This window comes from Serratia sp. PAMC26656, from assembly GCF_016469055.2.
Taxonomy (GTDB): domain Bacteria; phylum Pseudomonadota; class Gammaproteobacteria; order Enterobacterales; family Enterobacteriaceae; genus Serratia; species Serratia plymuthica.
The window spans coordinates 460134-515024 of the sequence record NZ_CP150486.1; the positions used below are offsets into that span (position 1 = coordinate 460134).

Below are 54891 nucleotides of genomic sequence, written 5' to 3' on the forward strand. Positions count from 1 at the left end.
ATAGAACATCGCGGTGGACATGAAACGGTCAACGAACAGCGCGCCGGTGTCCTTGTCGATTTCATATTTGATCGGATCGGCGTTAGCCGGGATTTCGATAACAACGTAGATGTCTTCCGGCAGGTCTTTGCCAGCTGGGACCAGATTCAAGCTCATGTCGGTTTCCTTTAATCAAACCAGAAATGGAGTGGCGGCTATTATAGCGGACTCTTTTGCGATTTCCTGCCCTTTTCATCACCGGCTCCCCTGTGGGGCGCCATCCACCGCATTTCCAGATTAATCCTCCAACAAGGTTAAGTTTTTCCCGCGGTTGCCGATAACTTCATCAAATAATAATGAGTCGGCGAAGTCTGGCTCTGCGTTTTACCTCCCCCTACGTTTGATCTCACTATTTCTGAAGCCGGGAAGAACTCATGCTAAAAAAGATTACGGTGAAGGCCGGGCTGATTGCCCTGCTGAGCCTGACGACGCTGTTGCTGATTATGGTCAGCATGATTGGCGTCAACGCGATTAATGAAGGGTCGCGCTCGCTACACACACTGAACCAGATCCTGGGGGAGGAACTGGGATCGCTGGCCAGCAGTTCCAACCTGACACTGCGCGCCAGAACTGCCGCTTCGCTGGCGGTGCGTCAGCGGGAAATCGGCCAGATTGAGGTCTCCGATGCTACGGTAGGCCGTATCTATGATTACCTCGAGCAGTCGAAGCACGAAATGGGGCGCTTCGTCGGCGTCGGCACCGTCACAGAACGCGGGCGTGAACTGTCTACCCGTTTGCAAAACAGCTACCGGGCTTATCTGGAACAGGGGGTCAGGCCGATGGCTGACGCCATCAAAGCCGGCAAGGTCGATGACTATTACGAGATTCAGGAAACCCGGATTTCGGCCCTGAGTATCGCCTTCGAAAAAGACCTCAGCGATTTCCGCAGCTTTGCCATGAAGGTGGGGCAGCAGCGGGTGGATGAGGCGGAAAATAATGCCAGCACCAAAATCACCCTGATCGTGATCGCCGGCTTGCTCAGCGTGCTGTTGGCGGTACTGGCCTGGTTTGCCCTGAGGGTGATTATCCTGCGTCCCCTCGATGAATCTATCGACCAACTGGAATATATTGCCAGCGGTGACCTGACGCACCGAATTACCGGTGAAGGAGACACCGAGATGGGCCGTCTGGTGCGCGCCATGCAACGAATGCAACAGGCGTTGGTCGGCTCGGTCAGCAAGGTGCGCGATGCCAGCAGCCAGATTGATACCGGCTCACGTGAGCTGGCTGCCGGTAACTTGCATCTGGCGCAGCGTACCGAAGAGTCCGCAGCCTCGCTGGAAGAAACGGCGGCCAGCATGGAACAACTGACCTCGACGGTGAAAATGAACGCCGAGAATTGCGAGCAGGCTAACCAGCTGGCGCTGAGCGTATCCGATATCGCCAACCAAGGCAGCGAGGTGGTCAGCCAGGTGATGGACAAGATGCAGGCGATTACCGACAGCTCGCGGCGCATCGCCGATATCATCAGCGTGATGGATGGCATTGCCTTCCAGACCAATATTCTGGCGCTGAATGCGGCGGTTGAAGCGGCACGCGCCGGTGAACAGGGGCGCGGTTTCGCGGTAGTGGCCGGTGAGGTGCGCAGCCTGGCACAGCGCAGTGCGCAGTCGGCGAAAGAGATCAAAGGGTTGATCGAAGCGTCGCAGAATCGGGTGCAGGAAGGTGAGCAAATGGCGGAGTCTGCGGCGAAAACCATGAACGGCATTACCGGCGAAGTAGGCCGCGTGACGGCGCTGATGCGGGAAATTTCGGCGGCTACCCGGGAACAAAGCAGCGGTATTGAGCAGGTGAATCTGGCGGTGGCCCAGATGGATCAGGTCGCGCAACAAAACGCTGCGTTGGTCGAAGAGTCTGCGGCGGCGACGCGTTCGCTGGAAGAGCAGGCTCAATTGCTGGCGCAGAGCATGGCAGCGTTCAAATTATGATGGAGTGACAGGGGGCGGTATGCCGCCCCCTGAAGAGAGGCTTTACTCGTCCGGGTTTTCGGCGATAAAGCGCTCGGCGTCTTCAACCATGGATTTGGTGCCCACGAAGAACGGTGCACGCTGGTGCAGTTTCACCGGGGTAATGTCCAGAATACGGTTTTTACCGTCGCTGGCTTTACCGCCGGCCTGTTCCGCCAGGAACGCCATCGGGTTGCATTCATACAGCAGGCGCAGCTTGCCTTGCGGGTGGCTGGCGGTGCTTGGATAAATGTAGATGCCGCCTTTCAGCAGGTTGCGGTGGAAGTCGGCAACCAGTGAACCAATGTAGCGTGAGGTGTAAGGGCGTTGTGTCGCTTCGTCCTGCTCCTGGCAATACTTGATGTATTTCTTCACGCCGCGAGGGAACTTGATGTAGTTGCCTTCGTTGATGGAATACATGTTGCCGGTGGCAGGGTAACGCACTTTCTCATGGGAGAGGCAGAACACGCCCAGAGACGGATCGTAAGTAAAGGCATGCACGCCATAACCGGTGGTGTACACCAGCATGGTGGATGAACCATAAACCACGTAGCCGGCTGCAACCTGGGCACTGCCTGGCTGCAGGAAATCTTCTTCGGTCACGGGAGTGCCGACCGGGGTGATGCGACGATAGATAGAGAAAATAGTACCGACCGAGACGTTGACATCAATGTTGGACGAACCGTCCAACGGATCCATCAACACCACATACTTGCCATTTTCAGCCCGCTCGCCATCGAAAATCACGATTTCATCTTCTTCTTCAGAAGCGATACCCGCAACTTCACCGCGTGCTTTCAACGCAGCTTTCAGCTTTTCGTTGGCGAACAGGTCCAGTTTCATCTGGACTTCACCCTGTACGTTGGAAATGCCGCTGGTGCCGAGGATATCAACCAGACCCGCTTTGTTGATGTCGCGGTGGATGATTTTGGCGCCCAGTTTAATTGCAGAAAGTAACGCAGTCAGCTCGCCGGTGGCGTGAGAGAAGTCGTGCTGTTTCTCGACGATAAATTCGCCTAACGTTTTCATGACACAATCCCTGAATCTACGGATGGGTAGCGGTTTGTTAACAAACCGCCAACGTATTCGCGAGCAGTGTAGCCCAAAGATGAGCGCTATTCATAGGCAAATCCATTTCTTCTGGACGATTCTGAGCGGTAGAATAAGGTAACATTCGACGTACTCAATTGAGAAAACTATGCGCATTCACATTCTTGGGATCTGTGGCACCTTTATGGGCGGGCTGGCGGTACTGGCTCGTTCGTTGGGACATGAGGTGACCGGCTCTGACGCTAATGTCTATCCGCCGATGAGCACGCTGTTGGAGAAAGAGGGGATCGACCTGATCCAGGGTTACGATCCGGCTCAGTTGGATCCCGTGCCGGATCTGGTGATCATCGGCAACGCCATGACACGCGGTAACCCGTGCGTGGAGGCGGTGCTGGAGCAAGGCATCCCTTATGTTTCCGGCCCGCAATGGCTGCATGACTATGTACTGCGCGATCGCTGGGTGTTAGCGGTTGCCGGGACCCACGGCAAGACCACCACCGCCGGCATGGCAACCTGGATCCTGGAAGCCTGCGGTTATCAGCCCGGCTTTGTCATCGGTGGCGTGCCGGGGAACTTCGACGTTTCCGCACGCTTGGGTGGCAGCCCGTTCTTTGTGATCGAGGCCGATGAGTACGACTGTGCGTTCTTCGACAAGCGCTCCAAGTTTGTTCATTACAGCCCGCGTACGCTGATCATGAACAATCTGGAGTTTGATCACGCCGATATCTTCGACGATCTGAAAGCGATCCAGAAGCAGTTCCACCACTTGGTGCGTCTGGTGCCGGGCAAGGGCAAGATCATTTTGCCTGACAACGACAGCCACCTGAAACAGGTGATGGCGATGGGCTGCTGGAGCGAGCAGGAGTTGGTCGGGGAAGAGGGCGCATGGCGGGCGCACAAGCTGACGCCGGACGCCAGCCACTATGAAGTGTTCCTCAATGGTGAAAAGGCGGGTGAGGTGAAATGGGCGCTGGTGGGCGAACACAATATGCATAATGGCCTGATGGCCATTGCTGCCGCACGTCACGTTGGCGTGCAGCCTGCGGACGCCTGCGTCGTGCTCGGCGATTTCATCAATGCCCGTCGCCGCCTGGAATTGCGCGGTGAAGCCAATGGCGTCACGGTGTATGACGATTTTGCGCATCACCCAACGGCGATCCTGGCGACCCTGGCCGCTCTGCGCGGCAAAGTGGGCGGCACCGCCCGTATTCTGGCGGTGCTTGAGCCACGTTCCAATACCATGAAAATGGGCATCAGCAAGAACGATTTGGCGCCATCGCTTGGCCGTGCCGATGAGGTATTCCTGTTCCAGCCGCACCATATCCCCTGGCAGGTGGCGGAAGTGGCCGAAGCCTGCGTGCAGCCGGCCCACTGGAGTGCCGATCTCGGTACGTTGGTGGATATGATTGTGAGAACCGCCCAGCCGGGTGACCATATCCTGGTGATGAGCAACGGTGGGTTCGGCGGGATCCACGATCGGCTGCTGGAAGCACTGGCCAACAAGCCAGAGCCGAAAGTCACCTACTGATCGACAGGGTTGATTCGAGAAAGGGCCGTTTGCGGCCCTTTTTTTCGCCTATAAAAAAGCCCTCGCGAGCGAGGGCAACGGGGTTCGTCGGATAGGACGACGAGATTTCCTCAGAGAATCAGTGGTTACCACAGAACTCGGCAGTGGCAGTGACGAGGGTAATCAGTTCGGCAACCGCGCTCTCTGAATTGTTATTTGTAGATTTCGGCAGTCGCGTGCCAGTTGCCGTTTTCGTAGGCTTCGATCACTCGGTACGCTTTAGCGCCTTGTTTATCGGCTTTGTCGGACAGCGCCTGACGAATATCCGAAGGTGCACCGGCGACGCCATTGGCGGTGATGGTGCCGACAGACTGAAGATCGCCGGCCTGATCGTTGGTGATCAGCGTAGCGGCTGAAGCGCCGAACGAAAGGGCAGACATCAGGCTAATTGCAGCGAGGGTAATTTTCATGTTCATGGTCGTGGGTCCTGTTGCGATAACAGCCAGGAAGGGCTTTACAGCGTTTATTATTCTTGAAAGCTGTTATCGGTAATGCTGGTTTCCAGAGATTTATTGCCCGTTGCCGGGTAATGCCGGGTCTTATTTATAGATTTCAGCCGTAGCGTGGTAGTTGCCTTCGTTACGTGCTTCGATCACACGGTAAGCGGTCGCGCCACGGGCATCGGCTTTTTCAGACAGCGCCTGACGGATGTCTGAAGGGGTGCCGCCAATGCCGCTGACGGTAATGGTGCCTGCGGACTGCAGTTTTGCTGCCTGATCTGCATCAACGGATTGTGCTGCAAATGCGCCAAAGGAAAGCACAGACAGGAGGCTTAGTGTTGCAACGGTAGCTTTAATTTTCATGATCTCACCTTATCGTATTCTTTTATCAGTTCCAACGAACTGTGATTTACGTCACGGAAATGAGTATACATCTAGTAACTCTAAAAATTAATAGCTAGCTAACAGTTTCTAGTGAAACTTTATTATGACGTCTCTTATTTTTAATAACCATATGGAATAAAAATCGCTCATAAAACGGTCTTTTGATGTTAAATTTATGTAATTTCAATAAGGTAAGTGTCTTTGACCAAACGTGCGGAAGCGTGCAGCAGCTATCGCTGGCTTTGAATAAATGCCATTGGAATGTGTCGCAACAAGGCGGAAATCGGGTTTTAAACGTGGTAGGGCGTGAGGGAAAGGTAAAGACAGGGTTAAAGAAGCGCTAACAAAACGCGACCGTCAGCCGCATTTTGTTAGCGTTGAGCATCATAACTCTTGTTCGAACAGCGACAGGATGGCTTCGTACAGTTGGCGAGCGGTAAAGCTGCTGGCCGGGGTAACGAAAATGGTGTCGTCACCGGCGATGGTGCCGAGTATGCCCTCGGATTTACCCAGGGAATCCAGCAGGCGGGCGATCAGCTGTGCGGCGCCGGGGCTGGTATGAATGACCACTACGGCATCGTTATGATCGACATCCAGCACCAGATTCTTCAGTGGGCTGGTGGTGGTCGGCACGCCGAGTTCGGCCGGAAGGCAATACACCATTTCCATTTTGGCATTGCGGGTACGCACCGCGCCAAACTTGGTCAGCATGCGCGATACTTTGGATTGGTTGATGTTTTCGAAGCCTTCTTCTTGCAGCGCCAAAACGATCTCGCCTTGAGAACTGAATTTTTCTTCTTTCAATAACGCTTTAAACGCCTTGATCAGATCTTCCTGCTTTGCGGGATTACGCATTTTGCACCGTGGAATGTTGACAATAGAAGTGATTATTATGCATATAAATGAATTTTTATGCAATAAAAGGACGTCCGAAGACAACAATGCTGCCCGGACAATGAGGAAAGGGCGGGATTTTAACAAAATCCGTACCCCATGAATATGCCCTTTCAGCGACCGAAAAAGCGGCCCGTGGCGGTAAAGAAAATGTTATTAAAATGATGTTGTTCTGATGTTGTGTAAGGGTGTAATGTAACCGCCGGTTAACTTGCTTGTGAATAACCTCGCACTATTTTTGATTAATGTGCGCTATGCCCTTAATGTGTAAGCCATTTAATTTAAAATGAGCGCGACATCGGCTGTTTTATTGCGCCAGCTCCCAAACAGACTGTTAAGAGATTGTTTTTAAAGGTGTAATAATTTAAGGTCCGTAACCAACATATTCACGGCGCTTTATATATTTAAGATAATAAAGGAGTATAGGATGAAAGTTGCAGTTCTCGGTGCTGCTGGCGGTATCGGCCAGGCCCTCGCCCTTCTACTCAAAACCCAGCTTCCTTCAGGTTCTGAACTCTCTCTCTACGACATTGCCCCCGTTACCCCAGGCGTTGCCGTCGACTTAAGCCACATCCCTACCGCAGTTAAAATCAAAGGCTTCAGCGGCGAAGATGCTACTCCAGCTCTGCATGGTGCAGACGTAGTGCTGATTTCTGCCGGCGTTGCGCGTAAACCTGGTATGGATCGTTCAGATCTGTTCAATGTCAACGCAGGCATCGTGCGTAATCTGATCCAGCAAGTGGCAACAACCTGCCCGAAAGCCTGCATCGGCATTATCACCAACCCAGTAAACACCACCGTGGCAATCGCTGCAGAAGTGCTGAAGAAAGCCGGTGTTTATGACAAAAACAAACTGTTTGGCGTGACCTCGCTGGATATCATCCGTTCAAACACCTTCGTGGCTGAGCTGAAAGGCAAACAGCCGGAAGAGTTGAACGTGCCGGTTATCGGCGGACATTCTGGCGTGACCATTCTGCCACTGTTGTCACAGATCCCGGGCGTGAGCTTTACCGACCAGGAAGTGGCGGATCTGACCAAGCGTATCCAGAATGCGGGTACTGAAGTGGTTGAAGCCAAAGCCGGCGGCGGGTCCGCAACTCTGTCAATGGGTCAGGCGGCGGCGCGTTTCGGCCTGTCTCTGGTTCGTGCGCTGCAAGGTGAAAAAGGCGTGGTGGAATGCGCTTATGTGGAAGGTGACGGCAAATATGCCCGCTTCTTCGCACAACCGCTGCTGCTGGGCAAAAACGGCGTAGAAGAACGTAAAGACATCGGTACTCTGAGCGCGTTCGAGCAGAAAGCGTTGGAAGAGATGCTGGATGTTCTGCATAAAGATATCGAACTGGGCGAAAAGTTTATCAATAACTGATCAACCCAGAACGCATGAGTATGCACAAGCCGCCGGACATCGCACCGGCGGTTTTTTTATGCCCGAATCATGACCTGATACGGGCTTTTCGATTCAGCAGGTCGTTGGTGTGAGGGTCGAAATAGCGGCTTGGCCAGATCTCTGCAGGATGGATGTCCAGCGCTTCGGCAATCAGCCATTCCCCTTTTGGCCAGGGCCGCGATAGCGCGTTTGCCAGTGTTGATGAACTAAGCCCCGCTTTGCGGGATACCGCCGCCAGTGTTGTTCCCTTCTTACGTAAAGCTGCAATGATATCCGCCGGATGCCAGTCCTTGTTCCTTGAATTCATGTTTGCATTCCCTTTTTTGATTAGCGAAAGTTCTGTTAGTGGTATAACTAACAGGTCAAGATTAATCGTTTGAACAACATGAAACGCTTATACGGAAATTAGAATACCACTAAATTTCCAAAAAAAATATCTCATTAATTTCTAAAAAATATCTTTGCACATTTTCCTCAGAGATCATGGCTATGAAAAAAGAGTGGTTTGCCGCCAAGGAACTTACAGGCATTGCAGGATTACCCTCTTCACCACAGGGAATAAATTTGATGGCGCGTCGTGATGGCTGGATCAGCCGCCGACGTAAAGGCGTGCAGGGAAAGGCGCTGGAATATCATATTGACAGCTTACCGTCAGGTACGCGCAACTTACTGATAATGAAAGAAGATCCGGCTATTTATGACATTGAGCGAAAGGATCCGTTGGCGGTATGGATTGAGTATTACTATCACCTGACGGAAACCGAGCGTGACAAAGTATTGGCGTTCCTGATGCGTGAAGGCATAGGCAGCCTGCTGGCGCGTATTACAGAGGGGAAATGAAAACAGACCCGCGCCGCGGGTCTGTAGAAACTGCTGAAGGTCTTTTGTTTCTCAAAAATCTCGCTGAACCGCAAGGTGCGCTAATCCTTCCAGCGCGGAGCGATGAGGCGATTCCGGCAGAACCTGCAGCGCGGCGATCGCCTTATCGGCTTCTTCTTCGGCGCGTTGGCGGGTATATTCAAGCGAACCGCACTGTTGCATGGCCTGTAAAACCGGTTCCAGCAGATGACGGCCGCTGCCTTGCTCAATGGCCTCACGGATCATGGCCGTTTGTGCGCTGTTGCCGTTACGCATGGCGTGCAGCAAGGGCAGTGTGGGTTTTCCTTCGTTCAGATCGTCACCGGTATTTTTACCCAGGGTGCTGCCGTCGGCGCTGTAATCGAGCAGATCGTCGATCAACTGGAAAGCGGTGCCGAGATAACGGCCGTAATCCTGCAGCGCTTTTTCTTCTGCTTCGCTGGCCTCTGAAAGGATCGCCGACGACTGCGCCGCCGCTTCAAACAGACGAGCGGTTTTGCTGTAGATCACTCGCATATAGCTTTCTTCGGTGATGTCCGGATCGTTCACGTTCATTAACTGCAGCACTTCACCTTCGGCAATGACGTTGACCGCCTCGGACATCAGCGCCAGCACGCGGAGTGATTCCAGGCTGGTCATCATCTGGAAAGCGCGGGTATAAATGAAGTCGCCCACCAGCACGCTGGCAGCATTGCCGAACGCGGCATTGGCGGTAGCCTTGCCGCGCCGCATGTCGGATTCATCCACCACGTCATCATGCAGCAGAGTCGCGGTATGAATGAATTCGATCAGTGCGGCAACGGTAATGTGCTTATCACCCTGATAATGCAATGCCCGCGCCGCCAGAACGGCGATCATCGGGCGGATGCGTTTACCGCCACCGCTGATAATGTAATAGCCAAGCTGATTGATGAGTGTGACATCGGAATTCAGCTGTTCGAGAATTGTTGCGTTCACGGCCGCCATATCTTGCGCGGTTAACTCGGTAATTTGCTCTAGGTTCATTGTATTTTTTTCAGCTGTGTTTCTCTTCACCGCGTTGAGATCGCTGCTCACATCGGTACATGGCGGTAACTGTCCTCCTGATTGTACTTGAAAAACGGCTCAGATAAACGCCATGAAAGAAACTGTGCTTTTTTTCTTCTTTTTTCTGCTTCTGGTCTTATTCTGCTCTTGTCATATGCGGGATTATTGCGTAGAATTCGCGCCCTATTGTGAATATTTATAGCGCGCTCTGTACTAAACAGTTGGGCACGCGGAAAGCGGAGTTTTATATGTACGCGGTTTTCCAAAGTGGTGGTAAACAACACCGAGTAAGCGAAGGTCAGACCGTTCGCTTGGAAAAGCTGGACATCGCAACTGGTGAAGCGGTTGAGTTTGACCAGATTCTGATGATCGCTAATGGCGAAGATATCAAAATCGGCGTTCCTTTCGTCGATGGCGGTAAGATCAAAGCTGAAGTAGTTGCTCACGGTCGTGGCGAGAAAATTAAGATTGTTAAGTTTCGTCGTCGTAAGCACCACCGTAAGCAGCAGGGCCACCGTCAGTGGTTCACTGACGTTAAAATCACCGGCATCAGCGCTTAAGTTAGGAGAGCGGATTAATGGCACACAAAAAGGCTGGCGGCTCGACTCGTAACGGTCGCGATTCAGAAGCTAAACGTCTGGGCGTAAAACGCTTTGGCGGCGAAGCAGTACTGGCAGGCAGCATCATCGTTCGTCAGCGCGGCACCAAATTCCACGCTGGTACCAACGTGGGTTGCGGCAAAGACCACACTCTGTTTGCTTTGAAAGACGGTAAAGTCAAGTTCGAAGTTAAAGGCCCGAGCAATCGTAAATTCATCAGCATCGAAGCTGAATAATTTTCCGAGCCTTACTAAATAGATGTAAGCCCCGCAACTCGTTGCGGGGCTTTTTACATTTATGGGCTGCTTATGTACCGGCCCGTCAGCGTTGGCAAAGGTAAGATGGAAACGAAACAGCAGGTCGGAATTGGCATTTCTCTGGCGGTGACTACGGCGATTTGCTGGGGTGCGTTGCCGATTGCGATGAAAGAAGTGCTGGTAGTGATGGATCCGTTTACCATCGTTTGGTATCGATTTACCCTTGCTGCACTCGGCCTGGGAACCATTCTGGCAATACGCGGCAGGTTGCCCCCGGTAAAAATGTTCCGTCAGCCGCGCTGGCTGTTAATACTGGCTGTCGCCACTGCGGGCCTGTTGGGGAACTTTATCTTCTTCAGTTCTTCGCTACAGTATCTCAGCCCGACGGCATCGCAGGTGATCGGCCAGCTGTCGCCGGTGGGTATGATGTTCGCCAGCGTGTTGATTTTAAAAGAACGCATGCGTATCACCCAAGTGATTGGCGCGCTAATGTTGATCTGTGGGCTGATGCTGTTTTTCAATGTCAGCCTGATTGAGATCTTCACCCGCCTGACGGATTACACCCTTGGGGTGCTGTTGGGCGTCTGTGCGGCGATGGTTTGGGTGACTTATGGCGTTGCGCAGAAAGTATTGCTGCGTCGATTGGCCTCGCCGCAGATCCTGGTAATGTTGTACACTTTATGTGCAGTGGCGCTGTTCCCTTTGGCCCGGCCAGAGCTGATTTCCCAGTTCAGTGGTTGGCAATTGGCCTGCTTGCTGTTTTGTGGCGCCAACACATTGATTGGCTACGGCGCACTGGCGGAAGCTATGGCGCGCTGGCAGGCGGCGCAGGTGAGTGCGTTAATCACGCTGACGCCGCTGTTTACCCTGCTGTTTTCAGATTTATTGGCGCTGGCCTGGCCACACGTATTCGCCGCCCCGGCATTGAATGTCGTCGGCTATATCGGTGCTTTCGTGGTGGTAGCGGGCGCCATGTTTTCCGCAATTGGTCACCGGTGGTGGCCGCGACGGGCAGAAACCAACCTGGTTGCTCCTTTAAAGCAGCCCGGTGAATGATTTACGGAGACGGTAAATGAAGTTTGTAGATGAAGCAGCGATTTTGGTCGTTGCAGGTGACGGTGGTAATGGTTGTGTCAGCTTCCGCCGCGAAAAGTATATCCCGAACGGTGGGCCGGATGGCGGCGACGGCGGTGACGGCGGTGACGTCTATCTGCTGGCGGACGAAAACCTCAATACGTTGATCGACTACCGCTTTGAGAAATCTTTCCGTGCCGAACGCGGCCAGAACGGTCAGAGCCGTGATTGTACCGGTAAGCGTGGCAAAGACATTACCGTCAAGGTGCCGGTCGGTACTCGTGTGCAGGATCAGGGCACCGGCGAGATCCTCGGTGACATGACCCGCCACGGCCAACAACTGATGGTCGCTAAAGGCGGTTGGCACGGTTTGGGCAACACCCGTTTCAAATCCTCGGTTAACCGTGCACCGCGTCAGAAGACGCTGGGTACTGCCGGTGAAGCCCGCGATATCTTGCTGGAGCTGCTGCTGCTGGCCGATGTCGGCATGCTCGGCCTGCCTAATGCCGGCAAGTCGACCTTTATCCGCGCGGTTTCCGCCGCCAAGCCAAAGGTTGCCGACTATCCGTTTACCACTCTGGTGCCAAGCCTGGGCGTGGTGCGTATGGATCACGAGCAGAGCTTTGTGGTAGCTGATATTCCGGGGCTGATTGAAGGTGCATCCGACGGTGCCGGCCTGGGTATCCGTTTCCTGAAGCATCTGGAGCGTTGCCGCGTGCTGTTGCACCTGGTGGATATTGCCCCGATCGACGAATCCAATCCGATAGAAAATGCCAAAATCATCATCAACGAGCTGAACCAATACAGCGAAAATCTGGCGCAGAAGCCACGCTGGCTGGTGTTCAACAAAGTTGACCTGGTAGGTGCGGAAGAAGCGGCCGAACGTGCCAAGGCGATCGCAGAGGGCATGGGTTGGGAAGGTAAGTACTACATGATCTCCGCCGCCAACCGCGAAGGTGTCAATGCGCTGTGCTGGGACGTGATGAACTTTATCAACACCCAACCGAAAGCTATGGCGATCGAAGAAAGCGCACCTGAGAAAGTCGAGTTCATGTGGGACGATTACCACCGTGAACAGCTCGCGGAAGTGGAAGCCGAAGCGGATGACGATTGGGATGACGACTGGGACGAAGATGACGACGAAGGCGTCGAGATCGTTTACCAGAAATAATCTTGCGAAGAGAAGGGCTCAGTTCACAAAACTGGGCCCTTTTTTTATTGACGTTATCTGTCCAGCACGTTTTCAGGCAGCCAGCATTGGGCATTCAGCCCACTGGCATCCTGCCGATTTTCCAGCGTCAGATGCCCCTGATGCAACTGCACGATACGGGTTACGATGTTCAGACCTAGCCCACTGCCGCCATAACGCTGGTCCATACGGCGGAACGCCTGAGTGAGCTCGCTCGCCATCTTGTCTTTAACGCCCGGGCCTTCATCGATCACCTGCAGCAGGTGGCCGCGGTCCTGAGGTATAAGCGTAACCTGAATGAGGCTGCCTTCGGGGCTGTAGCGGTGCGCATTCTCCACCAGGTTGCGCAGCAAGAGGCGCAGCAGCACCGGATCGCCATGGATTTGCGCCTCCGCAGGGAGTCGCCATAGCAACTTTTGTTCGCGTTGAGCGGCCAACTCCTCAAGCTCTTCCCTCAGTGGCTGGATCACATCTTTCACCCAGTCAAAACGTTGATAGTGCCCACTGGCAAAATCCTGCCCGGCGCGCGACAGCATCAGCAGCTGTTCGACGGTATGCATCAGTTGGTCAATACGGTTAATCAGCGGTTTGCTTTGCTCAATACCCTGTTTTTCCATGAGTTCCAGATGCAGACGGATCCCCGCTAACGGCGTGCGTAGCTCATGCGCCGCATCGGCGGTGAACAGCCGCTCCTGCTGGATGGTGTTGTCCAGGCGTGAGAAAAGCTGATTGAGTGCGGTGGTGACCGCTTTCATTTCCAGGCTGTCACTGTTAAGGGGCAGTGGGGTCAGGTTATCGGCGGAACGTTTCTCCAACCGTTGTTGCAGCTGGTTGAGCGGGCGGATAATCCAGCTAATGGCCCAGAATGAGGCGAGCAACGTGACGATCATCATGATCAGAGAAGGGGCTAGCAGCGAAGCTATCGCTTCGGCGATTTCGGTGTCTACGCGCTCGGTACGAATCTTGGCCGACAGCGTTTCATCCACCAGGAAGCTGATTTGTTCCTGGCTTTCATGCCACAACCAAAAGGCGCTGATAAGCTGGGTGACCAGGAGGATCAGCGCCAGCATCAACAACAGACGACGGCGCATGCTGATCATGATGAGGATTCCAGGCGATAACCGATACCGCGGACGGTGCGGATGCGATCCTTGCCCAATTTGCGGCGCAGGTTATGGATATGCACTTCCAGCGTATTGGAGCCTAAATCATCCTGCCAGGTGTAAAGGTCCTGTTGCAGCAGTTCACGATTGACCGTTTGCCCGGCGCGCATCATCAGGCGAGACAGGATGGCGAACTCTTTTGGCGTGACTTCAACTGGCTGCTGTTGAACGTAAACCTGCTGGCTGGAAAGATTGAGCTGGAGATCGTCCAGTTGCATGAGGTTGTCGCTGTGGCCCTGATAGCGGCGGATTAAGGCGCGCACCCGTGCCTGCAGCTCAACCAGCGCGAAGGGCTTCACCAGGTAATCGTCAGCACCGGCGTCCAGCCCGTCGACACGGTCTTCCAGTGCATCGCGGGCGGTGAGGATTAGCACCGGTAAGTCGACTTGCTGACGGCGCCACTGTCGCAGCAGGCTGGCGCCGTCCTGGTCGGGCAGACCGAGATCGAGGATGATCATGCTGTATTGGCTGGTAATGAGCAGCGCATTGGCTTGCGCCGCCGTAGCGGCGCAGTCGCAGGCATAACCTTCGTTGGCCAATGCCAGCGCCAGCCCTTGCTGCAACAGCTCATCGTCTTCAACAATCAGCAGTTTCATCCTGATCCTCAGTTATTCTGATAAATATCCCGGTACAAGCGGCTTTCGAAACGCACCAGAGGAGCGCGACGCTGTTTCTGATCTTCCGGCGGCACGGCATAACCCGACAGGTATTGCACGAAAGCAAGACGTTGGCCGCTGGCGGTGGTGATAAAGCCCGCCAGGTTATACACGCCCTGCAGTGCGCCGGTTTTGGCGGAAACCTTGCCATCGACACCGGCTTCGTGCAGCCCGCCACGGTAGCGCAGCGTGCCGTCGTAGCCCGACAGCGGCAGCATCGAAATAAAGTTCAGTTCGCTGTCATGCTGCGCGATGTATTGCAACGCTTGCATCATGGTCGCCGGGGCCAGCAGGTTATGACGCGAGAGGCCAGAACCGTCCACCACAATGCTGTTGCCCAGATCGACTCCGGCTTTTTGACGCAGCACCTGACGTACGGCATCTGCGCCGGCGCGCCAGGTACCCGGAACGCCGAAACGTTCATGACCGATAGTGCGGAACACGGTATCGGCGATCATGTTGTCCGATTTCTTCAACATGATTTTCAGCAGTTCATGCAACGGTGCCGATTGCGTCTGCGCAATCACCGTGCCGGCCAGGCCAGGCTGAGTCTGGCGTTTCAGGTGGCCATCTATCTGGATACCGGCTTGCGTCAGCTCATCTTTCAGGATAGCCCCGGCATAGCTGGCTCCGTCCTGAATGGCGAACGCCAGCGGCAGCGGATCGCTGCGTTGGGTCAGGCAGCCGGTCAGGGTAAAGCGGTTCAATTCGCCCGGCACTACGTCCAGCTCACAGTATTGGGCGTCCGCAGAGCCTCTCGCCAATGTTCGCACCTGGCTGAACATGTTGACCGGGTAATAAGAGGCTACGCGTATAAAGGCCATATCACCTGGGTTTGGCGCACTGTACAGCGATACCGAGAAGCAGTTGCGATCGACGATCGCCGCTGCCGGCGGTGCACTAAAGCACTGCGTCAGATCGTTCCACGGCCAGCCTGGGGCTTTGTCGTGGCTGGCGAATACCGACGTGTCGACCAGCACGTCGCCGGTAATCTGGCGCACGCCCTGTTTTTTCAGGATCGCCACCATATTACGCAGGCTTTGGCGTTTAAAGGTCGGGTCGCCGCTGAAGCGGGCGATCAGATTGCCGCGCAGCACGCCGTCGCTGATATCGCCCTGGCTTTCCAGCGTGGTGGTGAAACGATAGTCGGGGCCGAGCTGCAACAAGGCAGCCAGCGCCGTCAGCACCTTTTGGGTACTGGCCGGTAACGCCATTTGCTGTGAATGATAATCGATGGTCGGCGCATCGGCGCCGATCTTCTGAACTACCAGGGCAAGGTTGGCCCCATCAGGCAAATATTGTGTGTAATCTTCCACCGGGGCCGCATTTGCATTCAGAACAAATGCGCAAGCCAATGCACTGACAATTCGTGAAAAACGCATAATCTCGGGATAACAGCTGGATAACGTGCCGCCATACTACGGTGCATTCAGGGAGAAAGTAAACGATGACCCTCAAGGAACTCTACGCTAAAATGCGTATCAAAATGCAAAATCGATCCTGACTTGGGCGAATGTCCCGAGTCAGGCTTCTTTTGTTTGTCGCCTGGAGGCGGGGGGGTATACACCTACCGTTTTTTCATTCGAACACGTCAGGACGACGGCTATTTGAACAGGAAAGATTTAGAGGTATTTACTATATGAAACAGATTCCGATGACCTTGTTTGGCGCTGAAAAATTGCGCGAAGAGCTTGAATATCTGAAGGGCGTGCGCCGTCCGAAAATCATTGCGGACATCGCGACTGCCCGTGAACACGGCGATTTGAAAGAAAACGCAGAGTACCATGCGGCTCGTGAGCAGCAGGGTTTTTGCGAAGGACGTATTCAGGAAATTGAAGCCAAACTGTCGAACGCGCAAGTGATCGACATCACCAAGATGCCAAACAATGGCCGCGTGATTTTTGGCTCCACCGTTTCGGTGATGAATCTGGATAGCGAAGAAGAAGTGACTTACCGAATCGTGGGTGACGATGAGGCCGACTTCAAGAAAAATCTGATTTCGGTAAATTCACCCATGGCGCGCGGTTTGATCGGTAAAGAGCAAGACGATGTGGTCGTCATTAAAACCCCGGGCGGCGATGTAGATTACGAGATCCTGAAGGTTGAATATCTCTGATATACGCCCGATCGTTCAGAAATTCGCCAGGGTTTTGTAAAGAAAGGAAAAAGGCCGCATGCGGCCTTTTATCTGAGTCAGGTGCATGGCACCTTTTCGTTAACCCAATGCTTATTAACGCGGTAGACTGATCTTGCGCTCTTTCGAAGGGCGGTAAAGAATAAGCGTACTGCCGATGACTTGCACGTTGCAGGCACCCGTTTCACGTACGATAGCGTCGGCGATCAGGGTTTTGGTTTCGCGATCTTCAGCAGCGATTTTTACCTTGATCAGCTCATGATGCTCCAGAGCCTGTTCAATTTCAGCCAGCACCCCTTCGGTGAGACCGTTATTACCCAGCATGACAACCGGTTTTAACGGGTGCGCCAAGCCTTTCAGGTGCTGTTTTTGTTTATTATTCAGATTCATTGTCTTTTTTGCTTAAGTTGGGATTGAAAACGGTACATTCTACCGCCATCTCATGTATATCACCAAATCGGTCTTCACCGGTGTGAGTCTACGTGAGCAGCGAACCTGACATAAGACTCTTTTTATGATAGTTGGAAAACGAGATGGCTAATAAAAAGCGTTCTGCTAGCTCCAGTCGCTGGTTACAAGAACACTTTAGCGATAAATATGTGCAACAGGCGCAGAAAAAAGGGCTGCGTTCGCGCGCCTGGTTTAAACTTGATGAAATACAGCAGAGTGACAAGCTATTTAAACCCGGCATGACCGTAGTGGATTTAGGCGCAGCGCCGGGCGGTTGGTCGCAGTATGTAGTCACGCAGATCGGCGGTAACGGTCGTATCATCGCCTGTGATATTTTGCCAATGGATCCTATCGTTGGTGTCGATTTCCTTCAGGGCGATTTTCGTGATGAACTGGTCCTTAAAGCTCTGTTGGAACGTGTAGGTGAAAGTAAGGTTCAGGTGGTTATGTCTGACATGGCCCCGAATATGAGTGGCACTCCGGCCGTCGATATTCCGAGATCGATGTATCTGGTGGAATTAGCACTGGGAATGTGTCGTGATGTCCTCGCGCCAGGCGGAAGTTTCCTGGTGAAGGTGTTCCAGGGAGATGGCTTTGACGAGTACCTACGGGAAATTCGCTCCCTGTTTACGAAGGTTAAGATTCGTAAGCCAGACGCTTCCCGCGCACGTTCGCGCGAAGTGTACATTGTAGCGACAGGGCGCAAGCTGTAGTACCCTAACGCTGTTTGTTAACACAGTTGTAATATGAGGTTAATCCCTTGAGTGACATGGCGAAAAACCTAATTCTCTGGTTAGTCATCGCGGTAGTGTTGATGTCTGTATTCCAGAGCTTTGGGCCCAGCGAGTCGAATGGCCGTAGGGTGGATTACTCTACCTTCATGTCCGAGCTGACCCAGGACCAGGTTCGCGAAGCGCGAATCAACGGACGTGAAATTAACGTTACCAAGAAAGACAGTAACAAATACACGACCTACATCCCTGTCAACGATCCTAAGTTGCTTGATACGTTGTTGACGAAAAATGTGAAAGTTGTTGGTGAACCGCCTGAAGAGCCGAGTTTACTGGCTTCTATCTTCATTTCATGGTTCCCGATGCTGTTGCTGATTGGGGTTTGGATCTTCTTCATGCGGCAGATGCAGGGCGGCGGCGGCAAGGGCGCGATGTCCTTCGGCAAGAGCAAGGCCCGTATGCTGACGGAAGACCAGATCAAAACCACTTTTGCTGACGTTGCCGGTTGTGATGAAGCAAAAGAAGAAGTGAGCGAACTGGTGGAATACCTGCGTGAGCCGAGCCGTTTCCAGAAGTTGGGCGGCAAGATCCCTAAAGGCGTGCTGATGGTTGGCCCTCCAGGGACCGGTAAAACGCTGCTGGCGAAAGCCATCGCGGGTGAAGCAAAAGTGCCGTTCTTCACCATTTCCGGCTCCGACTTCGTGGAAATGTTTGTCGGTGTGGGTGCTTCTCGTGTGCGTGACATGTTCGAACAGGCCAAGAAAGCGGCACCGTGCATCATCTTTATCGATGAAATCGACGCCGTCGGTCGCCAACGTGGCGCCGGTCTGGGTGGCGGTCACGATGAACGTGAGCAAACGCTGAACCAGATGCTGGTTGAAATGGACGGCTTTGAAGGCAACGAAGGCATTATCGTCATCGCTGCGACCAACCGTCCTGACGTACTTGACCCGGCATTGCTGCGTCCAGGCCGTTTCGACCGCCAGGTCGTTGTTGGTCTGCCAGACGTACGTGGTCGTGAGCAGATCCTGAAAGTGCACTCCCGTCGCGTGCCGTTGGCGCCAGACGTTGATGCTTCTGTGCTTGCACGTGGTACTCCGGGCTTCTCAGGTGCAGACCTGGCTAACCTGGTCAACGAAGCGGCGCTGTTTGCCGCCCGCGGCAACAAACGCGTAGTGTCGATGGTTGAGTTCGAAAAAGCCAAAGACAAGATCATGATGGGGGCGGAACGTCGCTCCATGGTGATGACCGAAGCGCAGAAAGAGTCGACCGCGTATCACGAAGCAGGCCACGCCATTATCGGCCGTCTGGTTCCTGAGCACGATCCGGTGCACAAGGTCACTATTATTCCGCGTGGCCGAGCGTTGGGCGTCACCTTCTTCCTGCCGGAAGGCGATGCAATCAGCGCCAGCCGTCAGAAGCTGGAGAGCCAAATCTCTACGCTGTACGGCGGTCGTCTGGCTGAAGAGATCATTTACGGGCCAGAGAAAGTCTCTACCGGTGCGTCGAACGACATTAAAGTGGCGACCTCGATTGCCCGCAACATGGTGACCCAATGGGGCTTCTCCGAGAAGCTGGGGCCGCTGCTGTATGCGGAAGAAGAGGGCGAAGTGTTCCTGGGCCGTTCCGTGGCCAAAGCGAAACACATGTCGGACGAAACCGCGCGCATCATCGACCAGGAAGTAAAATCCCTGATCGAACGCAACTATATCCGTGCGCGTGCGTTGTTGATGGAAAACATGGACATCCTGCATTCAATGAAGGATGCCTTGATGAAGTATGAAACCATCGATGCGCCACAGATTGACGATCTGATGAACCGTAAAGACGTGCGTCCGCCAGCGGGTTGGGACGATGCGAGCAAAGGCAGCAACTCCGACAATGGCGGCACACCAAAAGCCCCAACGCCTGTAGATGAGCCACGCACGCCAAACCCAGGCAATACCCTGTCTGAACAGCTAGACAAGTAACTTTGGCTGTGTAATAACATCGAACCCCGGCATGCCGGGGTTTTTTATTGTCCGGCGGGCAGTGAACCAGGCAACAGTAAGGTGGATTAGTAATGCAGTTAACCGTGCGAGACACGACTTTCGATCTTTCCCATCCGCGGGTGATGGGGATCCTCAACGTAACCCCGGATTCTTTTTCTGACGGCGGCCAACACAACACTCTAAATCAGGCGTTATTGCATGCCCATGCCCTGATTTCGGCTGGTGCGACCATGATTGATGTGGGGGGCGAGTCGACCAGACCGGGAGCGGCAGAGGTTAGTGAAGACGAAGAGATCGCACGCGTAGTGCCTGTGGTGGAAGCCATTGCCCGGCGTTTTGAAGTCTTTATCTCGGTGGATACCTCGAAAGCCGGGGTGATCCGCGAGTCGGCTAAAGTGGGTGCGCATCTGATCAATGACGTTCGCTCGTTGCAGGAGCCGGGCGCGCTGGACGCAGCTGTGGCAAGCGGGCTGCCGGTGTGCTTGATGCACATGCAGGGTGAACCGCGCACCATGCAGCAGGCGCCGCACTATGATGACCTTATTGGTGATGTTAACGCCTTTTTCCAGCGACATATTGAACGCTGTAATGCCGCCGGGATTACAAATCAGAAATTGCTGCTCGACCCAGGATTCGGTTTCGGTAAGAATTTGGCTCACAATTATCAACTGCTGGCCAGATTGTCAGAGTTTCATCACTTCGGCCTGCCGCTGTTGGTAGGGATGTCGCGTAAGTCGATGATTGGACAACTGCTGAATGTACCCCCTGAACAGCGGGTTATCGGCAGTGTGGCCTGTGCGGTGATCGCCGCTATGCAGGGCGCACAGATTGTCAGAGTGCATGACGTTAAAGAAACCGTCGAGGCGATGCGTGTCGTCGAGGCAACACTTTCAGCTAAGGGATGACAGAGACATGAGCGAGCGCAAATATTTTGGTACCGACGGCATTCGTGGCAAGGTCGGTGATAGTCCTATCACCCCGGAATTCGTTCTGAAGCTGGGCTGGGCGGCGGGTAAGGTACTGGCACGTCACGGCTCCCGCAAAATCATTATCGGCAAAGATACCCGCATCTCCGGCTATATGCTGGAGTCGGCGTTGGAAGCCGGGCTTGCCGCTGCGGGGCTGTCAGCCTCGTTTACCGGCCCAATGCCGACGCCAGCGGTAGCGTATCTGACGCGTACCTTCCGTGCTGAAGCCGGTATTGTTATTTCGGCATCACATAACCCGTTTTACGACAACGGTATTAAATTCTTCTCCATTGATGGGGCTAAGTTGCCGGACGATGTTGAAGAAGCCATTGAAGCCGAAATGGAAAAGCCGCTGACCTGCGTGGAATCCTCCGAATTAGGCAAGGCTAGCCGGATCATCGACGCTGCCGGCCGCTATATCGAATTCTGCAAAGGCACCTTCCCGAGCGAATTGAGCCTGAAGGGCCTGAAAATCGTGGTGGACTGCGCCAACGGTGCGACCTATCACATTGCGCCAAGCGTACTGCGTGAGTTGGGTGCCACGGTGATTGCCATCGGCGTTGAGCCGGATGGCATGAACATCAATGAAAAGTGCGGGGCGACTGATGTTCGTCAATTACAGGAGCGCGTACTGCAGGAAAAAGCCCATGTCGGCCTGGCATTTGACGGTGACGGCGACCGCGTGATGATGGTTGATCACCTTGGCAACAAAGTGGATGGCGACCAGATCTTGTACATCATCGCCCGTGAGGGGCTGCGTCAGGGCCAGTTACGCGGTGGCGCAGTCGGTACACTGATGAGTAACATGGGCCTGGAACTGGCGCTCAAGCAGCTTGGTATCCCGTTTGCCCGTGCAAAAGTGGGTGACCGCTACGTACTGGAGAAGCTGCAGGAACTGGGATGGCGCATCGGTGCGGAAAACTCCGGCCACGTGATCCTGTTGGACAAAACCACTACGGGTGACGGCATCGTTGCCGGTCTGCAGGTGCTGACTGCGATGGTTCGTAACAGTATGAGTCTGCACGATCTGTGCAGCGGCATGAAACTGTTGCCGCAGATCCTGGTTAACGTGCGTTTTGTCGGCGAGCACAACCCGCTGGAATCTGAAGAGGTGCGTAAAGTCACCGAGCAGGTTGAAACCGAGTTGGCGGGCCGTGGCCGCGTTCTTTTGCGTAAATCAGGTACCGAACCGCTGATCCGCGTGATGGTGGAAGGTGAGGATGAACAGCAGGTTACCGCGCTGGCGCACCGTATCGCCGATGCTGTAAAGGCTGCCGGTTAACGGATCGCCGACAAGCCGGGGGCTGTTTGCTGCCCCCGGAAAACACAGCCTGCGAATTTTATTGGTGTTTTTTTCCGCAAACGCGCCAGCGGCTGCAAATTGCCCTTGCGCGGGTTAGCGGCTTTGGTTAGTATTCACACCCGCTTCAGTGGGCAGTTTGATACAACGCCTGCGACTTCTTAATAGAAAAGAAGCCTTTGGGGTGTGAAGCATTTGGCACGCGGTGAAGCCGCAAGGATACGGGTACAACTATGTACGAAGCTCTTCTGGTAATTTTCCTGCTGATCTCAATCGGGCTTGTTGCTCTGATTATGCTGCAGCAAGGTAAAGGCGCTGATATGGGAGCCTCATTCGGAGCAGGTGCATCTGGCACATTGTTCGGTTCGAGTGGTTCCGGTAACTTCATGACCCGCATGACGGCTATTTTGGCGGCATTGTTCTTCGTCATTAGTTTGATCCTGGGCAACCTGAGCACCAACCAGAGCAAGAAAGGCAGCGAGTGGGAAAACCTGGGTCAGCCAGTGAAATCTGAGCAGACTACCGCACCGGCAGCACCAACCAAGCCGAGCAGCGATATCCCACAGTAAGCGGCAAGCAGTAACAGAGTTTGAAAACGGTTGTTGTGACCTGGATAGGAATAACAGCCGTTAGCAGCAAGAATCAGTACCGAGGTGGTGGAATTGGTAGACACGCTACCTTGAGGTGGTAGTGCCCTAACGGGCTTGTGGGTTCGAGTCCCATCCTCGGTACCAAATCCCAGAGATAACTTGCAATTTTGCAATTATCGGCGTAATATTTGCCACGTTTTCGGACGCGGGGTGGAGCAGCCTGGTAGCTCGTCGGGCTCATAACCCGAAGGTCGTCGGTTCAAATCCGGCCCCCGCAACCACTTTCCTTTAAGTGTTTATTTTCAAATACACTTTTCGATTGAATTCCGCTTTTCTCGAACAACATTTGAAAATGACACTTGTTAGAAAGTTGCACCGAAGCCGCTTTGCGGCAAACAGGGTCCAGTTGCATAAAGCCCCGAATTTTCGGGGTTTTTTGTTATTTGGCAACAGAATCACTGGGCTATTAGGCCCTTTTTTTATGTCTTGGGGGTGGGCTTGTCCACATTAGAGCAAAAATTAACAGAGATGCTTTCGGCACCGGTAGAAGCGTTGGGCTTTGAGCTTGTAGGCATCGAATTTATTCGTGCGCGCCAATCGACGCTCCGTATCTATATTGATAGTGAAAACGGCATCAATGTTGACGATTGTGCTGATGTCAGCCACCAGGTCAGCGCTGTATTGGACGTCGAAGAGCCAATCACAGTCGCTTACAACTTGGAAGTCTCCTCTCCTGGCCTTGATCGCCCGATGTTCACCGCTGAGCACTATACTCGTTTCCTCGGTGAAGACGTCAGCCTGGTCCTGCGCATGGCCGTACAGAACCGTCGCAAATGGCAGGGCATTATCAAGTCTGTCGATGGCGAGATGATCACGGTTACTGTGGAAGGGAAAGATGAAGTGTTCGCGCTGAGCAACATCCAGAAAGCGAACCTGGTACCCCACTTTTAAAGTTTGGATGAGGCAACTAGGATGAATAAAGAGATTCTGGCTGTTGTTGAAGCTGTTTCCAACGAAAAATCCCTTCCGCGTGAGAAGATTTTCGAAGCGTTGGAAACCGCATTAGCCACCGCAACCAAGAAAAAATACGAGCAGGAAATTGAGGTTCGCGTCAGTATCGATCGCAAAACCGGCGATTTCGATACCTTCCGTCGTTGGGTCGCCGTAGATGAAGTGACCCAGCCAACGCGTGAAATCACGCTGGAAGCCGCTCAGTATGAAGAGCCGGGCATCGAGTTGGGTGGGTACATCGAAGATCAGATCGAATCTGTGACCTTTGACCGCATCACCACCCAAACCGCGAAACAGGTTATCGTACAGAAAGTACGTGAAGCCGAACGCGCCATGGTCGTTGACGCTTTCCGTCAGCACGAAGGTGAAATCGTCACCGGCGTGGTGAAGAAAGTAAACCGTGACAGCATTGCGCTGGACCTGGGCAGCAACGCCGAAGCGGTCATTGGCCGTGAAGACATGCTGCCGCGCGAAAACTTCCGTCCGGGCGACCGAATTCGCGGCATATTGTACGCCGTCCGTCCTGAAGCTCGTGGAGCACAGCTGTTCGTCAGCCGCTCCAGCGCAGAGATGCTGAAAGAACTGTTCCGCATCGAAGTGCCGGAAATCGGCGAAGAAGTGATTGAAATTAAAGCGGCAGCCCGTGATCCTGGCTCCCGTGCAAAAATTGCTGTGAAAACCAACGACAAACGCATCGACCCGGTCGGCGCTTGCGTAGGTATGCGCGGTGCGCGCGTTCAGGCCGTTTCGAGCGAACTCGGCGGCGAACGTATCGATATCATCCTCTGGGATGATAACCCTGCGCAGTTCGTCATCAACGCCATGGCGCCGGCAGACGTTGCCTCGATCGTGGTTGATGAAGATAATTGCACCATGGATATCGCCGTCGAAGCCAGCAACCTGGCACAGGCGATCGGCCGTAATGGCCAAAACGTGCGTTTGGCTTCCCAATTGTTAAAACAACATCGTGACGATGATCGTTGGGAACTGAACGTGATGACGGCGGACGATCTGCAGGCCAAGCACCAGGCCGAAGCTCATGCCGCCATTGATACCTTCACCAAGTATCTTGATATCGAAGAAGATTTCGCCACCGTACTGGTCGAAGAAGGCTTCTCTACTCTGGAAGAGTTGGCTTACGTGCCAATCAAAGAGCTGCTGGAAATTGACGGTCTGGATGAAGATATGGTTGAAGCGTTGCGCGATCGCGCCAAAGCTGCATTGACCACGCTTGCCCTGGCCCAAGAAGAGAGCCTGGGCGACCAAAAACCTGCTGACGATTTGCTCAACCTTCCGGGGCTTGAGCGCAGCATGGCCTTTAAACTGGCCGCGCGTGGGGTTTGTACGCTGGAAGATCTTGCCGAGCAGGGTGTTGACGATCTGGCGGATATTGAAGGGCTTAGCGATGAGCAAGCCGGCGAGCTGATTATGGCCGCACGTAATATCTGTTGGTTTGGCGACAACGCGTAATAAACTGTAGCAGGAAGGAACAGCATGACGACAGATGTAACCGTAAAATCGCTGGCAGCAGAGATTCAGACTCCAGTTGATCGCCTGGTACAGCAGTTTGCTGATGCAGGGATTAACAAGTCTGAGACAGACTCTGTGACCCAGCACGAGAAAGAAGCCTTACTGGCGCACCTTAACCGTGAACACGGTAGTGCGCCGGGTAAGCTCACGTTGCAGCGCAAAACGCGCAGCACCTTGAATATTCCGAGCACCGGCGGTAAAAGTAAATCGGTGCAAATCGAAGTCCGCAAGAAACGCACTTATGTAAATCGCGATACGCCAGAAGCCCAACAGGCTGAAGCGGCAGAGCAGGCACAGCGTGAAGCGGAAGAGCAGGCACAGCGCGCAGCGGAAGAGCTGGCGAAACGCGAAGCAGAAGCAAAGCGCGCAGCCGAAGACCAAGCCAAACGTGAGGCCGCGGAGATTGCTAAGCGTAATTCAGCGGAAAAAGAAAAAGTGACCAATCAACATACCGACGAAATGACCAAGCCAGCTCAGGCAGAAAAAGCACGCCGTGAAGCCGAAGCCGCAGAACTGAAACGTAAAGCGGAAGAGGAAGTGCACCGCAAGGTTGAAGAAGACGCCAAACGCGTAGCGGAAGAAGCGCGCCGTATGGCCGAAGAGAACGGCGAGAAGTGGGCCGAAGCTGAAGCAGCAAGCGCTGCGGTTGAAACAGCCGATTACCACGTGACCACCTCTCAGCACGCCCGTGCAGCCGAAGACGAAAACGACGCCAAAGTTGAAGGCGAGCGCCGCGCCCGCACTCGTGGCGGTAAAGTGACCAAGCAGAAGAAAGGCAACAAACTTTCCGAGTCTAAAGCAGACCGTGAAGAAGCGCGCGCCGTTACCCGTGGCGGTAAAGGCAAGCGTAAGCCAAGTACTCTTCAGCAGGGCTTCAACAAGCCGGCTCAGGTGGTTAACCGCGACGTTGTGATCGGCGAAACCATCACCGTAGCCGAACTGGCTAACAAAATGGCGGTTAAAGGCTCTCAGGTCATCAAAGCGATGATGAAACTGGGTGCAATGGCCACCATTAACCAGGTCATCGACCAGGAAACCGCACAGCTGGTTGCCGAAGAGATGGGCCACAAAGTTATCCTGCGTCGTGAGAACGAGCTGGAAGAAGCGCTGATGAGCGACCGTGATACCGGTGCTGCCGCTGAGTCGCGTGCACCTGTCGTGACCATCATGGGCCACGTTGACCACGGTAAAACTTCTCTGCTGGACTACATCCGCTCCACCAAGGTGGCAGCAGGCGAGGCCGGTGGTATTACCCAGCATATCGGTGCTTACCACGTAGAAACCGACAACGGCATGATCACCTTCCTGGATACCCCAGGCCACGCAGCCTTTACCTCAATGCGTGCCCGCGGTGCTCAGGCGACAGACATCGTTGTTCTGGTTGTTGCTGCCGACGACGGCGTGATGCCGCAAACCATCGAAGCTATTCAGCATGCGAAAGCAGCGAAGGTGCCGTTGGTGGTTGCAGTGAACAAAATCGACAAGCCGGAAGCCGATCCGGACCGCGTTAAGCAGGAACTGTCCCAGTACGGCGTTATGCCGGAAGAGTGGGGCGGCGAAGCACAGTTCGTTCACGTATCTGCGAAAGCCGGTACCGGTATCGACGAACTGCTGAACGCTATCCTGTTGCAGGCCGAAGTTCTCGAACTGAAAGCCGTACGCAGCGGCATGGCCAGCGGCGTGGTTATCGAATCCTTCCTGGATAAAGGCCGTGGCCCGGTTGCTACCGTGCTGGTACAGGAAGGTACGCTGAACAAAGGCGATATCGTTCTGTGTGGCTTCGAATACGGCCGTGTACGTGCGATGCGTGACGAACTGGGGCGCGAAGTGACCTCTGCGGGTCCTTCTATTCCGGTTGAGATCCTGGGCCTGTCCAGCGTTCCTGCCGCCGGTGATGAAGCGACCGTGGTACGTGACGAGAAGAAAGCGCGTGAAGTTGCGCTGTACCGTCAAGGCAAGTTCCGCGAAGTTAAACTGGCTCGTCAGCAGAAATCTAAACTGGAAAACATGTTCGCTAACATGACCGACGGTGAAGTTTCTGAGCTGAACATCGTACTGAAATCTGACGTACAGGGTTCTTGTGAAGCGATTTGCGAATCACTGCAGAAACTCTCTACCGACGAAGTGAAAGTGAAGATTGTTGGCTCCGGCGTAGGGGGTATCACCGAAACCGACGCAACGCTGGCAGCGGCTTCCAACGCTATCATCCTGGGCTTCAACGTCCGTGCCGACGCTTCTGCGCGCCGCGTGATTGAAGCTGAAAGCCTGGATCTGCGTTACTACTCCGTCATCTATAACCTGATCGACGAAGTGAAGCAGGCGATGAGCGGTATGCTGGCGCCTGAGTACAAGCAGCAGATTATCGGTCTGGCCGCCGTGCGTGACGTGTTCAAATCTCCGAAATTTGGTGCCATCGCAGGTTGTATGGTTACCGAAGGGACGATCAAACGTCACAACCCAATCCGCGTTCTGCGCGACAACGTGGTTATCTATGAAGGCGAGCTGGAATCCCTGCGCCGCTTCAAAGATGACGTTAACGAAGTCCGTAACGGCATGGAATGTGGTATCGGCGTTAAGAACTACAACGACGTGCGCGTCGGCGACATGATCGAAGTGTTCGAAATCATTGAGATTCAACGCACCATCGCTTAACGCTTGCACATCTGCTTAAGTCTGTTCCGGGGGGCCTTGTGCCCCCCGATTTGTCTGGAGAATCCATAATGGCAAAAGAATTCAGCCGCGGTCAGCGCGTGGCACAAGAGATGCAAAAAGAGATTGCTATCATTCTGCAGCGTGAAGTCAAAGACCCGCGTATCGGCATGGCTACCGTTTCTGGTGTAGAAGTTTCTCGTGATTTGGCCTATGCCAAGGTTTACGTCACCTTCCTGAACGTGTTGACCGAAAACGCCGATCCGGATCTGGTGCCTAAAGGCATTAAAGCTCTGGAAGACGCTTCCGGCTACATCCGCACGCTGCTGGGTAAAGCCATGCGCCTGCGTGTAGTGCCTGAGCTGACCTTCGCGTACGACAACTCACTGGTGGAAGGCATGCGCATGTCCAACCTGGTGACCAACGTTGTGAAGAATGACGCCGAACGCCGTTCTGCATCAGGCGATGACGAGGAGGCTTAATGAGTCGCCCTCGTCGCCGCGGCCGTGATATTCACGGCGTACTGTTGCTGGACAAACCGCAGGGCCTGTCGTCCAACGACGCTCTGCAAAAAGTGAAACGCCTTTATAACGCCAATCGCGCGGGCCACACCGGCGCGCTCGATCCGCTGGCGACAGGCATGCTGCCGATTTGCCTGGGTGAGGCGACCAAGTTCTCGCAATTCCTGCTCGATTCCGATAAACGCTATCGTGTCATTGCCAAGCTGGGTCAGCGTACCGACACCTCGGATGCGGACGGCCAGATTGTGCAAGAGCGCCCGGTGAATTTCACCCAGGTGCAACTTGATGCGGCGCTGGACAGTTTCCGCGGCGATATCAAGCAAGTGCCGTCGATGTACTCGGCGCTGAAGTACCAGGGCAAGAAACTCTACGAGTATGCGCGCCAGGGTATTGAAGTGCCGCGTGAAGCGCGCAGCATTACGGTTTATGAACTGCAGTTTATTCGCTGGGAAGGCGATGAGCTGGAGTTGGAAATTCACTGTTCGAAAGGCACCTACATCCGTACCATCACCGATGATCTCGGTGAACTGTTGGGCTGCGGCGCGCACGTGATCTATCTGCGTCGTTTGCAGGTAGCGACTTATCCGATCGAACGCATGGTCACGCTTGAGCAGTTGAACGCGTTGCTGGAGCAAGCTCAAGCGCAGGAAATCGCGCCTGGCGAGTTGCTCGATCCGTTGCTGATGCCGATGGACAGCCCGGTAGAAAACTACCCGGAAGTGAATTTGCTGCCGGTTGTTGCAGGTTACGTCAAGCAGGGGCAGCCGGTACAGGTTGCTGGCGCACCGGCCTCGGGCATGGTGCGAATGACCGAAGGTGAAGAGCGTAAATTTATCGGCGTAGGTGACATCGCCGATGACGGTCGCGTAGCGCCGCGCCGCCTGGTGGTCGAACATTTCGACTGAGGGTGGAAAAACGCACTGCCTTGCGATCGCACTGCGCTAAGAGTAGAATGGCGCAGCTTATGCATTGGGTTGCTGAATTAGAGATCGGCGCCTGTATTTATTATCTATAATCTGGAGTATGACAATGTCTCTAAGTGTTGAAGCTAAAGCTCAAATCGTAGCTGATTTTGGTCGTGGTACTAACGACAGCGGTTCTACCGAAGTTCAGGTTGCCCTGTTGACTGCGCAGATCAACCATCTGCAAGGCCACTTCTCAGAACACAAAAAAGATCACCACAGCCGTCGTGGTCTGCTGCGTATGGTTTCTCAGCGTCGTAAGCTGCTGGATTACCTGAAGCGTAAAGATGTAGCACGTTACACCAGCCTGATCGAGCGTCTGGGTCTGCGTCGCTAATCTAGCAAGTTTCAGCGGAAAGGGGCCTATTTTGGCCCCTTTCTTCTAGGAAGCATAAGCAAATCAGGTTAATGTATTACTGATGTTTCCAAACAGGTTCTTCCGTTACAGAGGTTCGCGCGGCTAATGAGAGGCTTTGTCTCAGGCTTGAGATAAGGATTGTCATTAGTCGCGAGGATGTAGTGAGAAGGCAAATCGAGTCACTGGCGTGTCGAGTCGTCAATACGATTGCGCGCCGTTAATCAAGGATATAATTTTGCTGACACCGATCATTCGCAAATTCCAGTATGGCCAGCATACCGTCACCATCGAGACCGGTATGATGGCTCGTCAGGCCACCGCCGCCGTTATGGTGAGCATGGATGACACCGCAGTATTCGTTACCGTAGTTGGCCAGAAAAAAGCCAAGCCAGGCCAAAGCTTCTTCCCACTGACCGTTAACTATCAGGAGCGTACTTACGCTGCTGGTCGTATCCCGGGCAGCTTCTTCCGTCGTGAAGGCCGCCCGAGCGAAGGCGAAACCCTGACCTCACGCCTGATTGACCGTCCGATCCGTCCACTGTTCCCGGACAGCTTCCTGAATGAAGTTCAAGTGATCGCGACCGTAGTTTCCGTTAACCCGCAGGTAAACCCGGACATCGTTGCGATGATCGGCGCTTCTGCTGCCCTGAGCCTGTCCGGTATTCCGTTCAATGGCCCAATCGGCTCTGCACGCGTGGGTTACATCAACAATCAGTACGTGCTGAACCCAACGACCGACGAGCTGAAAGAAAGCAGCCTGGACTTGGTCGTTGCCGGTACCGCTGGCGCAGTGCTGATGGTTGAATCCGAAGCTGACGTTCTGAGCGAAGATCAGATGCTGGGCGCGGTGGTGTTTGGCCACGAGCAACAGCAGATTGTTATCGAGAACATCAACTCCCTGGTTGCCGAAGCCGGTAAGCCTAAGTGGGACTGGCAGGCACCTGCAGTCAACGAAGCGCTGCACGCGCGCGTTGCAGAACTGGCAGAAAGCCGTCTGGGTGACGCTTATCACATCACCGAAAAACAAGAGCGTTACGCTCAGGTAGATGCGATCAAGAGCAGCGTAGTTGAAGCCCTGCTGGCACAGGACGAAACCCTGGACGCGTCTGAAATTCAGGACATCCTGGGCAGCGTTGAGAAAAACGTTGTACGTAGCCGCGTGCTGCGTGGCGAGCCGCGTATCGACGGCCGTGAAAAAGACATGATCCGTGGTCTGGACGTGCGCACCGGCGTGCTGCCGCGTACCCACGGTTCCGCACTCTTCACCCGTGGCGAGACTCAGGCTCTGGTTACTGCAACGCTGGGCACCGCCCGTGACGCGCAAAACCTGGATGAGCTGATGGGTGAGAAAACCGACAGCTTCCTGTTCCACTACAACTTCCCTCCGTACTCCGTAGGTGAGACCGGTATGGTGGGTTCGCCTAAACGTCGTGAAATTGGTCACGGTCGCCTGGCGAAACGCGGTGTATTGGCTATGATGCCTAAACCAGAAGATTTCCCGTACACGGTGCGTGTGGTTTCTGAAATCACCGAATCCAACGGTTCTTCTTCAATGGCTTCTGTCTGTGGTGCCTCTCTGGCGCTGATGGACGCAGGCGTGCCAATCAAGGCAGCCGTTGCGGGTATCGCAATGGGCCTGGTTAAAGAACAAGATAACTTTGTCGTTCTGTCCGACATTCTGGGTGACGAAGATCACCTGGGCGACATGGACTTCAAAGTAGCCGGTAGCCGTGACGGTATTACCGCGCTGCAGATGGACATTAAAATTGAAGGCATCACCCGCGAAATCATGCAGGTGGCTCTGAACCAGGCCAAGGGCGCGCGTCTGCACATCCTGGGCGTGATGGAACAGGCTATCAGCACCCCGCGTGGCGATATCTCTCAGTTCGCACCACGTATCCACACTATCCGAATCAATCCGGACAAGATCAAAGACGTGATCGGTAAAGGCGGCTCTGTCATCCGTGCGCTGACCGAAGAGACCGGCACTACCATCGAAATCGAAGATGATGGTACGGTTAAAATTGCTGCTACCGACGGTGAGAAAGCCAAGTTCGCTATCCGCCGCATCGAAGAGATCACCGCAGAGATCGAAGTGGGCCGTATTTACCAAGGTAAAGTGACTCGTATCGTTGATTTCGGCGCATTCGTGGCGATCGGTGGCGGTAAAGAAGGTCTGGTGCACATCTCTCAAATCGCTGACAAGCGCGTTGAGAAAGTGACCGACTATCTGCAGATGGGTCAGGAAGTACCGGTTAAGGTACTGGAAGTTGACCGTCAGGGCCGTGTGCGTCTGAGCATCAAAGAAGCTACAGCGCCAGAAGCAGGTTCATCTGCACCTGCGCCTGAAGCAGAATAACTGTATAGATAGATTTACAGCTCCCAGCCATGGGGTTGGGAGCTGTTCGTATCGCGCGGGTAGGATGCCTGCGTATTAGCAAACGGATGACAGGATGTTCATCCAATGTTTGTCTTCGGGAGTGGGAAATGAAGCCTTTCTTGCGCTGGTGTTACGTTGCGACAGCACTCATGCTGGCAGGATGCAGCAACCATGATTGGCGTAAAGACGAAGTTTTGGCGATCCCGTTGCAGCCAACGCTGCAGCAGGAAGTGATCCTGGCGCGCATGGAACAAATACTTGCCAGCCGGGCACTGACGGACGATGAGCGTGCGCAGCTTTTATATGAGCGCGGTGTGCTGTATGATAGCCTCGGGCTACGTGCACTGGCGCGCAATGATTTCTCGCAAGCGCTGGCGATACGTCCTGATATGCCGGAAGTTTTCAACTACCTGGGCATTTACTTAACGCAGGCAGGCAATTTTGATGCTGCCTATGAAGCGTTTGATTCTGTACTAGAGCTTGATCCAACTTACAATTACGCGCGTTTAAACCGGGGCATCGCACTGTATTATGGCGGCCGCTTCCCGTTGGCGCAGGATGATCTGCAGGCGTTTTATCAAGACGACCCAAACGATCCCTTCCGTTCGTTGTGGCTGTATCTTGTGGAAAGAGAAATCGATCCCAAGAAGGCTGACGTAGCGCTCCAGCAGCGTTATGACAAAGCGAACCGAGGGCAATGGGGATGGAATATTGTCGAATTCTACCTGGGCAACATCAGTGAAAAAACGCTGATGGAAAAGCTCAAGGCAGATGCAACGGATAACACTTCGCTCGCTGAGCATCTCAGTGAAACTGACTTCTATTTGGGTAAACACTACCTGAGTCTGGGGGACAAGGACACCGCTTCGGCGCTGTTCAAACTGACGGTTGCTAACAACGTTCATAATTTCGTTGAGCACCGCTATGCATTGTTGGAATTGGCGCTGTTGGGCCAAGAACAAGACGACCTATCGGAATCGGACCAGCAATAGCTGACGAACAACTATCAGCCTGATATACATTGGTTTTTTGCCAAAGTTATCGCCTTAACGGGCGAGGGCTTCTTTGTTCGTTTTATAATCTAATTTGAGCCGGTTCACACTTTTCAATGAAAATGACTGAAAATTTTCTCGACGAGTTATGTAGACTGGCCGCCATTATTAATGAGGCACGTGTACATGACTACTGAGCTTGAAACCTCTTTTGCTGACCTGGGGCTGTCTGCTCCTATCATTTCTGCCCTGACCGATCTGGGCTACGAAAAACCGTCACCGATCCAGGCTGAGTGTATTCCTCACCTGTTGAACGGCCGTGATGTGCTGGGCATGGCACAGACCGGTAGCGGTAAAACTGCAGCGTTCTCGCTGCCATTGCTGCACAACCTTGACGCTTCCCTGAAGGCACCACAGATTCTGGTGCTGGCGCCGACCCGCGAACTGGCGGTTCAGGTTGCTGAAGCGATGACTGATTTCTCTAAACATATGACTGGCGTTAACGTTGTTGCCCTGTACGGCGGCCAACGTTACGACGTGCAGCTGCGCGCCTTGCGTCAGGGCCCACAAATCGTAGTGGGTACCCCAGGCCGTCTGCTGGACCACCTGAAACGCGGCACGCTGAACCTCTCTAACCTGAGCGGTCTGGTGCTGGATGAAGCCGACGAAATGCTGCGCATGGGCTTTATCGAAGACGTAGAAACCATCATGGCGGAGATCCCGGCTGAACATCAGACCGCGCTGTTCTCTGCAACCATGCCGGAAGCGATCCGTCGCATTACCCGTCGCTTCATGAAAGATCCGCAGGAAGTGCGCATTCAGTCCAGCATCACTACCCGTCCGGACATCAGCCAGAGCTACTGGACTGCGCAAGGCATGCGCAAGAACGAAGCGCTGGTGCGTTTCCTGGAAGCTGAAGACTTTGATGCGGCGATCATCTTCGTGCGTACCAAAAACGCGACCCTGGAAGTGGCTGAAGCGCTGGAGCGCAGCGGTTACAGCAGCGCCGCACTGAACGGCGACATGAACCAGGCACTGCGTGAGCAGACCCTGGAGCGTCTGAAAGACGGTCGTCTGGATATCCTGATCGCTACCGACGTTGCCGCTCGTGGTCTGGACGTTGAGCGTATCAGCCTGGTTGTGAACTACGACATCCCTATGGATTCCGAGTCTTACGTTCACCGTATCGGCCGTACCGGTCGTGCTGGTCGCGCCGGCCGCGCGCTGCTGTTCGTGGAAAACCGCGAACGCCGCCTGCTGCGCAACATCGAACGCACCATGAAGCTGACCATTCCAGAAGTTGAACTGCCGAATGCAGAGCTGCTGGGTGAGCGTCGTCTGGCCAAGTTCGCCGCTAAAGTACAGCAACAGCTGGAAAGCAGCGATCTGGACATGTACCGCGCACTGCTGGCTAAACTGCAGCCGGAAGAAGAGCTGGAAATGGAAACCCTGGCCGCAGCACTGCTGAAAATGGCGCAGGGCGAACGTCCTCTGATTCTGCCACCGGATCCGGTGTTCAAACCGCGTCAACGTCGTGAGTTCAACGACCGTGACGAGCGTGGCTCTGATCGTGGCAACGACCGTCGCCGTGAAGCGCGTCCAGACAGCCGTGACGGTGGTGCTGAGCGTCCACGTCGCGAACGTCGTGACGTTGGCGAAATGCAGCTGTACCGCATTGAAGTGGGCCGTGATGACGGCGTGGAAGTTCGTCATATCGTTGGCGCGATCGCTAACGAAGGTGATATCAGCAGCCGTTACATCGGTAACATCAAGCTGTTTGCCGGCCATTCCACCATCGAACTGCCAAAAGGCATGCCGGGCGAGATCCTGTCTCACTTCACCCGTACCCGTATCCTGAACAAGCCGATGAACATGCAATTGCTGGGCGATGCACAGCCGCATGAACGTCGTGAGCGTCGCGAAGGCGGTGCTCCAGGTGCAGGTGGCGAGCGTCGTGGCGGTGCTCGTCCGTTCAATGGTGAACGCCGTGAAGGTGCAGGCGCCGGTGCTCCGCGTCGTTCTTTCAGTGAGCGTCGCGAAGGCGGTGCTCCTGCTGCAACTGGCGAACGTCGTGGCAACGCCAGCCGTGACGGCCAACGCGCACCGCGTCGTGATGATGCCGCTCCGGCTGCACCACGTCGCCGTTTCGGTGATGCATAACGTCTGATTTAACCGTTCGCGGTTAGTCACACTGAAAACCAGCCTTCGGGCTGGTTTTTTTATGCCTGAAATTTGCCGTTAAGCGCGGTTAAATGACGTATCCTTTATAAGGTTTTTTCTTATGGATACTATGTACAGGAGATGCCATGAGTTGGCAGCAATTTAAATCTCAATATCTGGTGCGCTTTTGGGCGCCACTGCCGGCGGTGATTGCCGCCGGGATACTCTCGACTTACTACTTCGGCATGACCGGCACCTTCTGGGCGGTAACCGGCGAATTTACCCGCTGGGGCGGCCATCTGTTGCAGGCGTTCGGTCTGCATCCTGAGCAATGGGGTTACTTTAAGGTTATTGGCCTTGAAGGCACGCCGCTGCAACGCATCGACGGCCGGATGATCATCGGTATGTTCGCCGGCTGTATCGCCGCCGCGCTGTGGGCCAACAACATCAAGCTACGCCGGCCACAGCACCGTATCCGCATTGTGCAGGCGTTGTTGGGCGGCATTATCGCCGGCTTTGGCGCGCGGTTGGCGATGGGGTGTAACCTGGCGGCATTCTTTACCGGCATTCCGCAGTTCTCGCTGCACGCCTGGTTCTTCGCGCTGGCGACCGCAGCCGGTTCTTACTTTGGCGCCAAATTTACCCTGTTGCCGCTGTTTCGTATTCCGATAAAACTGCAAAAAGTGCAGGCCGCCGCGCCGCTGACGCAAAAGCCAGAGCAGGCGCGCCGCCGTTTCCGCCTGGGAATGGTGATTTTTTGCCTGCCGATCGCCTGGTCGCTATGGACGCTGTTTGATGCGCCGAAGCTGGGTATCGCCATGCTGTTCGGCATCGGCTTTGGCCTGTTGATTGAACGCGCGCAGATCTGCTTCACCTCGGCGTTCCGCGATCTGTGGATCACCGGCCGCACTCACATGGCGAAAGCAATCATTATCGGCATGGCGGTCAGCGCCATCGGTATTTTCAGTTACGTGCAGCTCGGCGTTGCGCCTAAAATCATGTGGGCCGGCCCCAATGCGGTGATTGGCGGGCTGCTGTTCGGTTTCGGCATCGTACTGGCCGGCGGCTGCGAGACCGGCTGGATGTACCGCGCGGTGGAAGGGCAGGTGCATTATTGGTGGGTCGGGCTGGGCAATATCATCGGCGCCACGCTGCTGGCTTACTACTGGGACGATTTGGCCCCGGCGCTGGCTACCGACTACGGCAAGGTCAACCTGCTGGACACCTTCGGGCCGATCGGCGGCCTGCTGGTCACTTACCTGCTGCTGGCGCTGGCGTTTGCCGCGATGCTGTGGTGGGAGAAACGTTTTTTCCGCGCCAAACCCGACGCACAGGTGGTTAATTTAAGGAGAGTGTCATGAAACAGACGGCGATAGTACCGGATTACCGGCTGGACATGCTCGGCGAGCCTTGCCCCTACCCGGCGGTGGCGACACTGGAAGCCATGCCGCAGCTGAAACCGGGAGAAATTCTTGAGGTAATCAGCGATTGCCCGCAGTCGATCAATAACATCCCGCTCGACGCGCGCAACCACGGTTACAAGGTGCTGGATATCCAGCAGGACGGCCCGACCATCCGCTACCTTATCCAACGCTGACACCAGGGTTACTCTGCGCCGCCGGTCAACTGATGCAGGCGGCGTTCACTCTGCTCATCTGCCGGTACGTACACCAGCATCCGGTCGCCGTTGCGCGGCGCCGACCACCAGTTATTCTGCCGCAGGCTCATCACCCCCACTAAAGGATGGCGAAAGCGTTTGACGTTGTTGTCGATGCTGCGCACTTCATGCCGTTCCCAGAGGGTGCGGAAATCCTCAGAGACCGCCAGATAGCGCGCCAGTTGCGCCTCCCAGATCGGTTCGCCCAAATGCTCCGCCATCTGCGCGCGAAACAGCGCCACCATTTTCGGCATCACTTCATCCCAGTCCAATTGGCTGGCACGCCAGTGTTCGTGAGTGAACGCCAAATAGATACAGTTGCGATCTTCCGGTGGCAGTTCGGCAAGTTCGACGCCCATCAGCAGACAATAGGCCCGGTTGAAACCCAGGATATCGAAGCGTGCGTTGGAAATGATTGCCGGCAGCGGGTCGAGTTGATCAAGGATTTTTTGCCCGTATGCCGACAATGGCTCGCAGCCGTCGCTTTGCGTAGACGCCGGCAAGCTTTGTCCCGCCAGCCTGAACAGGTGGTGAGTTTCCGCTTCGTTGCATTGCAGTGCATTGGCGATCGCGGTCAGCGTTTTTGGCGAGGCTTGAATAGGCCGCCCCTGTTCCAACCAGGTGTACCAGGTGATGCCAACGTCAGCCAACTGCGCGACTTCTTCGCGGCGCAGGCCGGGCGTGCGGCGTTGACGCATACGCGCAAGCCCCAGCCGGTTGGGATCGAGGCTCTCGCGGCGTGTGCGTAGAAAAGCGCCCAACAGCTTGCGGTTATCGGCGTGAACGCCAGAGGCAGTGCGGGTAGTTACGGGCATGAATAATTTACTCCTGCAACAAGACCGGTAGTTTTTATACCATGATAATCAAGCACTGGTACCCGTTTGCTTTAAGGGTGATGCTAATCACATTCCTGGGGTAACACAATGGATGAGAACCATGAGTGCATCATCAACGGCGGCCAAGCTGGGCCGCGCGGGGTTAATTATTTTATTGGCGGGGCAGTTGCTGCCGATGATCGATTTTTCCATCGTGAATGTCGGGCTGGATGCGATAGCACAGTCGCTGGGAGCCAGCCCGGCGCAGTTGGAACTGATTGTGGCGGTCTACGGCGTGGCGTTCGCCGTCTGTCTGGCGATGGGCGGCCGCTTGGGGGATAACCTGGGGCGGCGTACCCTGTTCCTGTGGGGCGTGCGGATATTTGCCGTGGCCTCATTGCTGTGCGGGTTGGCGAACTCCGTCTGGCTGTTGCTGGTGGCTCGCGTGTTGCAGGGGGTTGGCGCGGCGTTTATCGTGCCGCAAATCCTGGCCACCATTCATGTGTGCCTGCGGGGCCGCGAACATACCAAGGCGCTGGGAATGTACGGGGCTATCGGTGGGCTGGCGTTTATCGTCGGCCAAGTGCTGGGTGGCCTGCTGATCACCCTGGATATTGCCGGCAGCGGCTGGCGCAGCGTATTCCTGATTAATATTCCGGTGTGCCTGTTGGTGCTGGCCTGCGCCCATCGCTGGGTGCCGAATACCCGTGGGGAGAAGCGGGTGAATGTCGATCTCCCCGGCACGCTGTTGCTTGGATTGACCATCGCCTGCCTGCTGTTTCCGTTGGCATTGGGGCCGGTATGGCACTGGCCGTGGCCTTGCCTGGTGCTGCTGGCGGCCAGCATCCCGCTGTTGTGGTTACTGTGGCGGGTCGAACGGCGGCAGGAGCAACGGCGTAATTTCCCGCTGTTGCCGCCAGCGCTGCTGCGCTTGCCGAGCGTGCGCTTCGGACTGGTGATCGCCATCCTGTTCTTCTCCTGCTGGAGCGGTTTTATGTTTGTGATGGCGCTGACGCTGCAGTCCGGAGCAGGGCTGAGCTCATTCCAGTCAGGCAATGCGTTTATCGCGCTCGGGGCGGCCTATTTTCTTTCATCGCTGCTGAGCAGCACGGTGGTGGAGCACTTCGGCAAGGTGCGGACGCTGATGTTTGGCTGCCTGATCCAGATGGTGGGTCTGTTGGCGCTGATGCTGACGTTGAAACTGGTCTGGCCGCATCCGGGGCTGTGGAATTTGATCCCGGCGACGGTATTGATTGGCTTCGGGCAGGCGTTTATCGTCAGCAGTTTCTTCCGCATCGGCCTGTCTGACGTACCGACAGAGCACGCCGGCTCCGGCAGTGCCATGCTGGCTACGGTGCAACAGACGGCGTTGGGGCTGGGGCCGATCCTGCTGGGCACGCTGCTGGTGCAGATGCTGCATTTGGCGCCCGGTAATTACCTGAATGCGGTGCTGGTGGCGATTGCGGCCGAATTTTGCCTGATGCTGGTGTTGCTGAGCCGCACGCTGCTGTTTCTGCGTGCCGAACGCCGCCAGCAGGTGCAGGAAGCGATAAAACAGGCCTGACGGCCCGGTTAAACGTGGGGGAAGCCATTTCCCCCACCTTTCATTTAGCCTTTCACCACATCGCCTTTCACTCCGGCGACAATCTCAAACGAATGCAGCCGCGCCTGATGGTCAAAGATCTGGCCGTTGACCATGATTTCATCCGCGCCGGTTTCACGCTGCAGCGCCTGCAGCCCGTGGCGAACGGTGCTTTCATTACCGACTATCGACATGCGCAGCGCCTGATCGACACCGTATTGCTCTCCGGCGGTCCACAGCGCGTGGATATTGTCCACCGGCGGCGGCAGCGGGCCCGGCGAACCGCGGCGCAGGTTAATGAATTGCTGTTGCATTGAGGTGAACAGCCGGCGGGCCTCTTCGTCGCTGTCGGCGGCCACCACGTTGACGCATACCATGGCATGCGGCTGTGCGCATTGCTCGGAAGGTTTGAAGTTATCGCGATACAGCTTCAGCGCCTGGAACAACATTTCCGGCGCAAAGTGGGAAGCGAAGGCGAACGGCAGGCCAAGCTGTGCCGCCAGCTGTGCGCTGTACAGGCTCGAGCCCAGCAGCCAGATCGGCACATGCAAGCCCTGGCCCGGCACTGCCTGCACCGGTTGGCCCGGTTGCGCATCGCAGAAATAATGCTGCAGTTCCTGCACGTCACGCGGGAAGTTATCCACTTCACCGGACAGGTGGCGCCGCAGCGCCATCATGGTGCGCTGATCGGTGCCGGGCGCGCGGCCAAGCCCCAGATCGATACGCCCCGGATACAACGATTCCAGCGTGCCAAACTGCTCGGCGATCACCAGCGGCGCATGGTTAGGCAGCATCACACCGCCGGAACCGAGGCGGATGCTCTGGGTGCCGGCGGCCAGAAAGCCCAACAACACCGAGGTGGCCGCACTGCCGATCCCGGTCATATTGTGATGTTCCGCCAACCAATAACGCTGATAGCCCCACTTTTCGGCATGCTGTGCTAAATCTAAAGAGGCGTGAAACGCATCGCGCGGTTTGGCCCCTTGCGGAATGGGGGATAAATCCAGTACCGAAAGCGGTACTACGGTTTTTTCAGTCATGACATCGTCCATCAGAGGAGTGATCGCTTAAAGGGCGATTGCAGGAGTCTGCAAACTACAAAGTCGAATGTGCTTTAGCGTTAAAAGCATAATCCAATTTAGGGTTATAAAAGAGGATATATGTGCTTGTGATATCCTCATGAGAAAAATGGTCTTTTTAGAGCGTATTAAAATATGGATGTGATGATCCCCACCTGCCGCTTACCGTTCCGGGAGCCTGAATAATGAAAAAAAAGACGCTGTTTACCCTGTTGTTGATGGTGGTGGCGATCGCTCTGGCGATATTGTTCCGTGCGCATAATCAGGATCTGCTGTTGCAGGGCGAGGTGGATGCGCCGGAGGTGATTGTGGCCTCCAAAGCCAAGGGGCGGGTGATCGAGCGCCTGGTGGAGCGTGGCGATGACGTAAAGGGCGGGCAGGCGATGATTCAGCTCGACAGCCCGGAACTGATGGCGCAGTTACGTTCCGCACAGGCGACGCGCGATGAGGCCAAGGCGCAGCTTGATCAGTCGCTGCATGGCACGCGTGAAGAGAGTATCCGCAATCTGCGCGCCAGCCTGGCGCAGGCCGAGGCGGAATACCGCAATGCGCAGAATGATTACAATCGCAACCTGAGCGTAGCCGGCAAAGGCTATATCTCGAAGTCCGAGTTGGATAGCTCGCGCCGTTCGCGCGATACCGCTTTCCAACAGGTGCAGGCCGCCAAGGCCAATCTGGACGAAGGCGTCAACGGCGACCGTGTCGAACTGCGGCAGCAATACGCCGCGGCGCTGCGGGCGGCGGAAGAGAACCTGCTGGAAGTGAAAGCCCAGACCGACGATCTGCGGGTTTTAGCGCCGGTGGACGGCGAAGTGGGGCCTATCCCGGCGGAAGTGGGGGAACTGCTGAATGCCGGTAGCCCGCTGGTGACGCTGATCCGCGTCCCGGATGCCTACTTCGTGTTTAACCTGCGCGAGGACATCCTGGCCCATGTGCGCAAAGGCGATAAGATCCCAATGCGGGTGCCGGCGCTGCAGAACAAAATGATTGAGGCAGAGGTGCGTTACATCGCGCCGCTGGGAGATTACGCCACCAAACGCGCCACCCGCGCCACCGGTGACTTTGATCTGAAAACCTTTGAAGTGCGCCTGTATCCATCACAGCCGGTGGACGGCTTGCGTCCGGGGATGAGCAGCCTATGGCTATGGAAAGAGTAAGGGCCGGTTGGCGCTGCTTCAGCCACGCGTTTGACAACGAGTGCCGCATCGCCTTTCGCAGCCCGGTGGTGCACTGGTTGAGCTGGATCTTCCCGTTGATGCTGTTTGGCCTGATCAGCAGCAACTTTTCGGAAGGCACCTTGCTCGATTTGCCGGTCTCGGTGGTGGACAGCGATCACAGCTCGTTGTCCAAATCGCTGATCCGCAGGCTGGATGCCGGCTCTCATGCCCACGTCGAAGCCTACGATGGCGGGCTGGATGAATCGCTGCACCGCCTGCGCAGTGCGCAGGATTATGCGCTGCTTTACATACCGCCGGATTTCGAAGCCAACGCGTTGGCGGGCAAGCAGCCGAGCGTGGTGATGTATTACAACGCGCTGTTTTACGGCGCCGGGCTGTATTCCACTCAGGATTTCAGCGGCCTGATGACTGAAATCAACGCCAGCACCCGCAGCATCATCGCCGGCGAGATGGGCAAAACGTTGCCGCCGCTGGCGGACGTCACGCTGTCGTACGGCAGTCTGTTCAACGCCAGCGGCAGCTATATTTACTATCAGCAGTTTGCGGCCACCATTCACCTGCTGCAGCTGTTTGTGGTGACCTGCATGATCTACGTGCTGGCGCGCAGCAAGTCGCTGTTGAAGGCCAGGCCGTTCAGCCTGGCATTGCTTGGCAAACTGGCACCTTACACCCTGTGTTTCACCAGCCTGCTGATGGTGGAGATCGCGGCGCTGGTGGGCATTTTTGACGCCCGCGTCAGCGGCAATCCCTTGTTTATGCTGATGATCGCCTTTTTCTACGTGATGGCGGCGCAGAGCGTCGGCCTGCTGCTGTTCACTTTTACCGGCAGCATTATCACGGCCTACAGCCTGATCGGCATCCTGGTGAGTATCGCGTTGACCTTCTCGGGCATGGCGGTGCCGGAGCTGTCGATGCCGCTGCCGGCGCGCATTATCTCCAATATCGAGCCGCTGACCCATGCGCTGTACGCCATGTTCGACGTGTTCCTGCGGCAGGTGCCGGCCAGTGCCATCTTCAGCGTCTGTGCGCTGCTGGCGGTCTACCCGCTGGTTACCGCGCTGCTGGTGCGTAACCGGCTGTTGCAGCGGTTGCTGAAAGAAGGGGGCGCGGGATGAAGATCTATTGGCAAACTTTTGTCCGCGTGCTGCTTGGCATGTTGGAACGGCCGATGTGGCTGATGCTGATCTTGTCGCTGTGCATCATGAGTATGGTGTATGCCAACCGCACGGTGTGGGATCTGCCGGTGGGCGTGGTCGATCAGGATCACAGCACCGCCAGTCGCCAGCTGATCCGCCAACTGGACGCCACCTCGAAAATCGCGATCCAGACCTACGACAGCCAGGATCAGGCCCAGCGAGACCTTGGCTGGCGCAAGCTGTTTGCGGTGATCATCATGCCGGTGGATCTGGAGAAGAAGATCCTGAGCGGGCAGAATATCGTGGTGCCGGTGTACGGCGACGCGACCAACCGCTTGGCCAACGGCCAGATCCAACAGGACGTAGTGGCGGCTTATCAACAACTGTTGAGCCAGTACAACAACGGGCTGCTGCTGCGCAGCGGTTTCAGCGAACGCCAGGCGCAGGTGATCCTGACGCCGATCGTGGGGCAGACGTTGGACGTGTTCAACCCCGGCATCAGCTTTGCGGCAATCATCTTCCCCGGCCTGCTGGTCATGCTGTTGCAGCACTCGTTGCTGATCGCCTGCATACGCGTCAGCATCGCCATGAAGAGTACGCCGGGCGGTAAAGCACCGTTGGCGGCGCATCTGGGCGGGCTGACGGCGCTGCTGCCGATCTGGCTATTCCTGTCGATCGTGCTGTTTGTACTGTGGCCGTGGGTGTTGGGTTACCGCCAGACGGCGGGCATCCCGGAAATTCTGTTGCTGACCTTCCCGTTCCTGCTGGCGGTGCTGGGGTTGGGCAAGCTGGTGACCGAGTGCCTGCGCAGCGTCGAGATGATCTACCTGACGCTGGCGTTTATCACTACGCCGATATTCTACCTCTCCGGCACCATCTGGCCGCTGCAGGCGATGCCGGGCTGGGTGCGAACCATTTCCTATTGCATCCCCTCCACCTGGGCCACCAAGGCGATTGCCGGGGTTAACCAGATGGGGCTGTCGCTTAACGAAGTATGGGGCGATGTGGTGATGCTGCTGGTGCTGGGGATTATTTACACCCTGCTGGGTGTCGGCGTGGGCTTTCTGCGCAACAGCGTGGCGCTGCGCAGCCTGTTTCGCAAGCGGAGTGCATAGCTGACGACGCCATATCTAGTGTTGTGCGGCGGCGACCGACATAACGCCTACCAGTCCGGCAATCTGTGCCACCTGCTGCGGCTGTAATGCATTTTCGCCAAGTCGACGCAGCAGGGCCTCCCGCGCCACGGAGAAGGCTAACGCCTGGCCGATGATGGCGTGAGCGCACAGAATATTTTCCCGCAGGGCTGGGTCTTCACCGCGGATCGCCGCGACTAACTCGCTAACGGTCTGATGCAGCGGTAAGAACAAGCGAGAATATAAGGCATCGAACTCAGCGCTGGGCTGGAGTTGTTCGCGCGCTAATAGCAGACTGCTGGCTGTAGAGGTTTCAGACCCCAGCAAGGCACGGACGAAATCCTGCATCAGCGCTTGCAAAGATGCTGCCGGCGATGGTGAGTCAGTCAAAAGACGAGGCAATGCCAAGTGTTCAACGATGCCGTTGGCAACGTGTTCAAGCACCGCTAAATACACCCCTTCTTTGCCGCCAAAATGGTACGGAATGGCGGACTGATTCACGCCCGCTTCGTCGGCCAGCTGTCGGGTGCGTACGCCTTCCAGCCCCTGTTTGCTGAACAGGCTCAATCCAGCCCGAATAAGCCGCTCCTGGGTTTCGCGGGCTCGTTCACTGAGCCTGTCCTGATCTTGCATGGATTCATCATCTCCTGATAATAGGTTCGCCTAGCCGTCTGCCTGCATCAACCGCGTAGAGTTTTCATTAAGCGCCACACCGCCCGAGTCCCCGACCAATACTGTTCCGCCGATGTTGGCCATGTGCCGACCGAAGGCGCAATTAGGCTCGAAGGCGAAGCACATGCCCGCCTGCAGCGGAAGATCGCGCCCTACGGTCGGCAACCGTTTGAGCTGCGCGTAGCGAGCCGCCTCGGGCAAGGATTCTATGCCAGGCGCCGTCCCGAAGCCTACTGGGCCGTAAGGGTTGATGCTATGGACCAAGGGATGTACATGCCAGCCCCCAGAGGCCAATAACGGTTGCTCCATGGCATCGACTACATCGCCGAAGGTATTGCCCGTGCGTAGTGTTTGCAACCCTGCTTCATAGCTCGCCCTGGCCACCTCGGCGGCGCGCAAGATCTCCGGGTGCACGTCGCCGATGGCGACAGCGGCCTGGTGCTGTGTTTCCATCATACCGTACAGCGCGAAGATCTCCGACAGCACGAGATCGCCTTCCTGCAACACCCGTGGCGCCTGTGCGCGGTATTGCCAGGCCGGTGGCCCCCAGCCAACGTATTCGGGTCCGGAACCCAGCAATAGCTCGGCGGTGTAACCGCCCATCGAAAAGCAGGTTGCCGTCACCGCCGCCACCAGATCCGCTTCGGAAACGCCAGGCCGTGCCGTGGCTCGGAGAGTTTCACACATCGTTTCGCCGATGTACGCGGCATAGCGTACCAAGGCGAGTTCTTCTTCACTTTTTACCGACGCACGCCGGAAGAATTCACGGTATACCGGTACCCAGGTTGCCGTAGGGAGGGCGTCTGCCAGCCCTTGAAAGGTACGAGCGGGCATGGCGCCGTCAAAGTAGAACGGCGGATAGGGCTCTAGCCCGATAATGCCGATGCGCGTTCCCTCCAACCGGCGGCTGGCCAGCCAGGCCCCGACGTCAGGGCCGTTTTTGCCGACAAACAGCTGCTCCGCGTCGATCCACTGCAAGTCACCGCGTAATGATGCCTGAAGATGATCGGCCACCATCAGTGAGGCGAAAGTGTAAACCCGCGGGGGTTCATCGCCGATAAACACCACGATAGAGCCGGGGCGGTCGTTGGTGAAATAACAATCCGGTGCGAAACCGGCAGGTGCGGCGGCCTCTCGATCGCCATACACGATCAGGGCTGCCAGGTCCTCCGTCTGAATAATGTCGCGCGCCAGCTGCCAGCGGCGGTCACGTTCGGTATGGGATAACGATTTTGGCGGTATCAACATGGTGTGACTCCTTGTTGCGTGTCAGGGAACCTTGAAATTAATTCATTCAAATGAATTAATCAATGCTTAAATTCTGAACGCAGCGATGAGGTTTCAGATTCTGCGGTTGCAGAGCATTAACGGCCTGTTGGGTTGTGCGTGGGATTTGTGAGCAGAATTTTCCACAAACGGCGTAAGAATGAATCAATAAAGGCGCCAGACCCGAGGTCTTTATTATTTTAATATTATTAGTTCGTTTTAATTAAATAATTTAAATATACAATTAACGCTTTTGATTAATATTGATTTAATTTGACTTTATTTATTGTTGCTGCTAATTATTGTTTATTGATTGTGTGGTGGTTTGCAGTTGTTTAATCTTAGATTAATGTTAATTAAACATATTAAATCATTTGTTAAAGGGAAGATGTATTATGTCAACAATAAGGGAATTGATATTAGACGAGATGAAGTTGATTGGCGGTTGCGGGGATGGAAATAACGGCGGTGATCGCGACAGAACCGACCGCGGCGCGCCTGATGCCTGTGCCAATCAGGTCGGATTTGGGGCCATTATTGGTGCTTTTACCGGTATGCCTGGTGGTCCTCCTGGAATGATTGGTATGGCGGTAGCCGGTGGTTTGGCGACTGTGAACTCCTGCGCCGACAACCGCCCAGCCAGAAACAACAATAACAATGACGCGCTTGGCGGAAATAAAAATTCGAATAGCGTTAACGGTCAGTGTCGATGGTGAGGATATAAGTACTCTGCCTTGTCAAAATAGGGGTTAGTTATGGCTAACGGACGTTTTATCAACCTGATTTGCAATATGATAGCTTTGATGTTGAATATGTTTTTGGTTTCCCATTCGACCCTTAATGTTATTTCATATGGAGAGCATTTGCCGGATGTGGCTATCGCGGCATTGACTTTCTTTGGCATCAGAAGCTGTTGCCTGATGTGCGTAAACTTTTTCCATTGGTACAACGGTGGAAATAGCGGCTCCAGGCCTCAATAATAAGTCGTGCCGGCGGCAGGACGCTGCCGGCACATTAAGAGAATAGTTTTCTCGTCGCTACTGCACCAGCTCCAACCCCGCAACCCGGCGCCAGTAGCCGTTGCAGTCGGCTTTATCGGCCAAAACCAGCGGCTGCGCACCCTGTTCGTTGGCGCGGAAGCTGTCGATCAGCGTCAACGTTTCTGCGCTCTGCGGCGAAAGGCGCACAATATCCACCAGCCCCTGCATGCTTTGCAACTCATTGCCGAGGTTATAGCAGTAGCCGCTCATCGTCTGGATGCCGTTGAGCACAAACACCTGTTGTTCCTCCTGCGAACGCATCATCCGCCCTTGCGGGTAGTGGATGCAGCAGGTTTCGCATTCGTCCTTGCCACGGTTCTCCGAGCGAGCGGTGAAGCAGCGTGCCGAATAGGCCAGCGGCAGGTGGCCGTAACTCAAGACTTCCACTTCGAACTGATGGCGGAAACCCAGCTCGTCGCATTGCGTCAGCAGATTGGCCAGCCAGTCGCGCGAAAGCTCGACCGGCATGCACCAGCGGACCATCCCCTGGCGGTGCAGCAGGCGCAGGGTGTAAGCGTTATAGCAGTTGAGCGCATGCCCGGCGACGAACGGCAGGCCGCGCTCTGCCGCCATGTTCACCGTGCCCAGATCGTTGGCTTCGATCAGAAACTCGCCGTTCTCCACATAGCGTTTGAGTTCGTTCAGTTCCGACGGCGCTTGCAGCAACGCCAGGGTGGAAATCACCACCTGCTTGCCGCTGCGGGCGATCTCCTGCGCCAGCGTCAGCCAGTCGCCCACCTTCATCTCGCGCCGCTTGGTGCAGACGCTCTCGCCGAGGTAAACAATCTCCGCGCTGCTGTTCACCGCCTGCCGGTAGAACTCCTCAATCTCGGTTTTCGGCCAGTAGTACAGCACCGAGCCTAATGCGTATTTCATTGTCTCTCCTGCTACTGCCATTTGCGGTGATAGGCGCCTAGCGTGGTTTGCGTGCCTTCGGACATTGCGCCGAGGGCCTCCATCCAGCCTGCGTCGGCCCGGTAGGTGGCCGGGTCGGCCTGGCAGCGGTCTATCGCCTGGCGCCAGATGCGTGCCACCTGGCTGACATAGGCCGGGCTGCGCTGGCGTCCTTCGATTTTCACCGAAGCGATATTGGCGGCCAGCAACTCCGGCAACAGCTCCAGCGTGTTCAGGCTGGTGGGCTCTTCCAGCGCGTGATAACGCACGTCGTCCACCCTATAACGCCCTTTGCACAGCGTCGGATAACTGGCGTTTTCGTCGTCCCGATAACGGTCGATCAGCACGTCGTTCAGGCGTGACTCCATGCCCTGTGCGGTTTGCTGCCAGCGCACGAAGCGCGCCGGGGAGCAGGCGCCGACGGTATTCGGCGATTCGCCGGTCAGGTAGGAAGAGAGATAGCAGCGCCCTTCGGCCATGATGCACAGGCTACCGAAAGCGAACACCTCCAGCGGCACCGGGCTGGTGCGTGCCAGCTGTTTGACCTGATGCATCGACAGCACGCGCGGCAGCACGACCCGGCTGACGTCGAAATGGCGCTGATAAAAGCGGATCGCCTCTTCGTTGGTGGCGGAAGCCTGCACCGAGACATGGCGTTCCAGCTGCGGATAACGTTCGGCAGCGTATTCCAGCATCGCCAAATCGGCCAGGATCAGCACGTCCGCACCCAGTTGCGCCGCCATGTCCACCGCCCGTTGCCAGCGGCCATAGCCGTCCGGGTGGGCGAAGGTGTTGATGGCGATATGCAGTTTGCGGCGGTGCCGGTGTACGTACTCGACCGCTTCCTGCAGCTTTTTCTCGGTGAAGTTGAGGCCGGCAAAGTGGCGCGCGTTGGTATCGTCTTTCAGGCCGATGTACACGGCGTCTGCGCCGTTATCCACCGCGGCTTTCAGGGCCGGAAGGTTACCGGCGGGACAAAGCAGCTCCATAGATTTATCCTGGTTAACAAGGGCTGTCGGTGACGGTATTCAACCGGCAAGCGCCCATCGGGGAAGCAATTTTAGTGAAAGCGCGGCGAACAGGTTTTGATTTGAGGCAGCTTCTGGCGTATTGATAAAGCTGGCGGCCAAATGCACTATTTGTTGATATAGACCGCTTCAGGTGCGCGCCGATGTGGCAAAATAGCGCTAGTCTGTGTTGAAAGGAGTGAACGACAGTGTTGGAACAACTACGAGCACGCATTGTGCGCCAAGGGCCGTCGCTGCTGCGCGTACCGCTAAAATTCACGCCGTTTGCTTTGCAGCGGCAGCTTCTGGAACAGGTGCTGGGCTGGCAATTCCGCCAGGCGCTGGCGGATGGCGATTTGGCTTTTCTCGAATCGCGCTGGTTGAAGATCGAAGTTCGCGATCTGGCACTACACTGGTTTATGACGGTAGAAAACGACAAACTGGTTGTCAGCCACCACGCCGAAGCTGATGTCAGCTTCAGCGGCGACGCCAACGATCTGATTCTGATCGCAGCGCGTAAGCAAGATCCCGATACGCTGTTCTTTCAGCGTCGGCTGCAGATTGAAGGGGACACCGAATTGGGCCTGTATGTAAAAAATCTGATGGATGCCATCGAGCTGGAAGCCATGCCTGCGCCATTGCGCATTGGCCTGCTGCAACTGGCTGAATTTGTGGAAGCAGGGTTGCAGGAGGGCACGGTGCAGACTTCCCGTGTGCCGGTAGCATGCTGATTCGCGTAGAAATTCCGGTAGACGCGGCGGGGATTGATGCCCTGCTGCGCCGCGCCTTTGGGCGAGATGACGAGGCCGATCTGGTGCAGCAACTGCGTGAAGACGGCCTGCTGACCCTGGGCATTGTCGCCACCGACGACGAAGGCGGCGTGGTAGGTTATGCCGCGTTCAGCCCAGTGGATGTCGCCGGAGAAGACCGGCAGTGGGTCGGCCTGGCACCGCTGGCGGTGGATGAAAGCCTGCGTCGCCAGGGGTTGGGCGAAAAGCTGATTTACGAAGGGCTGGATTCCCTGAACGAGTTCAGTTACGCGGCAGTGGTGGTGCTGGGCGATCCGGCTTACTACGGCCGTTTCGGCTTTAAACCGGCCGCCGCCTATGGCCTGCATTGCCGCTGGCCGGGCGCCGAAGCTGCGTTCCAGGTCTATCCGCTGGCGGAAGACGCCCTGAACGACGCGAGCGGGGCGGTGGAATACTCCGAGCCGTTTAACCGGTTTTGACCTCAGCGCCCGGCAGTAAATAATCCAATGAGGGCGGCGGGTGACTCACCAGCCGCTCTTTTTGTATTTTGCTCAGTTGCTTTACCCGATATTCCAGCCGCAGCGCCGTCGAGCGATCCCCCACCCGGCAGTGAAATGCCAAAGTCAGTTCCCCCTTTCCCCGTAACGCCTTGGCGCCTTTGCCCGCCTGATGCTGCGTCAGCCGCCGCGCTACGTCGGTGGTGATGCCGGTATACAGCATGCCGTTCGGCAAACGCAGCATATAGAGGTGCCAGGTTGGAATGTCCATCATTGGGTCCCAGTGGAGAGTTGAGCGTTACTATAGGCAACGTCAGGCCGCCGCTGAACCCTTTTTTTTGACACGCCTTAACTTGTTGATTTTAAACATACTGAATGGGTAGGCTTTAAAAAAGCCTTTTTGGGGGAATCGTGGAGTTACTCTTCAATAATCAGCAGATTAGCGCTAATCTTCAACGGTGCACTGCCGTACAGGCAGTTTTAATAGGTTTAAGGAACGTAAATGGATACAGATTTGGAACATATCCGCCATTTTATCGGCAAGCAGCATGTGCTGACGCTGTGTGCGGGCAACGGCATGGATATGTGGTGCGCCAACTGTTTTTACGTGTTTGACGCCGAGCAGATGGCGCTGTGGTTGATGACCGAAACCCACACCCGCCACGGCGAGCTGATGCTGCAAAATGCCCGTGTGGTGGGCACTATTGCGCCGAAGCCAAAGACTATCGCGCTGATCCGCGGCGTGCAGTACCGCGCCGAGGCGGTGATGTTGAGCGGCGACGAAGAGGCGCTGGCGCGCGCCCGTTACTGCAAGCGGTTCCCGATTGCCAAAATGATGAAAGCGCCGGTGTGGCAGCTGAATTTGCAGGAAGTGAAGATGACCGACAACACCCTTGGATTTGGTAAAAAACTGCATTGGACGCGGGCCTGAGCACAACACACTATACTTTTTCAGAGTCATCCATCGGTGGGAGAGTCTATGGCACGGGTATTAATCGTAGGGGCCACCGGGCTGGTGGGCAGCGAACTGTTGCAACAGTTGCAAGGCGATCCGCAGGTGACGGCGATTGTGGCACCGACGCGTCAACCGCTGCCCCCAAACGAAAAAACAGATAACCCGGTGGGCGAGGATCTGTTCGCGTTGCTGAGTAGCCTGCAGCAACCCGTCGATATTATTTTCTGCTGTCTGGGCACTACCCGTAAAGCGGCTGGCAGCGATGCCAATTTCCGCTATGTCGATTATCAGTTAGTCGTCGAAAGTGCGCTGACCGGGCGGCGGCTGGGGGCGCAGCATTGCCTGGTCGTCAGCGCCGTGGGGGCTAACCCGCGTTCGTCATTTCTCTATAACCGTACCAAAGGCGAAATGGAACAGGCGCTGCGTGAGCAGAACTGGCCACGCCTGACGTTGGTGCGTCCGTCGATGCTGTTGGGCAATCGTCCGTCGCCGCGCTTGATGGAGCGGCTCACCGCACCGCTGTTCAAACTGTTACCGGGCAAGTGGCGCTCGGTTGCCGCCAAAGACGTGGCGCAGACTCTGCTGGAGCAGGCGTTCAGCCCCGGCAGCGGCGTTACGGTGCTGGAGTCCGACCAACTGCATCGCTATGGCAACGTACACTGAGATTATCGAAAGCCAGTTCCATGCCCGGCGGCAGTTCGTTGTCCATCAGCCATAAATCGAGATGATGGCTGATATGCGTCAGCAGCGTGCGGCCGGGCTGCAAACGTTGTTGTGTCTGCTGAGCGCGGGTCAGATCGTTATGATTGCGCGGCGCCTGGGGTTGTGGCGGCAGGCTGCAATCGAGCACCAGCAGATCCAGCGTTATTTTGCGCAGGAAAGCCTCGGTGTCCGGCGGCAGACCGACGGTATCCGTCAAATAGGCCAGCGCGTATCCTTCCGCCTGGACCAAATAACCCAACGTCGGTTTGGAATGTTGCAACGGCAGCGGGGTGATATGCAGCCCGCCCATTTCAACTGTTTCGAAGGGGGTTAACGGCGGTTGAAACGCCAGAATACCGGGGTGTTTAAACAGATCGTCGCAGCCTTGTTCATCCGCCGGGCCGTACACCGGAATGAAATTTCCGCACCCCCAGCGCAAAGGAAATAACCCCTGAACGTGATCCATGTGGTAATGTGTCAGTAAAAAACGTTGAATTTCCCCCGCCGAAAAGCGCCGTTCCAGCGACGGCAATCCCGCATCCAGCAAGGTCGTTTCCCCCTGAAATTTGAGCATCGCACTGCATGGCCGTCGCCGGAATGCCGGTTCGCGCCGCGCCCGCTGGCACACCAGGCAATCACAACCGAAAACCGGGATCTGCTGGGCACCACCGGTGCCGAGAAACGTCAATTGCATGAGTTGCTCCTTTACCCTTCGCCTTTCACGCCACAGCGTTGTTGGCTGCATACGCGCACCTCAGTCACTTACTTGAGTAAGCTCCTGAGGATTCACGCATTTGCCGCCTAGCTGCAACGCGAAATTCATTGGGTAAGATTAATAAGGGTCTTAAAGATACTTCTCCGCAAAGGCGTTGATATCGCGGAAATCCGCCAATCGTTCCTGCAATGTCTGATGATCCCAGTGCCACCACTGGCTGCGTTCGATGCGTTCAATCAAGGCATCGTCAAAGCGCATGCCGATCTTTTTAGCCGCCACGCCGGCGACGATCGCATAAGGCTCGACGTTTTTGGTCACCACAGCCGCGCTGCCGATCACCGCACCGTTGCCGACGCTCACGCCGGGCATCAGAATGGCGTTATGGCCGATCCACACGTCGTGGCCGACGGTGACGTGGTGCTCGCGCCGCCAGTCGAAGAAAGCCTCGTCATCTTCCCCCAGACCGTACTCGGAAGCGCGATAGGTGAAGTGGTGCTGGGCGATGCGCTGGTAGGTCGGGTGGTTGCCGGGATTGATGCGCGCGTAAGAGGCGATCGACACAAACTTGCCGAGGGTGGCGTAAAAAATCTGGTTGTGCCCGGCGCTATAAGAATAGTCGCCCATTTCCACTTCTTCGAGGATCGCATCGTCGGCCACATGTACGTACTGGCCGAGCCGGGTGCGGTTAAGGATCACGTTGTCGCCGATTCTCGGCTGTGCAAAGTCGTTCATTGCGTGGCGTCCTGGGGGTGTTTGGTTGAAGCCGGTAACAGCGCCAGCAGCGCCGTCAGGGTGTCTTGCAGGTCGCCATCGTTCGCCAGCAGGCGGCAACCGGCGGGCAGTTTTTGCTGGTACTCTGCCGCCCGCGCCAGCCGTTGTTCGATTTGCGCGGCGTCTTCACGCCCACGGTTTTGCAGGCGTTGGCGCAGCACGTCGGTGCTGACCTGCAGGCAGACCGGCAACAGCTGCGCACCGTAGCGCTGCTGCGCCTGCGGCAGATGGGCGCGCGAACCGTTGACCACCACGTCGATCCCTTGCAACAGCCAAAGATCTACCTCGATCCCAAACGCGTAATGGTGCTGGTGCGCCTGCCAGTCGAGAGCGAACAGTCCCTTGGCGCGGCGGCGCAGAAACTCAGGCTCGCTGAGCGCAATATGGTTTTCGCAGCCGGCATCCGCCGGCCGGGTGATATAACGGTGCGCCACCAGCGGCGCACTGTCGGCATCGGCCCTAAGCTGCGCAAGCAGGCTGTCTTTGCCGGAACCGGACGGCCCCATCAAGTAGATAAGCTGCGCCATCAGAACACCTGCTTGCCCTGGCGCCAGACGTTCTGCACGTAAATGTGCTCGCCGTGCGGCCGCGCCAACACCAGATCCGCCCGCAGCCCCTCGGCGATAGAGCCGCGATCGTGCAGATCCAGCGCCTTCGCCGGGTTGCTGGTGATCATCTGCACCGCCTGCGGCAGGCCGTAGCCGTTACGTTCGTCGGCCGCGATGCGGAATGCCGCATCCAGCAGGCTGGCCGGGTAATAGTCGGAAGACAGAATATCCAACACGCCCAGTGCAGCCAGGTGGTGCGCCGCCACGTTGCCGGAATGGGAGCCGCCACGCACGATATTCGGTGCGCCCATCAGCACCTGCAAACCCTGCCGGTGCGAGGCGCGGGCGGCGTCCTCAGTGGTCGGGAACTCGGCAATCGCGCTGCCCAGCGCGCAGGACTCGGCCACGTGTTCGGCGGTGGCGTCATCGTGGCTGGCGAGGGAGATTTTACGCGTCCGGCAGTGGGCGGCGATCGCCTCGCGGTTCGGCGTGGCCCAGCGGGCGGAAAGCCCGATCTGCTGTTCTTCGTACTCGCTCATCTGTTGGTCATTGAGATGATATTTGCCCTGATAATACTCACGGTATTTTTCACGCGAGGCGAACTGGCGCTGGCCCGGCGAATGGTCCATCAGCGACACCAGCGATACCCCCGGTTTGTCCATCAGCTGCTCGAACAGCGACAGGGTGCTCTCGTTCGGCAGCTCGCAGCGCAGGTGCAGCCGGTGCTCGGCGCGGTTGACCCCGGCACGCTGGCTGTGGATCACCGCGTCGATCATTTTTTGCAGGTTCTCCAGCCGGTGGCCGCCGTCGCGCACGTCGCCGATCGCTACTGCGTCCAGCACCGTGGTGATGCCGTTGGCGACCATCAGCGCATCATGGCTGCTCATCGCCGAATGCGCCGGCCAGTCGACGTTGGGCCGCGGGGTGAAAAACTTGTCCAGATTGTCGGTGTGCAGCTCAATCAGCCCCGGCAGCAGCCAGCCGCCTTCACCGTTCAGCGCCTGCGGCAGTTGGCTCGGCGTGTCGGCGAAGCTGCGGATCACGCCGTCGTTGATCTCCAGCGAACCCTCGACAATCTGGTCTGCCAGCACCAGTTTCACGTTATTGATGATCATCAGAAGATCTCCAGCGCCTGGGGCGCTTGCATGTCGTATAACCGGTCGGCGACCTGTTGGCGAACGCCTTCGTCATGGAAAATGCCGACGATCGCTGCGCCGCGCTGCTTGGCCTGTTCTATCA

The 54891-nt window shown here is 55.8% G+C and carries 59 protein-coding genes and 2 tRNA genes (2 of these 61 running past the window's edge); 38 read left to right on the forward strand and 23 right to left on the reverse strand.

Features of this window, described 5'->3' with window-relative positions; genetic code table 11:
- Window positions 1–156, reverse strand: partial view of an inorganic diphosphatase gene (ppa, locus tag JEM67_RS02735; RefSeq protein WP_004952787.1) — the start only. It extends 375 nt beyond the left edge of the window; only the first 156 of its 531 coding nucleotides appear in the window; it begins with the start codon at window positions 154–156; its stop codon lies off the left edge, out of view.
- A 257-nt stretch (window positions 157–413) separates the two neighbouring features.
- Here ppa and JEM67_RS02740 point away from each other — a divergent pair, with 257 nt between their 5' ends.
- Window positions 414–1967 (forward strand): methyl-accepting chemotaxis protein, encoded by a 1554-nt coding sequence (locus JEM67_RS02740; RefSeq protein ID WP_199635616.1) that lies wholly within the window; start codon window positions 414–416, stop codon window positions 1965–1967.
- Between the two features lie 42 nt (window positions 1968–2009).
- On the opposite strand, the gene fbp is transcribed toward JEM67_RS02740, so the two are convergent.
- Window positions 2010–3014 (reverse strand): class 1 fructose-bisphosphatase, encoded by a 1005-nt coding sequence (fbp, locus tag JEM67_RS02745; RefSeq protein ID WP_004952791.1) that lies wholly within the window; start codon window positions 3012–3014, stop codon window positions 2010–2012.
- Between the two features lie 169 nt (window positions 3015–3183).
- Between fbp and mpl the strand changes: the two genes are divergently transcribed.
- Complete coding sequence (gene mpl, locus JEM67_RS02750) at window positions 3184–4563, forward strand: UDP-N-acetylmuramate:L-alanyl-gamma-D-glutamyl-meso-diaminopimelate ligase (RefSeq protein WP_013811264.1); 1380 nt, start codon at window positions 3184–3186, stop codon at window positions 4561–4563.
- Between the two features lie 191 nt (window positions 4564–4754).
- Here mpl and yhcN (JEM67_RS02755) read toward each other — a convergent pair whose 3' ends face one another.
- The 3 genes from yhcN (JEM67_RS02755) to argR all read right to left on the reverse strand — a co-directional run bounded on the left by yhcN (JEM67_RS02755) (window position 4755) and on the right by argR (window position 6281).
- Window positions 4755–5018, reverse strand: a complete 264-nt coding sequence (gene yhcN, locus JEM67_RS02755) for a peroxide/acid stress response protein YhcN (RefSeq protein ID WP_013811265.1) — start codon at window positions 5016–5018, stop codon at window positions 4755–4757.
- A 123-nt stretch (window positions 5019–5141) separates the two neighbouring features.
- Window positions 5142–5405: a peroxide/acid stress response protein YhcN gene (gene yhcN, locus JEM67_RS02760; RefSeq protein ID WP_199635617.1), complete on the reverse strand. Its 264-nt coding sequence runs from the start codon at window positions 5403–5405 to the stop codon at window positions 5142–5144.
- 405 nt (window positions 5406–5810) lie between these two features.
- Complete coding sequence (gene argR / locus JEM67_RS02765) at window positions 5811–6281, reverse strand: transcriptional regulator ArgR (RefSeq protein ID WP_004952803.1); 471 nt, start codon at window positions 6279–6281, stop codon at window positions 5811–5813.
- A gap of 466 nt (window positions 6282–6747) precedes the next feature.
- Here argR and mdh point away from each other — a divergent pair, with 466 nt between their 5' ends.
- Window positions 6748–7686, forward strand: coding sequence for a malate dehydrogenase (mdh, locus tag JEM67_RS02770; protein WP_013811266.1), 939 nt, complete (start codon window positions 6748–6750; stop codon window positions 7684–7686).
- A 67-nt stretch (window positions 7687–7753) separates the two neighbouring features.
- Here mdh and JEM67_RS02775 read toward each other — a convergent pair whose 3' ends face one another.
- Entirely contained in the window at window positions 7754–8014 is a 261-nt protein-coding gene (locus JEM67_RS02775; protein WP_004952809.1) for a helix-turn-helix domain-containing protein, read from the reverse strand.
- Window positions 8015–8196: 182 nt separating this feature from the next.
- Between JEM67_RS02775 and JEM67_RS02780 the strand changes: the two genes are divergently transcribed.
- Window positions 8197–8547 carry a DNA-binding protein gene (locus tag JEM67_RS02780; protein ID WP_199635618.1) on the forward strand — a complete coding sequence of 117 codons (351 nt, stop codon included), beginning with the start codon at window positions 8197–8199 and terminating at the stop codon, window positions 8545–8547.
- 51 nt (window positions 8548–8598) lie between these two features.
- Here JEM67_RS02780 and ispB read toward each other — a convergent pair whose 3' ends face one another.
- Window positions 8599–9570: an octaprenyl diphosphate synthase gene (gene ispB, locus JEM67_RS02785; RefSeq protein WP_006323259.1), complete on the reverse strand. Its 972-nt coding sequence runs from the start codon at window positions 9568–9570 to the stop codon at window positions 8599–8601.
- Between the two features lie 269 nt (window positions 9571–9839).
- On the opposite strand from ispB, the gene rplU reads away from it, so the two are divergent.
- The 4 genes from rplU to cgtA all read left to right on the forward strand — a co-directional run bounded on the left by rplU (window position 9840) and on the right by cgtA (window position 12692).
- Complete coding sequence (gene rplU, locus JEM67_RS02790) at window positions 9840–10151, forward strand: 50S ribosomal protein L21 (RefSeq protein WP_004933561.1); 312 nt, start codon at window positions 9840–9842, stop codon at window positions 10149–10151.
- Between the two features lie 17 nt (window positions 10152–10168).
- Window positions 10169–10426 carry a 50S ribosomal protein L27 gene (gene rpmA, locus JEM67_RS02795; protein ID WP_004933559.1) on the forward strand — a complete coding sequence of 86 codons (258 nt, stop codon included), beginning with the start codon at window positions 10169–10171 and terminating at the stop codon, window positions 10424–10426.
- 105 nt (window positions 10427–10531) lie between these two features.
- Entirely contained in the window at window positions 10532–11503 is a 972-nt protein-coding gene (locus JEM67_RS02800; protein WP_199635619.1) for a DMT family transporter, read from the forward strand.
- Between the two features lie 16 nt (window positions 11504–11519).
- Window positions 11520–12692, forward strand: a complete 1173-nt coding sequence (gene cgtA, locus JEM67_RS02805; RefSeq protein WP_013811270.1) for an Obg family GTPase CgtA — start codon at window positions 11520–11522, stop codon at window positions 12690–12692.
- A 53-nt stretch (window positions 12693–12745) separates the two neighbouring features.
- On the opposite strand, the gene pmrB is transcribed toward cgtA, so the two are convergent.
- From pmrB to dacB, 3 genes are read right to left on the reverse strand one after another with little or no spacing between them, the layout of a single operon-like run.
- Window positions 12746–13810, reverse strand: coding sequence for a two-component system sensor histidine kinase PmrB (gene pmrB / locus JEM67_RS02810; protein ID WP_199635620.1), 1065 nt, complete (start codon window positions 13808–13810; stop codon window positions 12746–12748).
- On the reverse strand, window positions 13807–14469 hold the full coding sequence (gene pmrA / locus JEM67_RS02815; RefSeq protein ID WP_004952828.1) for a two-component system response regulator PmrA: 663 nt from the start codon (window positions 14467–14469) through the stop codon (window positions 13807–13809). Before pmrA ends, pmrB begins: the two co-directional genes overlap by 4 nt.
- Before the next feature lie 8 nt (window positions 14470–14477).
- Window positions 14478–15911 carry a serine-type D-Ala-D-Ala carboxypeptidase gene (gene dacB / locus JEM67_RS02820; RefSeq protein ID WP_199635621.1) on the reverse strand — a complete coding sequence of 478 codons (1434 nt, stop codon included), beginning with the start codon at window positions 15909–15911 and terminating at the stop codon, window positions 14478–14480.
- A gap of 257 nt (window positions 15912–16168) precedes the next feature.
- Between dacB and greA the strand changes: the two genes are divergently transcribed.
- Window positions 16169–16645, forward strand: a complete 477-nt coding sequence (gene greA / locus JEM67_RS02825; protein WP_004952832.1) for a transcription elongation factor GreA — start codon at window positions 16169–16171, stop codon at window positions 16643–16645.
- A 114-nt stretch (window positions 16646–16759) separates the two neighbouring features.
- Here the strand turns inward: greA and yhbY are convergent, their stop codons facing one another.
- Window positions 16760–17053 carry a ribosome assembly RNA-binding protein YhbY gene (gene yhbY / locus JEM67_RS02830; protein ID WP_004933536.1) on the reverse strand — a complete coding sequence of 98 codons (294 nt, stop codon included), beginning with the start codon at window positions 17051–17053 and terminating at the stop codon, window positions 16760–16762.
- Window positions 17054–17196: 143 nt separating this feature from the next.
- Between yhbY and rlmE the strand changes: the two genes are divergently transcribed.
- The 19 genes from rlmE (at window position 17197) to yedF (ending at window position 36853) form a co-directional block, all read left to right on the forward strand.
- On the forward strand, window positions 17197–17826 hold the full coding sequence (rlmE, locus tag JEM67_RS02835) for a 23S rRNA (uridine(2552)-2'-O)-methyltransferase RlmE (RefSeq protein WP_004952836.1): 630 nt from the start codon (window positions 17197–17199) through the stop codon (window positions 17824–17826).
- 56 nt (window positions 17827–17882) lie between these two features.
- Window positions 17883–19814, forward strand: a complete 1932-nt coding sequence (gene ftsH / locus JEM67_RS02840) for an ATP-dependent zinc metalloprotease FtsH (protein WP_041415851.1) — start codon at window positions 17883–17885, stop codon at window positions 19812–19814.
- Window positions 19815–19906: 92 nt separating this feature from the next.
- Window positions 19907–20740, forward strand: a complete 834-nt coding sequence (gene folP / locus JEM67_RS02845) for a dihydropteroate synthase (RefSeq protein ID WP_199635622.1) — start codon at window positions 19907–19909, stop codon at window positions 20738–20740.
- A gap of 7 nt (window positions 20741–20747) precedes the next feature.
- Window positions 20748–22085 carry a phosphoglucosamine mutase gene (gene glmM / locus JEM67_RS02850; protein WP_199635623.1) on the forward strand — a complete coding sequence of 446 codons (1338 nt, stop codon included), beginning with the start codon at window positions 20748–20750 and terminating at the stop codon, window positions 22083–22085.
- Window positions 22086–22336: 251 nt separating this feature from the next.
- Window positions 22337–22672, forward strand: a complete 336-nt coding sequence (gene secG, locus JEM67_RS02855; protein ID WP_004952849.1) for a preprotein translocase subunit SecG — start codon at window positions 22337–22339, stop codon at window positions 22670–22672.
- A gap of 78 nt (window positions 22673–22750) precedes the next feature.
- Window positions 22751–22837: transfer RNA gene (locus JEM67_RS02860), tRNA-Leu, on the forward strand.
- A 60-nt stretch (window positions 22838–22897) separates the two neighbouring features.
- A tRNA-Met gene (locus tag JEM67_RS02865) sits at window positions 22898–22974 on the forward strand.
- A gap of 217 nt (window positions 22975–23191) precedes the next feature.
- Window positions 23192–23644: a ribosome maturation factor RimP gene (rimP, locus tag JEM67_RS02870; protein WP_071880476.1), complete on the forward strand. Its 453-nt coding sequence runs from the start codon at window positions 23192–23194 to the stop codon at window positions 23642–23644.
- A gap of 21 nt (window positions 23645–23665) precedes the next feature.
- A complete protein-coding gene (nusA, locus tag JEM67_RS02875; RefSeq protein WP_199635624.1) occupies window positions 23666–25174 on the forward strand; it encodes a transcription termination factor NusA in 1509 nt (502 codons plus the stop codon).
- A gap of 24 nt (window positions 25175–25198) precedes the next feature.
- The gene (gene infB, locus JEM67_RS02880) at window positions 25199–27886 is read left to right on the forward strand and encodes a translation initiation factor IF-2 (RefSeq protein WP_013811276.1); all 2688 of its coding nucleotides are present in this window, start codon (window positions 25199–25201) and stop codon (window positions 27884–27886) included.
- 68 nt (window positions 27887–27954) lie between these two features.
- Entirely contained in the window at window positions 27955–28365 is a 411-nt protein-coding gene (rbfA, locus tag JEM67_RS02885) for a 30S ribosome-binding factor RbfA (RefSeq protein WP_004952863.1), read from the forward strand.
- Complete coding sequence (truB, locus tag JEM67_RS02890; RefSeq protein WP_199635625.1) at window positions 28365–29309, forward strand: tRNA pseudouridine(55) synthase TruB; 945 nt, start codon at window positions 28365–28367, stop codon at window positions 29307–29309. Before rbfA ends, truB begins: the two co-directional genes overlap by 1 nt.
- Window positions 29310–29433: 124 nt before the next feature.
- Complete coding sequence (gene rpsO, locus JEM67_RS02895) at window positions 29434–29703, forward strand: 30S ribosomal protein S15 (RefSeq protein WP_004933502.1); 270 nt, start codon at window positions 29434–29436, stop codon at window positions 29701–29703.
- Window positions 29704–29959: 256 nt separating this feature from the next.
- Window positions 29960–32083, forward strand: coding sequence for a polyribonucleotide nucleotidyltransferase (gene pnp / locus JEM67_RS02900; RefSeq protein WP_013811278.1), 2124 nt, complete (start codon window positions 29960–29962; stop codon window positions 32081–32083).
- A gap of 128 nt (window positions 32084–32211) precedes the next feature.
- Entirely contained in the window at window positions 32212–33096 is an 885-nt protein-coding gene (nlpI, locus tag JEM67_RS02905; RefSeq protein ID WP_004952871.1) for a lipoprotein NlpI, read from the forward strand.
- Between the two features lie 122 nt (window positions 33097–33218).
- The gene (gene yrbN / locus JEM67_RS02910; RefSeq protein WP_223499600.1) at window positions 33219–33293 is read left to right on the forward strand and encodes a protein YrbN; all 75 of its coding nucleotides are present in this window, start codon (window positions 33219–33221) and stop codon (window positions 33291–33293) included.
- Window positions 33283–35256 (forward strand): DEAD/DEAH family ATP-dependent RNA helicase, encoded by a 1974-nt coding sequence (locus tag JEM67_RS02915; RefSeq protein ID WP_013811279.1) that lies wholly within the window; start codon window positions 33283–33285, stop codon window positions 35254–35256. The genes yrbN and JEM67_RS02915 overlap by 11 nt, the downstream gene beginning before the upstream one ends.
- A gap of 146 nt (window positions 35257–35402) precedes the next feature.
- Window positions 35403–36617, forward strand: a complete 1215-nt coding sequence (yedE, locus tag JEM67_RS02920) for a selenium metabolism membrane protein YedE/FdhT (protein WP_199635626.1) — start codon at window positions 35403–35405, stop codon at window positions 36615–36617.
- Entirely contained in the window at window positions 36614–36853 is a 240-nt protein-coding gene (yedF, locus tag JEM67_RS02925; RefSeq protein WP_012004955.1) for a sulfurtransferase-like selenium metabolism protein YedF, read from the forward strand. Before yedE ends, yedF begins: the two co-directional genes overlap by 4 nt.
- Before the next feature lie 8 nt (window positions 36854–36861).
- Here yedF and JEM67_RS02930 read toward each other — a convergent pair whose 3' ends face one another.
- Window positions 36862–37728, reverse strand: coding sequence for a helix-turn-helix transcriptional regulator (locus tag JEM67_RS02930; protein ID WP_199635627.1), 867 nt, complete (start codon window positions 37726–37728; stop codon window positions 36862–36864).
- Window positions 37729–37849: 121 nt separating this feature from the next.
- On the opposite strand from JEM67_RS02930, the gene JEM67_RS02935 reads away from it, so the two are divergent.
- The gene (locus tag JEM67_RS02935) at window positions 37850–39292 is read left to right on the forward strand and encodes an MFS transporter (protein ID WP_199635628.1); all 1443 of its coding nucleotides are present in this window, start codon (window positions 37850–37852) and stop codon (window positions 39290–39292) included.
- 44 nt (window positions 39293–39336) lie between these two features.
- Here JEM67_RS02935 and JEM67_RS02940 read toward each other — a convergent pair whose 3' ends face one another.
- Window positions 39337–40350 carry a luciferase-like monooxygenase gene (locus JEM67_RS02940; protein WP_199635629.1) on the reverse strand — a complete coding sequence of 338 codons (1014 nt, stop codon included), beginning with the start codon at window positions 40348–40350 and terminating at the stop codon, window positions 39337–39339.
- Window positions 40351–40574: 224 nt separating this feature from the next.
- Here JEM67_RS02940 and JEM67_RS02945 point away from each other — a divergent pair, with 224 nt between their 5' ends.
- Genes JEM67_RS02945 through JEM67_RS02955 form a run of 3 tightly spaced genes read left to right on the forward strand, consistent with a single transcriptional unit; the run spans window position 40575 to window position 43818 of the window.
- Window positions 40575–41546 carry an HlyD family secretion protein gene (locus JEM67_RS02945; protein ID WP_199635630.1) on the forward strand — a complete coding sequence of 324 codons (972 nt, stop codon included), beginning with the start codon at window positions 40575–40577 and terminating at the stop codon, window positions 41544–41546.
- Window positions 41528–42682 carry an ABC transporter permease gene (locus JEM67_RS02950; protein WP_013811285.1) on the forward strand — a complete coding sequence of 385 codons (1155 nt, stop codon included), beginning with the start codon at window positions 41528–41530 and terminating at the stop codon, window positions 42680–42682. Before JEM67_RS02945 ends, JEM67_RS02950 begins: the two co-directional genes overlap by 19 nt.
- Window positions 42679–43818: an ABC transporter permease gene (locus tag JEM67_RS02955; RefSeq protein ID WP_199635631.1), complete on the forward strand. Its 1140-nt coding sequence runs from the start codon at window positions 42679–42681 to the stop codon at window positions 43816–43818. Before JEM67_RS02950 ends, JEM67_RS02955 begins: the two co-directional genes overlap by 4 nt.
- Window positions 43819–43833: 15 nt before the next feature.
- Here the strand turns inward: JEM67_RS02955 and JEM67_RS02960 are convergent, their stop codons facing one another.
- Both JEM67_RS02960 and JEM67_RS02965 read right to left on the reverse strand, forming a co-directional pair.
- On the reverse strand, window positions 43834–44469 hold the full coding sequence (locus JEM67_RS02960) for a CerR family C-terminal domain-containing protein (RefSeq protein ID WP_199635632.1): 636 nt from the start codon (window positions 44467–44469) through the stop codon (window positions 43834–43836).
- A gap of 30 nt (window positions 44470–44499) precedes the next feature.
- Window positions 44500–45756: a M24 family metallopeptidase gene (locus JEM67_RS02965; protein ID WP_199635633.1), complete on the reverse strand. Its 1257-nt coding sequence runs from the start codon at window positions 45754–45756 to the stop codon at window positions 44500–44502.
- Between the two features lie 413 nt (window positions 45757–46169).
- On the opposite strand from JEM67_RS02965, the gene JEM67_RS02970 reads away from it, so the two are divergent.
- Window positions 46170–46490, forward strand: coding sequence for a hypothetical protein (locus tag JEM67_RS02970; RefSeq protein WP_199635634.1), 321 nt, complete (start codon window positions 46170–46172; stop codon window positions 46488–46490).
- 39 nt (window positions 46491–46529) lie between these two features.
- Window positions 46530–46754 (forward strand): hypothetical protein, encoded by a 225-nt coding sequence (locus JEM67_RS02975; protein WP_199635635.1) that lies wholly within the window; start codon window positions 46530–46532, stop codon window positions 46752–46754.
- 57 nt (window positions 46755–46811) lie between these two features.
- On the opposite strand, the gene JEM67_RS02980 is transcribed toward JEM67_RS02975, so the two are convergent.
- Both JEM67_RS02980 and ubiU read right to left on the reverse strand, forming a co-directional pair.
- Window positions 46812–47690, reverse strand: a complete 879-nt coding sequence (locus tag JEM67_RS02980; RefSeq protein ID WP_013811290.1) for a U32 family peptidase — start codon at window positions 47688–47690, stop codon at window positions 46812–46814.
- Between the two features lie 11 nt (window positions 47691–47701).
- Entirely contained in the window at window positions 47702–48697 is a 996-nt protein-coding gene (gene ubiU, locus JEM67_RS02985; RefSeq protein WP_013811291.1) for a ubiquinone anaerobic biosynthesis protein UbiU, read from the reverse strand.
- A gap of 227 nt (window positions 48698–48924) precedes the next feature.
- On the opposite strand from ubiU, the gene ubiT reads away from it, so the two are divergent.
- Window positions 48925–49446, forward strand: coding sequence for a ubiquinone anaerobic biosynthesis accessory factor UbiT (ubiT, locus tag JEM67_RS02990; protein ID WP_004952907.1), 522 nt, complete (start codon window positions 48925–48927; stop codon window positions 49444–49446).
- Complete coding sequence (locus JEM67_RS02995) at window positions 49440–49943, forward strand: GNAT family N-acetyltransferase (RefSeq protein WP_199635636.1); 504 nt, start codon at window positions 49440–49442, stop codon at window positions 49941–49943. The genes ubiT and JEM67_RS02995 overlap by 7 nt, the downstream gene beginning before the upstream one ends.
- On the opposite strand, the gene JEM67_RS03000 is transcribed toward JEM67_RS02995, so the two are convergent.
- A complete protein-coding gene (locus tag JEM67_RS03000; RefSeq protein ID WP_199635653.1) occupies window positions 49930–50232 on the reverse strand; it encodes a GIY-YIG nuclease family protein in 303 nt (100 codons plus the stop codon). The genes JEM67_RS02995 and JEM67_RS03000 overlap by 14 nt on opposite strands.
- A gap of 231 nt (window positions 50233–50463) precedes the next feature.
- Here JEM67_RS03000 and JEM67_RS03005 point away from each other — a divergent pair, with 231 nt between their 5' ends.
- Both JEM67_RS03005 and JEM67_RS03010 read left to right on the forward strand, forming a co-directional pair.
- Window positions 50464–50892, forward strand: a complete 429-nt coding sequence (locus JEM67_RS03005; protein WP_199635637.1) for a YhbP family protein — start codon at window positions 50464–50466, stop codon at window positions 50890–50892.
- 48 nt (window positions 50893–50940) lie between these two features.
- On the forward strand, window positions 50941–51579 hold the full coding sequence (locus JEM67_RS03010; RefSeq protein WP_199635638.1) for an NAD(P)H-binding protein: 639 nt from the start codon (window positions 50941–50943) through the stop codon (window positions 51577–51579).
- Here the strand turns inward: JEM67_RS03010 and phnP are convergent.
- The 5 genes from phnP to phnL all read right to left on the reverse strand — a co-directional run.
- Complete coding sequence (phnP, locus tag JEM67_RS03015) at window positions 51530–52312, reverse strand: phosphonate metabolism protein PhnP (RefSeq protein WP_199635639.1); 783 nt, start codon at window positions 52310–52312, stop codon at window positions 51530–51532. The two genes, JEM67_RS03010 and phnP, sit on opposite strands and share 50 nt — an antisense overlap.
- A 150-nt stretch (window positions 52313–52462) precedes the next feature.
- Window positions 52463–53065, reverse strand: a complete 603-nt coding sequence (locus JEM67_RS03020) for a DapH/DapD/GlmU-related protein (protein WP_199635640.1) — start codon at window positions 53063–53065, stop codon at window positions 52463–52465.
- Entirely contained in the window at window positions 53062–53631 is a 570-nt protein-coding gene (gene phnN / locus JEM67_RS03025) for a ribose 1,5-bisphosphokinase (RefSeq protein ID WP_063202365.1), read from the reverse strand. The genes JEM67_RS03020 and phnN overlap by 4 nt, the downstream gene beginning before the upstream one ends.
- A complete protein-coding gene (gene phnM, locus JEM67_RS03030) occupies window positions 53631–54767 on the reverse strand; it encodes an alpha-D-ribose 1-methylphosphonate 5-triphosphate diphosphatase (RefSeq protein ID WP_199635641.1) in 1137 nt (378 codons plus the stop codon). Before phnM ends, phnN begins: the two co-directional genes overlap by 1 nt.
- A protein-coding gene (gene phnL, locus JEM67_RS03035) for a phosphonate C-P lyase system protein PhnL (protein WP_199635642.1) crosses the window boundary here: on the reverse strand, window positions 54767–54891 show its end. It continues 580 nt past the right edge of the window; only the last 125 of its 705 coding nucleotides appear in the window; its start codon lies off the right edge, out of view — the gene reads right to left on this strand; it ends in the stop codon at window positions 54767–54769. Before phnL ends, phnM begins: the two co-directional genes overlap by 1 nt.

What these genes read in the sequence shown, in the direction of transcription:
- JEM67_RS02740 (WP_199635616.1), top strand. Translation starts at nt 414, where the DNA reads ATGCTAAAAAAGATTACGGTGAAGGCCGGGCTGATTGCCCTGCTGAGC.
- fbp (WP_004952791.1), bottom strand. Translation starts at nt 3,014, where the DNA reads ATGAAAACGTTAGGCGAATTTATCGTCGAGAAACAGCACGACTTCTCT.
- mpl (WP_013811264.1), top strand. Translation starts at nt 3,184, where the DNA reads ATGCGCATTCACATTCTTGGGATCTGTGGCACCTTTATGGGCGGGCTG.
- yhcN (WP_013811265.1), bottom strand. Translation starts at nt 5,018, where the DNA reads ATGAACATGAAAATTACCCTCGCTGCAATTAGCCTGATGTCTGCCCTT.
- yhcN (WP_199635617.1), bottom strand. Translation starts at nt 5,405, where the DNA reads ATGAAAATTAAAGCTACCGTTGCAACACTAAGCCTCCTGTCTGTGCTT.
- argR (WP_004952803.1), bottom strand. Translation starts at nt 6,281, where the DNA reads ATGCGTAATCCCGCAAAGCAGGAAGATCTGATCAAGGCGTTTAAAGCG.
- mdh (WP_013811266.1), top strand. Translation starts at nt 6,748, where the DNA reads ATGAAAGTTGCAGTTCTCGGTGCTGCTGGCGGTATCGGCCAGGCCCTC.
- JEM67_RS02775 (WP_004952809.1), bottom strand. Translation starts at nt 8,014, where the DNA reads ATGAATTCAAGGAACAAGGACTGGCATCCGGCGGATATCATTGCAGCT.
- JEM67_RS02780 (WP_199635618.1), top strand. Translation starts at nt 8,197, where the DNA reads ATGAAAAAAGAGTGGTTTGCCGCCAAGGAACTTACAGGCATTGCAGGA.
- ispB (WP_006323259.1), bottom strand. Translation starts at nt 9,570, where the DNA reads ATGAACCTAGAGCAAATTACCGAGTTAACCGCGCAAGATATGGCGGCC.
- rplU (WP_004933561.1), top strand. Translation starts at nt 9,840, where the DNA reads ATGTACGCGGTTTTCCAAAGTGGTGGTAAACAACACCGAGTAAGCGAA.
- rpmA (WP_004933559.1), top strand. Translation starts at nt 10,169, where the DNA reads ATGGCACACAAAAAGGCTGGCGGCTCGACTCGTAACGGTCGCGATTCA.
- JEM67_RS02800 (WP_199635619.1), top strand. Translation starts at nt 10,532, where the DNA reads ATGGAAACGAAACAGCAGGTCGGAATTGGCATTTCTCTGGCGGTGACT.
- cgtA (WP_013811270.1), top strand. Translation starts at nt 11,520, where the DNA reads ATGAAGTTTGTAGATGAAGCAGCGATTTTGGTCGTTGCAGGTGACGGT.
- pmrB (WP_199635620.1), bottom strand. Translation starts at nt 13,810, where the DNA reads ATGATCAGCATGCGCCGTCGTCTGTTGTTGATGCTGGCGCTGATCCTC.
- pmrA (WP_004952828.1), bottom strand. Translation starts at nt 14,469, where the DNA reads ATGAAACTGCTGATTGTTGAAGACGATGAGCTGTTGCAGCAAGGGCTG.
- dacB (WP_199635621.1), bottom strand. Translation starts at nt 15,911, where the DNA reads ATGCGTTTTTCACGAATTGTCAGTGCATTGGCTTGCGCATTTGTTCTG.
- greA (WP_004952832.1), top strand. Translation starts at nt 16,169, where the DNA reads ATGAAACAGATTCCGATGACCTTGTTTGGCGCTGAAAAATTGCGCGAA.
- yhbY (WP_004933536.1), bottom strand. Translation starts at nt 17,053, where the DNA reads ATGAATCTGAATAATAAACAAAAACAGCACCTGAAAGGCTTGGCGCAC.
- rlmE (WP_004952836.1), top strand. Translation starts at nt 17,197, where the DNA reads ATGGCTAATAAAAAGCGTTCTGCTAGCTCCAGTCGCTGGTTACAAGAA.
- ftsH (WP_041415851.1), top strand. Translation starts at nt 17,883, where the DNA reads ATGGCGAAAAACCTAATTCTCTGGTTAGTCATCGCGGTAGTGTTGATG.
- folP (WP_199635622.1), top strand. Translation starts at nt 19,907, where the DNA reads ATGCAGTTAACCGTGCGAGACACGACTTTCGATCTTTCCCATCCGCGG.
- glmM (WP_199635623.1), top strand. Translation starts at nt 20,748, where the DNA reads ATGAGCGAGCGCAAATATTTTGGTACCGACGGCATTCGTGGCAAGGTC.
- secG (WP_004952849.1), top strand. Translation starts at nt 22,337, where the DNA reads ATGTACGAAGCTCTTCTGGTAATTTTCCTGCTGATCTCAATCGGGCTT.
- nusA (WP_199635624.1), top strand. Translation starts at nt 23,666, where the DNA reads ATGAATAAAGAGATTCTGGCTGTTGTTGAAGCTGTTTCCAACGAAAAA.
- infB (WP_013811276.1), top strand. Translation starts at nt 25,199, where the DNA reads ATGACGACAGATGTAACCGTAAAATCGCTGGCAGCAGAGATTCAGACT.
- rbfA (WP_004952863.1), top strand. Translation starts at nt 27,955, where the DNA reads ATGGCAAAAGAATTCAGCCGCGGTCAGCGCGTGGCACAAGAGATGCAA.
- truB (WP_199635625.1), top strand. Translation starts at nt 28,365, where the DNA reads ATGAGTCGCCCTCGTCGCCGCGGCCGTGATATTCACGGCGTACTGTTG.
- rpsO (WP_004933502.1), top strand. Translation starts at nt 29,434, where the DNA reads ATGTCTCTAAGTGTTGAAGCTAAAGCTCAAATCGTAGCTGATTTTGGT.
- nlpI (WP_004952871.1), top strand. Translation starts at nt 32,212, where the DNA reads ATGAAGCCTTTCTTGCGCTGGTGTTACGTTGCGACAGCACTCATGCTG.
- JEM67_RS02915 (WP_013811279.1), top strand. Translation starts at nt 33,283, where the DNA reads ATGACTACTGAGCTTGAAACCTCTTTTGCTGACCTGGGGCTGTCTGCT.
- yedE (WP_199635626.1), top strand. Translation starts at nt 35,403, where the DNA reads ATGAGTTGGCAGCAATTTAAATCTCAATATCTGGTGCGCTTTTGGGCG.
- yedF (WP_012004955.1), top strand. Translation starts at nt 36,614, where the DNA reads ATGAAACAGACGGCGATAGTACCGGATTACCGGCTGGACATGCTCGGC.
- JEM67_RS02930 (WP_199635627.1), bottom strand. Translation starts at nt 37,728, where the DNA reads ATGCCCGTAACTACCCGCACTGCCTCTGGCGTTCACGCCGATAACCGC.
- JEM67_RS02935 (WP_199635628.1), top strand. Translation starts at nt 37,850, where the DNA reads ATGAGTGCATCATCAACGGCGGCCAAGCTGGGCCGCGCGGGGTTAATT.
- JEM67_RS02940 (WP_199635629.1), bottom strand. Translation starts at nt 40,350, where the DNA reads ATGACTGAAAAAACCGTAGTACCGCTTTCGGTACTGGATTTATCCCCC.
- JEM67_RS02945 (WP_199635630.1), top strand. Translation starts at nt 40,575, where the DNA reads ATGAAAAAAAAGACGCTGTTTACCCTGTTGTTGATGGTGGTGGCGATC.
- JEM67_RS02950 (WP_013811285.1), top strand. Translation starts at nt 41,528, where the DNA reads ATGGCTATGGAAAGAGTAAGGGCCGGTTGGCGCTGCTTCAGCCACGCG.
- JEM67_RS02955 (WP_199635631.1), top strand. Translation starts at nt 42,679, where the DNA reads ATGAAGATCTATTGGCAAACTTTTGTCCGCGTGCTGCTTGGCATGTTG.
- JEM67_RS02960 (WP_199635632.1), bottom strand. Translation starts at nt 44,469, where the DNA reads ATGCAAGATCAGGACAGGCTCAGTGAACGAGCCCGCGAAACCCAGGAG.
- JEM67_RS02965 (WP_199635633.1), bottom strand. Translation starts at nt 45,756, where the DNA reads ATGTTGATACCGCCAAAATCGTTATCCCATACCGAACGTGACCGCCGC.
- JEM67_RS02970 (WP_199635634.1), top strand. Translation starts at nt 46,170, where the DNA reads ATGTCAACAATAAGGGAATTGATATTAGACGAGATGAAGTTGATTGGC.
- JEM67_RS02975 (WP_199635635.1), top strand. Translation starts at nt 46,530, where the DNA reads ATGGCTAACGGACGTTTTATCAACCTGATTTGCAATATGATAGCTTTG.
- JEM67_RS02980 (WP_013811290.1), bottom strand. Translation starts at nt 47,690, where the DNA reads ATGAAATACGCATTAGGCTCGGTGCTGTACTACTGGCCGAAAACCGAG.
- ubiU (WP_013811291.1), bottom strand. Translation starts at nt 48,697, where the DNA reads ATGGAGCTGCTTTGTCCCGCCGGTAACCTTCCGGCCCTGAAAGCCGCG.
- JEM67_RS02995 (WP_199635636.1), top strand. Translation starts at nt 49,440, where the DNA reads ATGCTGATTCGCGTAGAAATTCCGGTAGACGCGGCGGGGATTGATGCC.
- JEM67_RS03000 (WP_199635653.1), bottom strand. Translation starts at nt 50,232, where the DNA reads ATGGACATTCCAACCTGGCACCTCTATATGCTGCGTTTGCCGAACGGC.
- JEM67_RS03005 (WP_199635637.1), top strand. Translation starts at nt 50,464, where the DNA reads ATGGATACAGATTTGGAACATATCCGCCATTTTATCGGCAAGCAGCAT.
- JEM67_RS03010 (WP_199635638.1), top strand. Translation starts at nt 50,941, where the DNA reads ATGGCACGGGTATTAATCGTAGGGGCCACCGGGCTGGTGGGCAGCGAA.
- phnP (WP_199635639.1), bottom strand. Translation starts at nt 52,312, where the DNA reads ATGCAATTGACGTTTCTCGGCACCGGTGGTGCCCAGCAGATCCCGGTT.
- JEM67_RS03020 (WP_199635640.1), bottom strand. Translation starts at nt 53,065, where the DNA reads ATGAACGACTTTGCACAGCCGAGAATCGGCGACAACGTGATCCTTAAC.
- phnN (WP_063202365.1), bottom strand. Translation starts at nt 53,631, where the DNA reads ATGGCGCAGCTTATCTACTTGATGGGGCCGTCCGGTTCCGGCAAAGAC.
- phnM (WP_199635641.1), bottom strand. Translation starts at nt 54,767, where the DNA reads ATGATCATCAATAACGTGAAACTGGTGCTGGCAGACCAGATTGTCGAG.